Origin of the sequence: Staphylococcus simulans, from assembly GCF_002994445.1 — a bacterium.
GTDB lineage: Bacteria > Bacillota > Bacilli > Staphylococcales > Staphylococcaceae > Staphylococcus > Staphylococcus simulans_B.
Genome location: NZ_MRZJ01000006.1, coordinates 1 through 57671, shown reverse-complemented (window position 1 = coordinate 57671; position 57671 = coordinate 1). Strand labels below are relative to the sequence as shown.

Annotated in this window: 34 protein-coding genes and 3 pseudogenes (1 of these 37 running past the window's edge); 8 read left to right on the top strand and 29 right to left on the bottom strand. The window is 40.4% G+C overall.

The window, feature by feature from the left end; all coding sequences use genetic code 11:
• A protein-coding gene (locus C7N65_RS08905) for a hypothetical protein (RefSeq protein WP_105994128.1) crosses the window boundary here: on the bottom strand, nt 1–55 show its 5' portion. The gene continues 806 nt to the left of window position 1, outside the view; the window shows 55 of its 861 coding nt (coding positions 1–55); its start codon is at nt 53–55; the stop codon falls past the left edge of the window.
• 197 nt (nt 56–252) lie between these two features.
• On the opposite strand from C7N65_RS08905, the gene C7N65_RS08900 reads away from it, so the two are divergent.
• The 3 genes from C7N65_RS08900 (at nt 253) to C7N65_RS08890 (ending at nt 4255) form a co-directional block, all read left to right on the top strand.
• Nucleotides 253–1443 carry a hypothetical protein gene (locus C7N65_RS08900; protein WP_105994127.1) on the top strand — a complete coding sequence of 397 codons (1191 nt, stop codon included), beginning with the start codon at nt 253–255 and terminating at the stop codon, nt 1441–1443.
• A gap of 30 nt (nt 1444–1473) precedes the next feature.
• Nucleotides 1474–2601: a 5,10-methylene-tetrahydrofolate dehydrogenase gene (locus tag C7N65_RS08895; protein ID WP_105994126.1), complete on the top strand. Its 1128-nt coding sequence runs from the start codon at nt 1474–1476 to the stop codon at nt 2599–2601.
• 247 nt (nt 2602–2848) lie between these two features.
• Nucleotides 2849–4255 (top strand): MFS transporter, encoded by a 1407-nt coding sequence (locus tag C7N65_RS08890; RefSeq protein WP_105994125.1) that lies wholly within the window; start codon nt 2849–2851, stop codon nt 4253–4255.
• 174 nt (nt 4256–4429) lie between these two features.
• Here the strand turns inward: C7N65_RS08890 and C7N65_RS08885 are convergent, their stop codons facing one another.
• The 9 genes from C7N65_RS08885 to C7N65_RS08845 form a co-directional block, all read right to left on the bottom strand.
• Nucleotides 4430–4759, bottom strand: coding sequence for an ArsR/SmtB family transcription factor (locus C7N65_RS08885; protein ID WP_105994190.1), 330 nt, complete (start codon nt 4757–4759; stop codon nt 4430–4432).
• A 38-nt stretch (nt 4760–4797) separates the two neighbouring features.
• Complete coding sequence (locus C7N65_RS08880; RefSeq protein ID WP_105994124.1) at nt 4798–5415, bottom strand: CadD family cadmium resistance transporter; 618 nt, start codon at nt 5413–5415, stop codon at nt 4798–4800.
• Between the two features lie 115 nt (nt 5416–5530).
• Nucleotides 5531–6424, bottom strand: coding sequence for an alpha/beta fold hydrolase (locus C7N65_RS08875; RefSeq protein ID WP_234019072.1), 894 nt, complete (start codon nt 6422–6424; stop codon nt 5531–5533).
• 3 nt (nt 6425–6427) lie between these two features.
• Nucleotides 6428–7285 (bottom strand): MurR/RpiR family transcriptional regulator, encoded by an 858-nt coding sequence (locus tag C7N65_RS08870; RefSeq protein WP_105994122.1) that lies wholly within the window; start codon nt 7283–7285, stop codon nt 6428–6430.
• Nucleotides 7286–7297: 12 nt separating this feature from the next.
• The gene (locus C7N65_RS08865) at nt 7298–8740 is read right to left on the bottom strand and encodes a PTS transporter subunit EIIC (protein ID WP_105994121.1); all 1443 of its coding nucleotides are present in this window, start codon (nt 8738–8740) and stop codon (nt 7298–7300) included.
• A gap of 15 nt (nt 8741–8755) precedes the next feature.
• A complete protein-coding gene (murQ, locus tag C7N65_RS08860) occupies nt 8756–9640 on the bottom strand; it encodes an N-acetylmuramic acid 6-phosphate etherase (protein WP_105994120.1) in 885 nt (294 codons plus the stop codon).
• Nucleotides 9630–10691: a MupG family TIM beta-alpha barrel fold protein gene (locus C7N65_RS08855; RefSeq protein WP_105994119.1), complete on the bottom strand. Its 1062-nt coding sequence runs from the start codon at nt 10689–10691 to the stop codon at nt 9630–9632. Before C7N65_RS08855 ends, murQ begins: the two co-directional genes overlap by 11 nt.
• A gap of 233 nt (nt 10692–10924) precedes the next feature.
• Nucleotides 10925–13540 (bottom strand): bifunctional acetaldehyde-CoA/alcohol dehydrogenase, encoded by a 2616-nt coding sequence (adhE, locus tag C7N65_RS08850; protein ID WP_105994118.1) that lies wholly within the window; start codon nt 13538–13540, stop codon nt 10925–10927.
• 247 nt (nt 13541–13787) lie between these two features.
• Nucleotides 13788–14129 (bottom strand): hypothetical protein, encoded by a 342-nt coding sequence (locus C7N65_RS08845; RefSeq protein ID WP_105994189.1) that lies wholly within the window; start codon nt 14127–14129, stop codon nt 13788–13790.
• A gap of 192 nt (nt 14130–14321) precedes the next feature.
• Between C7N65_RS08845 and fmdA the strand changes: the two are divergent.
• Together fmdA and C7N65_RS08835 are read left to right on the top strand one after the other, a co-directional pair.
• A pseudogene (gene fmdA, locus C7N65_RS08840) lies at nt 14322–15516 on the top strand (formamidase).
• The gene (locus C7N65_RS08835; protein ID WP_105994117.1) at nt 15516–15776 is read left to right on the top strand and encodes a zinc ribbon domain-containing protein; all 261 of its coding nucleotides are present in this window, start codon (nt 15516–15518) and stop codon (nt 15774–15776) included. Before fmdA ends, C7N65_RS08835 begins: the two are co-directional and overlap by 1 nt.
• 399 nt (nt 15777–16175) lie before the next feature.
• Here the strand turns inward: C7N65_RS08835 and C7N65_RS08830 are convergent, their stop codons facing one another.
• Nucleotides 16176–16877 carry an MOSC domain-containing protein gene (locus C7N65_RS08830; protein ID WP_199790676.1) on the bottom strand — a complete coding sequence of 234 codons (702 nt, stop codon included), beginning with the start codon at nt 16875–16877 and terminating at the stop codon, nt 16176–16178.
• A gap of 228 nt (nt 16878–17105) precedes the next feature.
• On the opposite strand from C7N65_RS08830, the gene C7N65_RS08825 reads away from it, so the two are divergent.
• Entirely contained in the window at nt 17106–17996 is an 891-nt protein-coding gene (locus C7N65_RS08825; RefSeq protein ID WP_105994115.1) for a fructose bisphosphate aldolase, read from the top strand.
• A gap of 109 nt (nt 17997–18105) precedes the next feature.
• Here C7N65_RS08825 and C7N65_RS08820 read toward each other — a convergent pair whose 3' ends face one another.
• The 6 genes from C7N65_RS08820 to C7N65_RS08795 all read right to left on the bottom strand — a co-directional run bounded on the left by C7N65_RS08820 (nt 18106) and on the right by C7N65_RS08795 (nt 28593).
• Nucleotides 18106–20979: a DUF3427 domain-containing protein gene (locus tag C7N65_RS08820; protein ID WP_199790675.1), complete on the bottom strand. Its 2874-nt coding sequence runs from the start codon at nt 20977–20979 to the stop codon at nt 18106–18108.
• A 5-nt stretch (nt 20980–20984) separates the two neighbouring features.
• A complete protein-coding gene (locus C7N65_RS08815; protein WP_105994113.1) occupies nt 20985–21377 on the bottom strand; it encodes a (deoxy)nucleoside triphosphate pyrophosphohydrolase in 393 nt (130 codons plus the stop codon).
• Between the two features lie 140 nt (nt 21378–21517).
• Nucleotides 21518–22090, bottom strand: coding sequence for a DUF488 family protein (locus tag C7N65_RS08810; RefSeq protein WP_105994112.1), 573 nt, complete (start codon nt 22088–22090; stop codon nt 21518–21520).
• A gap of 84 nt (nt 22091–22174) precedes the next feature.
• Nucleotides 22175–24340: a CDP-glycerol glycerophosphotransferase family protein gene (locus C7N65_RS08805; protein ID WP_105994111.1), complete on the bottom strand. Its 2166-nt coding sequence runs from the start codon at nt 24338–24340 to the stop codon at nt 22175–22177.
• 89 nt (nt 24341–24429) lie between these two features.
• Entirely contained in the window at nt 24430–25929 is a 1500-nt protein-coding gene (locus C7N65_RS08800) for a glycosyltransferase (RefSeq protein ID WP_105994110.1), read from the bottom strand.
• A gap of 153 nt (nt 25930–26082) precedes the next feature.
• Nucleotides 26083–28593, bottom strand: coding sequence for an MMPL family transporter (locus C7N65_RS08795; protein ID WP_105994109.1), 2511 nt, complete (start codon nt 28591–28593; stop codon nt 26083–26085).
• Nucleotides 28594–28745: 152 nt separating this feature from the next.
• Between C7N65_RS08795 and C7N65_RS08790 the strand changes: the two genes are divergently transcribed.
• Complete coding sequence (locus tag C7N65_RS08790) at nt 28746–29315, top strand: TetR/AcrR family transcriptional regulator (protein WP_105994108.1); 570 nt, start codon at nt 28746–28748, stop codon at nt 29313–29315.
• A 67-nt stretch (nt 29316–29382) separates the two neighbouring features.
• On the opposite strand, the gene C7N65_RS08785 is transcribed toward C7N65_RS08790, so the two are convergent.
• The gene (locus C7N65_RS08785) at nt 29383–30945 is read right to left on the bottom strand and encodes a DUF6056 family protein (protein ID WP_105994107.1); all 1563 of its coding nucleotides are present in this window, start codon (nt 30943–30945) and stop codon (nt 29383–29385) included.
• Nucleotides 30946–31108: 163 nt separating this feature from the next.
• On the opposite strand from C7N65_RS08785, the gene C7N65_RS08780 reads away from it, so the two are divergent.
• A complete protein-coding gene (locus C7N65_RS08780) occupies nt 31109–31831 on the top strand; it encodes a hypothetical protein (RefSeq protein ID WP_105994106.1) in 723 nt (240 codons plus the stop codon).
• A 91-nt stretch (nt 31832–31922) separates the two neighbouring features.
• Here the strand turns inward: C7N65_RS08780 and C7N65_RS08775 are convergent, their stop codons facing one another.
• The 11 genes and pseudogenes from C7N65_RS08775 to C7N65_RS08735 form a co-directional block, all read right to left on the bottom strand.
• Nucleotides 31923–33458, bottom strand: coding sequence for an oligosaccharide flippase family protein (locus C7N65_RS08775; protein ID WP_105994105.1), 1536 nt, complete (start codon nt 33456–33458; stop codon nt 31923–31925).
• Nucleotides 33459–33460: 2 nt separating this feature from the next.
• The gene (locus C7N65_RS08770; protein ID WP_105994104.1) at nt 33461–34918 is read right to left on the bottom strand and encodes an O-antigen polysaccharide polymerase Wzy family protein; all 1458 of its coding nucleotides are present in this window, start codon (nt 34916–34918) and stop codon (nt 33461–33463) included.
• Nucleotides 34919–35090: 172 nt separating this feature from the next.
• On the bottom strand, nt 35091–36347 hold the full coding sequence (locus C7N65_RS08765) for a glycosyltransferase (RefSeq protein ID WP_105994103.1): 1257 nt from the start codon (nt 36345–36347) through the stop codon (nt 35091–35093).
• A gap of 16 nt (nt 36348–36363) precedes the next feature.
• The gene (locus C7N65_RS08760) at nt 36364–36954 is read right to left on the bottom strand and encodes a sugar transferase (protein WP_105994102.1); all 591 of its coding nucleotides are present in this window, start codon (nt 36952–36954) and stop codon (nt 36364–36366) included.
• Nucleotides 36932–37834, bottom strand: coding sequence for an NAD-dependent epimerase/dehydratase family protein (locus C7N65_RS08755; protein ID WP_105994101.1), 903 nt, complete (start codon nt 37832–37834; stop codon nt 36932–36934). The genes C7N65_RS08760 and C7N65_RS08755 overlap by 23 nt, the downstream gene beginning before the upstream one ends.
• The gene (locus C7N65_RS08750) at nt 37835–38944 is read right to left on the bottom strand and encodes an ATP-grasp domain-containing protein (protein ID WP_105994100.1); all 1110 of its coding nucleotides are present in this window, start codon (nt 38942–38944) and stop codon (nt 37835–37837) included.
• Nucleotides 38941–40146, bottom strand: a complete 1206-nt coding sequence (locus C7N65_RS08745; RefSeq protein ID WP_105994099.1) for a DegT/DnrJ/EryC1/StrS family aminotransferase — start codon at nt 40144–40146, stop codon at nt 38941–38943. The genes C7N65_RS08750 and C7N65_RS08745 overlap by 4 nt, the downstream gene beginning before the upstream one ends.
• A 452-nt stretch (nt 40147–40598) precedes the next feature.
• Nucleotides 40599–54038 (bottom strand): G5 domain-containing protein, encoded by a 13440-nt coding sequence (locus tag C7N65_RS08740; RefSeq protein ID WP_415918793.1) that lies wholly within the window; start codon nt 54036–54038, stop codon nt 40599–40601.
• Nucleotides 54039–54953: 915 nt separating this feature from the next.
• Nucleotides 54954–55262, bottom strand: a pseudogene (locus C7N65_RS12905) (pectate lyase-like adhesive domain-containing protein); the annotation flags it as partial.
• Nucleotides 55263–56207: 945 nt separating this feature from the next.
• Nucleotides 56208–56342 (bottom strand): annotated as a pseudogene (locus tag C7N65_RS12900) (YSIRK-type signal peptide-containing protein); the annotation flags it as partial.
• 378 nt (nt 56343–56720) lie between these two features.
• The coding region (locus C7N65_RS08735; protein WP_199790674.1) for a G5 domain-containing protein at nt 56721–57671 on the bottom strand (951 nt) is incomplete at its 5' end.

Here is a 57671-nt window from a genome sequence, read left to right as displayed (position 1 = left end):
CGGCTAATAAAGCTGCAGAAGCAAGCAAACCTGTCATCAAATGATGTAATTTCATGATGTTACCCTCCAATACATTTGCTAATTATATATTACACAATTTATATAATGCACTCAACGCTTATTTCTTAGCTTAATCCCCTTTATTCTAGGTTTTATAATGCATTTATATGGGAAGTTAATAATAATGAAATTTGAAATGAAATTAATTTAAATTTCACTTTCTACACTTTTCAAATAGAAAGGAGTCAGCACATGACTGAAATAAAAGTCGGTATCATTGCGGCACCTGGTTTTCCTATGCAATTATCCGAAAAGCTGTCAGCTGATCTTCCCTCTACTTTGAACCGAGCACTAGAACAAGACATCACTTGGAATTTCCAATGTGTCGAAAATCCGCTCATCGGTTCAGCGGAAGATGTTAATCAGAGTTTAGACTTTGCGAAATCCATTAAAGATGAAAATCAATGGGACTATGCGATTGTCGTGACAGACCTACCTATTGTAGAGGAGAAAAAGGTAGTTGTCGGCAACTTAGATGAACCGATGGGAACAGGCTTGGTTTCGATACCTGCCTTAGGTTTTATCAGGGTAAAACAAAAGCTTAAACAATGCCTGCTTTACTTTGCGGGAACAGTTTATCTTTACCATAACGAACAAGATAAAACCAAACGCAATTTGAACTTGTCTTTATTCACCCGCATCAAACCCGAACATACGATACTGGATGATAAACAAGAAAACGATATGTTAACAGAGAATGCGCAAGAAAAAGACAATCAAACTTCTCATTCTAAAACTACGACTAAATTTATCTTAAGACCTCTGATAATCAGCTGGATTTTACTCTTAGCAGGAATGATTAGAGCGAATCAGCCTTGGAAAGAAATCCCTAATTTCAAAAAGATTATTTCACTCTCTTTTGCGACCGCAACCTATTTAACGATTTTCTCAACACCTTGGCAATTGAGTATTGAATATTCTAATTTACGTTTTATTTTCATGACCACACTGGCCATCGGCGGTATGGTCTTATGGATTATGTATGCCCATTCATTATGGGAGCATCCTACTACAATGACGACAAGAACCTATCGTACTGTTTATAACATCACAACGGTGTTTACACTGCTCATTATTATTGTATTAAGTTATTTAATCTTATTTGTACTCTTAATGATCAGTGTCGCATTGTTCGTGCCTAATGATTTATATAACATGAGTACATCCAACGAAGGTACACGTACGATCGCACAGTTCCTATATCTGACATGGTTTGTGACGTCTCTTGGATTCTTAGCAGGTGCACTTGGTGCTTCTGTAGAGAACGAGCAAAAGATTCGAGCAATGACTTATTCTTATCGTCAACGTGCACGTTACGAAGAAGCTCAACGATGGGAAGCTTCGAATTACTATTCATCAGATGATACAAACAATCAATCATAATCTCATAATTAAGAAAGGAGGATGCATGTTATGCAAGAACTTGTAGTAGGTATCGTCGCAGCACCTGGTATCGCAAATCAGCTTTCGCGCAAACTTGTGGATACTTTACCTCAACTTCTGCAAGATAATATCTCTTCGCAATTCAAATGGAAAATCGAAGTTGTTGTCGATGAGTTGACCGGTTCAGCTGAAGAAGCTGATTTAGCTTACCAAAAAACAGAAGACTTCTTAGATAAATATAACTGGCATTATATTATCAGCTTAACGGATTTACCTTTGTTTCATGATAATGAATCCGTCATAGCCGTCGATATCAACGAAGAAAACGGCGCAAGTATTATTTCTATCCCTGCATACGGATGGCGTCCATTGACGAAACGGTTAGAAAAAACCGTCATCACCGTGATACATGAAATCAATGTTCTGTTTCGCGACCATCCGAATCAAAATAATAATCATGAAAATCATCAAGATGCTTACCGCAACATCTTCCCTTTCTCCAACTTGAGAAAGCTGAGAACGTATACCGATGATACACATACGATGCATATTCGTTATATTGTCGCTTCAAAAGCTTCAGGGTATTTCCGTTTATTAAGCGGTATGACGTTTGCGAACAACCCGTTGCGATTAATGAAAAGTATGAACAGTGTCATCGCTATCGCCTTTACAACAGGTGCTTCAGGACTGATTTTCTCTACAATGTGGCAGCTAAGTAATTCCTTTACCACATTAAGACTGACGATTATGTCCCTGCTTGCGATATTCGGTATGATTCTTTGGATTATATTGGCTCATAACTTATGGGAAAGCGAACGCTGCAGTGAAAATAAATTAATAACCAGACTGTATAATTTAACTACTTTGACAACACTTACGACATCAGTATTGATTTATTATATTACCTTGCTTATTATCTATTTAATCGCATCACTGATACTATTGCCGCCTAGCTTTTTAGGCAATGCATTAGAGCTTTCGCATCCTGCACCTTTCACATTGTATTGTTCTATCGCATGGTTCGCAGCTTCACTTTCAACCATCGCAGGCGCAATCGGTGCAGGTATGCGTAACGAAAAATTAGTACGTGAAAGTACTTATGGTGCAAGACAACAAATGAGAAAAGCACTCTTTAAAGAACGCCATCATATGCAATAGTCATTTTAAAGAATCAGGACCAACTGTGTCTTGATTCTTTTTCTTTATACTTTTTATTACAAGGTAAGCCTTCGGGTTGTCTGAAGTCAGACCCCTCTACCCTCTTAAAACCCCATTACATCAACGTTTTAGAAGTTATGCGCTATCTCTATTTGAGGGACTGACTTAGAAGATAATAAATGTTACCGTTTACACTTAACGGTATAGGCTATGCTATAACTAAGGGACTTAAAGAGGGGGAAAAGAGATGAAATTTAACAAACAACATATTAACCGCGTTGACTCAAGTCAAGCTAAAAAAAGTGTTGTCGCAACCGGTATCGGCAATGCGATTGAATGGTTTGATTTCGGTTTATACGCACAGATGGCCGTGATCATCAGCGCTAACTTTTTTGGAAATATGCCTAAAGAAATTCAACTCGTTTCAACGTTCGCAGTCTTTGCCTTTGCGTTTATCGTCCGGCCGATCGGCGGTATCTTTTTCAGCCATGTCGGAGATAAACACGGCAGAAAAGCTGTATTGTCCTGGACCATTATCTTGATGGCCGGATCAACATTGGTCTTAGGACTACTGCCTACCCAGCACAGCATTGGGATATGGGCACCTATCTTATTGCTCATTGTGCGCTTAGTTCAATCATTTTCAACTGGCGGCGAATATGCAGGTGCGATGACTTATATCGCAGAAACTTCACCTGACCGCGCAAGAGGCAAACTCGGGAGCGGCCTTGAAATCGGTACACTTGCTGGTAATATTCTCGCTGCTGCACTTGCAGGGATTATGTATTCGTTACTGACAGATGACCAAATGGCTTCATGGGGATGGAGAATACCATTTATCATCGCCGCACCGCTTGGTATTGTCGGAGTATTATTACGTACACACTTGGATGAAAGCCCAGCTTATGAAACATCGCTCGAAGATGAACAAGACCAAACTTATACTTATAAGGACATCTTTAAATATTATTGGAAAGACATCATCGTTGCCTTTACAGGCGTCGCATTTTTAAATGTCGCAAACTACATGGTACTGTCCTATATGCCGTCATTCCTAAACTCAACCATCAACCTTGGCGGTACTGTCGGCAGTATCCTCAGTACATTGACAATGGCCGTGATGATTCCGTTTGTCTTCTTCTTCGGCTGGTACAGTGACAAAATCGGAAACAAACGTACTGTTATGTTCGGCTTAATCGGCTACAGTTTATTCTCTGTTGTCGCATTTTGGCTGATGACCAACCCATCGATTCCAATGATAATCGCAGGATTGATGCTGATTGCTTTATTCATGTCAACGTTTGAAGGCGTTATGCCTTCAGTCTTGCCAAGCATGTTCCACACTAAAATCAGATTGCGTTCATTATCTCTTGTTTATAATATCGGAGCCGCAATCTTCGGCGGTTTGACACCGTTTATACTGTCACTGCTCGTTGAAACGACAGGACAGCGCATTGCGCCGTCATACTATCTGACACTCATCAACGTATTAGGATTGATTATCTTCGGTTTAATGTTCAAATCTACATCCAACAAGTCGTTAAGAGGTTCTTATCCGAACGTCGCATCACAATCCGAATACCAAGATGTAGTAGAAAATCCTAAAGATGCATTATGGTGGGAAAGTGAAATGAAGGACCGCGAACAATCTTAAATACTTCATTTAACTTTTAACTAAAGTCAGCACGCCCTAACAAATCACATTGTTAAGGCGTGCTGTTTCATGTTATCGACATTCCACTATATGCTTAATTTTGTATGCATAGCTCATCCTATAACAAACACACTAGACGTTACAACACTGCACAACCTCCAATATGTAGTTCTGCTAATCACTTTCTAAAGCTAAGGCATATTGTAATAACTGTTTAACTGCTTGACTTTGTATGTTGTAATAAGCCATCTTTCCTTCTTTCTCAAAAGCAACAATGTCTTTTTTATACAAAGTACGTAAATGATGAGAAGTAGACGCAATACTCATATTCAATAACGTCGCAAGATCACATACACATAGTCTTTCTTCTTTGAACAACGCCAATAAGATGGTCAGCTTCTTACTGTCTCCAATAGCACTGAATAAATCCAGCACCTCTAAAGTATGCGGTGTATTCAGAAACGATTTCGCGTCTTTGACTTTATCTTCATGTACATAATTCATCTCGCATTGATCTTCTGCCAAGTTATTTCACTCGCTTTCTAGAAAATGAAACTTAATATTGTTTGAATGGTTCTGTTTTCAATAATGATATATAGGCCTAAACCAATATAGATGACAGCCATAATCCAGCGGTTATACTTTTCAACCGTTTCTCCTATTCCAGGTACTTTTGATAATTTTTGTGCTGAAAGGACCAGCAAGAAAATCATGATCACAAATACAATCAGTGTCACAATCAACTTAGGCAGCGTTAAACTCACAAAATAAGGGACGAATAATCCAATGTTATCAGCGCCGCAGCTGGCAAGTGTTACCAGTGCGACAATGCCTATAAGTTTCGACATCCCTTTTTCATCCAATTCTTTTTTCGCACGTTCTTCCCCTTCGCAATCATCAAACAAAGCAACTTTAATCCCTAAATATAAAGGAATCAGACCTAATAGACCTAACATCCACTTTTCAGGTACATAATGCAAGACAAAAGCAAAGAACAAGCTAATAACAATCAATGCGCCTGAACCGAGAAACTGTCCGATATAAATATCTCTGTATTCTTTTTTCGTATGCGCACGTGCAAAATAAATTAACAATATGACTAATAAATCTAAGGCTGTGGCAGTATAGAGTACCACCGCAGTCAATGCGGTTTGAAACATCTCTCCACCTCATTCAAGTCTTTTTTGAGTATAGAATAGCACTTCCAAGTTTTACATTCAAATTCATTTTTGAACGAAAAAAGACTTTCGCATCCGCAAAAGTCTTTTAAATCTTTTATTTCGTTAATAATGCCTTGACAGCTTGTGCAAATGCTTCGGGCTGTTGTGCATAACCGTAATGTCCGCCTGGAACTTGTGCCATCGGTGCTTTTAACACGTGACTGAAATAACGTGCCGCTTCATAACCTAGCGATCCTTTTGAATCTTCTCCTTGAGCCACGATAATGTTTATCGCAAGTGCTGTATCTTGTGCATAAACAAATGAGTAGTTCATATATTGACGTAATTCATATTGAAGCCAAATTTCAGTAGAAGCCCTGCTTCTCATTTGTGCAGTATCTGGTGAACAAACTGCACAAGGTGCAATTGTATTTTCTACCAATACGTTCATATCCGTTTGAGTGGGCTGTACCATACTTTCATATTGACGCATCGCAGCAGGTACACCTTCTATCATAGCAGTCCGTACGATTTGTTCTGCCTGTGCTGCATAAGCTTCAGCATCCGGCAAAACTGATACATTTAAAGGTTCATGAAGCAATAAAGTTTCTACCCATTCTGGATAATCCAATGCAAACTGCAGTGCCGCTGCAGCACCCGTATCTGTCGCAAAAATTGTTACAGACTTGTCTGTAATCGACTCCAAGATGGCCTTCATATCCAGCACATCTTGTTTCAATCGATACGTATCTTTCGAATTCGCAATAGAAGCCGGCAGCGGTGCAGTGAGTTCGCTTGCACCATAGCCTCTTCTATCCGGCAGGATGACTGTGTATTCTTGTTTCAATGCTTGTGCTGTTTCTATATAACTGTCATTGATACCGCTGGCACCTGGAATAAACAACAAGATAGGCCCTTGACCAATCATGTCATAACGCAGTACAGCTTGTTCTGTTTCTAAAGCATACATCTCTCTCGTTCCTTTCGCTCTAGTTATTACTGCCATCATATCTCATTCGTCATCTTTATATAAATCAACCGCTTCACGCGTCTGACTCAGATGTTCTAAATGCGATGCATAGTCTTTTGACAAGTAAGAATAAAATAATGTATCGACTGTCATTAACTGCGCAATCAACGAACTCGTTGCGGCTAAACGCAAACTCCGTTCAGAACTCGCACCATGTACTAAACAAATATCAGAAACCTGTGCTAGTTTTGAATCTAATCCGCTCGTCATACCTATAACCGGCACACCATAGTGTTGTGCAACCTCAGCTAAGCGCAATGTTTCTTGATTACGTCCTGAATTCGATATGCCTATCATAAGCGTCTCATCATCTCCGCCTGCCAAAACTGTCGCAATAATATGTGCATCAGAACTTTGTATAACATGCATGCCTGCACGGGTAAACTTTTGAAAGATGTCTTCTGCGACAATATGGCTGGCGCCTACACCAAAGACCACCAGTTTCTTGCATTGTCTCAAGTGCTGTACTGCTTGATTCAACACTTGGTCTTCCAATAAATCTTCTGTGGTTTTTAATGTGTATTCCGCTCTGGAAAAGAGCGTTCGTTTAATTTCAGACGGCGAGGCATCTTGTGCAATCTCCTGATAAACATTTTCTTGATGCTTCGGCAAATCACGCGACAGCGCAAGTTTTAATTCTACTAAGCCTTTAAATCCTAATTTATGCACACAGCGGATCACTGTAGCAGAACTGGTTTTTGTTTGTCGTCCGATGGCTTGTGCACTCATAGCAAGCACCGCTTTTGGTGCTTCAACCATATACTTAGCGACCAGCTGTTCTTGTTTTGTCAGCTGCGCCATATGTTCTTGAATATAAATTAATATTTGTTCACTGGCCATCTGTTTCACGTCCTAATCATCAATTTCTTGTGGTGCCGTCATTTCCTTCGTTGTCCCGAAGAAATAAGTCGCTGCAAAACCGCCTGCATACGCCGCAAGAATCCCTGCAATATAACCGAGATACATATTATCATAAATCAGCGGAATCAATGATAGACCGCTAGGTCCGATTGCGACCGCACCGATATGTCCGATGCCTCCGATAACTGCACCTCCAATACCCCCGCCGATACAAGCTGTAATAAACGGACGGCCTAATGGTAAAGTCACACCATAAATCAATGGTTCACCGATGCCTAAAATACCTGCAGGCAATGCACCTTTTAATAAACGGGTAATTTTCTTGTTCTTACGGCATTTCACCCATAACGCTAAAGCTGCGCCGACTTGTCCTGCACCTGCCATCGCAAGTACCGGCAATAAGAAAGTCGCATGATCTTGGTTGATCATTTCAATATGAATCGGTGTAAGTACTTGGTGCAAACCGAACATTACGAGCGGCAAGAATGTCGCACCTAAAATAAAGCCGCTGAAGGCACCGCCGATATCTAATACCCATTTGATAATTCCTAATAGCCCTTCAGATACTACACCTGCTATCGGCATAATCAAGAAGATTGTGACCAGACCCATAATCAACAATGTAATAGTAGGTGTCACAATAATGTCCACCGCATTCGGAATGATTTTATGCAGACGCTTTTCAACCATCGCTAGCAGCCAAACCGCAAAGATAACACCAATCACACCGCCTTGTCCTGGTGCTAATGCTTCGCCGTTAAAGATATTATGCAGCGGCTGTTCAGGCGTCATCCCTGTCAGCATTGTCGTACCGCCGATAACACCGCCGAGTCCTGGTGTCGCACCGAATTCTCGTGCTGCATTAATTCCGACATAAATGACTAAGTACGCAAGCAAACCGCTCTTGATAATATCAAATACTAAAGTGAGCTGTTTCCATACTGCACCTTCTATCACACCCGCTGATAACATGTTCGTCAATACAGCCGCAATCCCGCCGATAAGTCCTGCACCGACAAACGCTGGAATCAACGGTACAAAGATATTCGCAATCGTACGCAGTACTTTCTTCCATTTAGACTGCTTTTGATTCTTTTTCATCTGCGTTTTAAACAGCATGGCTTCTTCTTCTACGCGTGCTTTGTCAGATTGATGTGCATGATGCGAAATATCTTCCCCTAATGGTGTTCCAATTATCTCGCTCATTTCATTGGCCACTTTATTCACTGTACCTGGTCCGACAATGACTTGAAGGGTATCATCTTCAACTACACCCATGACACCATCAATAGATTTTAAACCTTCGATATCGACCTTTGAATAATCGATAATATTCATACGGACACGTGTCATACAGTGAATCACACGTTCTAAGTTCTCTTTACCTCCTACATGCTTTAATATTTCCTGGGCAATCTTTCTCTCTTTTGTCATTGCGTTTCACGCTCCTTAAGTCCTTCTGATAAAACCATCCGCCTTTTTCAATCGATCTAATGCTTCCGCATATTTAATATCATGCAGCCCCATGACTATCGCAGCTTTAACATTGCCTCTGCTGCTGTAGAAGAGCTGCTTGGCTTGTTCTTCACTAGTACCTGTTACTTCTGAAATGATATTGAAAGCACGCTGTTTCAATTTTTCATTCGTCGGTTTAACATCTACCATTAAATTTTCATACACTTTGCCGATACCAATCATGGCACCTGTCGATATCATATTCAGGACCAGCTTTTGTGCTGTACCTGATTTTAAGCGTGTCGAACCTGTCAAAATCTCAGGTCCTACTTCCACTTCGATTGCGACATCAGCTATCGCTCCGATTTTCGTACCTTTATTGCATGCGATGGCTGCTGTGTTGGCACCGACTGACTGTGCGTATTCTAAACCTCCGATAACATAAGGCGTTCTGCCGCTTGCGGCTAAACCAATCACCATGTCATCTTTTGTTAATTCGATTTCTTGCAAATCTTGCGCACCCAGTCCTAAATTATCTTCAGCACCTTCAATCGCTTCAGTCATGGCTTTAGAGCCTCCTGCAATCAAGCCGATAACATCATCTCTTGTAACACCGAACGTCGGTACACACTCAGCCGCATCCAAGACACCTAAACGACCGCTGGTACCTGCACCCATATAAATCAAACGTCCGCCTCTTTTAAACGAAGCAATGACGTTATCAATCACCTGCGTAATATAATCCTGTTCTTGTGCAATTGCTTGTGCCACAATCTGATCTTCTTGATTCATCAACGTCACAAACTCTGATGTGCTTAATTGATCTAAGTTTTTTGTTTTCTCATTGCGCTGTTCTGTTGTCATTTTCTTAAAGTCCATGGTCTTCCTCCTCTCTTCCTATTAATTGAAATGCCGTACCGGATGCGATTAAGTTGAGACAATCAATATCTTTCGGCTCAATATGCCCTAAGACATTTACTGCCGCATCTGCCGGCAAATCTGTACGTGTAATTTGAAGCTCATTCATATAACGGCCATAGAGATGATTATCTAAAGTAATAGTACCTGTCGGACGCTCTACAGCATTTTGCGTTATGACTTCATCTTTAAATTGACGTCGTGCTTCTTCTGCTCTGACCACATCACGCGCAACATCTAAACGGTTATGATACGTACCTAAATAGGGACTATCTTGATTTAAGTCAGTACGTAATAACACTTTTCGCTGTTTGACGTAATGATTGAATTGCTGAATTAAAAAGTTATCGATTTGACTGTCACCGATACATGCGATGTCGCATAAATCATTTTCAAGTTCCGCTGCAGCAGCTAAGGGATGCATATTGCGATGTGCTTCAAGTGTCGGTAAGCCACGATAAATCGGACCACGCAGTTTTGTCCCTTGCACAAATGCCATAATTTGAATTTCTGGGAACGCACCTTTTAAGCGTTCATTGATGTGCTGGAAAAAAGAACGGTCTAAACCTGTCTCAGGTCTCGGATAATAATTATGCGCTACAAGAATGTTCTCTTGTGAAATGGCACGATCGCTCAGTGCTCTTAAAATACGAAAAGCATCCGTGCTCGCATTCAACATCACCGCATGTTTTTGTTCCACATAATCTGCCAAGACATCAATCTCTGCCCCCTCATCCAAACGCACAATATCAATACCTGCATCTTCAATACTTTGCGGCTCTTCTAAAGAAAGATCCAGACGTGCTAATGTATCTGTATTCACATCCGCAATAATACGTGCACGATGTGCATTGATTTGTGCCAATTGTGCTAAGCGTGTTAAATACACTTTTTCATCTTCTTCAGGGATTTGGAGTGACGTAAAAATATAACGGCAGCCTTGATCTAGCATTGTTTCAAGATAATCTTCATCAAAGGGTTCTCCTAAATATACAGAAAAACCTAATTCCATTTACTTCACCTCTTTTTAGATTCATTCATTATCCATGTACCCCAAAAATAGAGATAAGCATTTATGTAATCGCTTACATTATCACACATATGAAATAACATTACAATATACACATGCGAAAAACTTTATTTTGTAACAAAGTTCCAAAAATACTGATTATATAAAAAGCACGCTCCTCTTAAAAAGGAACGTGCTTAGAAATACATCATTGAATTTTAGTCATGTTGTCTTAATTATTTTTGATAATCATAAGCTTTGATAATAATATCTTTTAATTCACTGATTAATGGTTCTTTAGGGTTCGCTGTTGTACATTGATCTTCATATGCAAGTTCTGCCATACGATCTACTGTTGCATCTAACACTTCTTGTGTCACACCTTGGGCTTTAAGGTTCATTTCAATACCGACACTTTGGCCTAATTCATAAACCGCATCTGCGAGTGCTTCGACTAAAGCTTCTGTTGTTTTGCCTTTTAATCCTAAGAAGCGTGCGATATCCGCATAATCTTCGTCAGCTCTGAAGTAATCATATTTAGGGAATAACGCGTGTTTTTGCGGATCTTTCGCATTATATCTGATAACATGCGGTAATAAAATCGCATTGGTACGACCATGCGGAATATTATATTCTCCGCCGATTTTATGTGCAATAGAGTGACTGACACCTAAGAACGCATTCGCAAAGGCCATACCTGCTAAAGTAGACGCATTATGCATTCTTTCTCGTGCTTCAGGATCACCGTCATTTGCGGAAGCTTTCAAATAATTAAAGACGATTTGTATCGCTTGAAGACTTAAGCCTCTTGTATAGTCGTTGGCTAACACAGAAACATAAGATTCAATCGCATGTGTTAATACGTCCATACCTGTATCGGCAGTCACTGAACGCGGTACACTTAACACAAATTGCGAATCTACAATTGCGATATCTGGTGTTAATGAATAATCTGCTAATGGATATTTCACATGTGTATCACTGTCAGTGATGACCGCAAACGGTGTCACTTCTGAACCTGTACCAGAAGTTGTCGGAATACAAACCATTTGTGCACGTTGTGCCGGTAAAATTTTATACGTACGTTTGCGGATATCTAAGAATTTTTGTTTAGCGCCGAAGAATGATAAATCCGGATGTTCAAAGAATGCCCACATGCCTTTAGCGGCATCCATTACAGAACCGCCGCCGATTGCGATAATGACATCTGGTTGGAATTCAATCATCAGTTCTAAACCTTTGTATACCGTATTCGTAGAAGGGTTCGGTTCTACATCGCTGAATATACGTACATCAGGCACGTCTGTTCTGCTCGCAAGCACTTCTTGTACACGTTTGGCATAACCTAAATTCACCATGCCTGCATCCGTTACAATCATGACACGTTCAATGTCTTTCATTTGTGTTAAATACAAAAGCGAATTTTTCTCAAAGTAAATTTTTGATGGCAGTTTGAACCATTGCATATTATTTCTCCTTTTAGCGATTGTTTTGACATTTATCAAATCGACTGCAGAAACATTATGAGAAACAGAGTTGTGTCCATAAGAACCGCAACCTAATGTTAAAGATGGAATCATTTCATTATAAATTCCGCCGATACCGCCTTCAGCTGATGGTGAATTAATCAATACACGGCATGCATTCATACGAATACCGAAATCTTTTTGAAGCGCTTCGTCTTCTGTATGCACTACTGCAGTATGTCCTAAACCGCCTAAATTCAACATACCTTCGCATAACTCCAATGCTTCTTCGCGATTCTCTGCTTTTACCATCGCAAGTACAGGAGATAATTTTTCGCGTGACAGCGGATAATCAGGACCTACACCTTCAAGTTCCGCAATCAGCATTTTTGTCCCTTCTGGTACTTTAATACCGACAGACGCTGCAATTTCTGCGGCAGGTTTTCCTACGATATTCGCATTGACTGCACAGCGATCTTCACGCATGACAATGCTTTCGAGTTTAGGTAATTCATTTTTCTTCACAACATAACATTGATGAGCTTCAAATTCTTTTTTCACTTCGTTATAAATTGCTTTATCTACGATAACCCCTTGTTCAGATGCACAAATCATACCGTTATCAAATGTCTTAGATACAATCACATCATTGACAGCACGTTTGATTTTCGCTGACTTTTCAATGTAGGCAGGTACATTACCAGGTCCTACGCCTAATGCCGGTTTACCTGTAGAATAAGCTGATTTCACCATCGCAGCGCCGCCTGTCGCAAGCACTAACGCAATTTTTTCGTGATTCATTAATAATTTAGTGGCTTCCAATGAAGGTTGTGTGATCCATTGGATAACATGTTCAGGCGCACCTGCTTTGAGTGCTGCTTCGTAAATTACTTCTGCCGCAAGTGATGATGATTGCTGCGCACTTGGATGGAACGCAAATACTATCGGATTTCCTGTTTTAATCGCAATCATCGCTTTGAAAATAGTAGTAGAAGTCGGATTGGTCGTCGGTGTTACACCGCAAACTACACCTACCGGCGATGCGACATACGTTAAACCGCGTTGTTCGTCTTCTTTGATGACACCGATAGTCTTGTTGTATTTGATAGATTCCCAAATGTACTCTGAAGCATAGAGATTCTTGATTGCTTTATCTTCATAGATACCGCGTCCTGTTTCTTCATATGCTGCTTTGGCTATTTCCATGTGCTTATCCACGGCTGCCATTGCCATCGCATGTACAATCTTATCAATTTGTTCTTGATTCAACTTTGCTAATTGATGCAACGCACGCAGACCGTTATCTGCCAGTGTATCAATCATCTGTTGTGTAACGTTCACTTCTGTTTCTGGTTTTTCATTCTGAGCTTGTGTTGATGCAGTCATTTCGATTCCTCCTCAAAGTTCAAATCCGCTTGCTTTTAATTTGTGAATTATTTCACAAACATAATAGCTTACTTTCTGCAAATAGTAAATGAAATTCTATTTATTTTCTTTCAATTTCCAACACTTTTGTGAACATGTCATTTTATGAAAAACCCTTGAGATTAGTAACCATGTATATGTAAGCGTATTCTGAAAAATTACAATATAAAAAAACTTCATCCTGCACTTAAGCAAGATGAAGCCTGATTTATAGTTTGCGAATCATTGCCATTAAAATAAATTGTAACGGCAAACGACTATAAAGTGCCCATTTGGGCGGCTGTATATTCCCTAGCGGTAATTGTTTGCGTGCCATATAGATGTTAGCCGGAAAGACCGCAAGCAAAAAGGCATTTATGCCTTGTTTGAATTTCTGACTTGGACGTTTGATAAAAAGTACTGCACTGATCCATAACTCGATGACGCCTGTCACAACTACTGCTGTTTTGCGTAAGTGCAAATACTTCGGCACAATACGTGTAAAACCTTCTAAACGTATGAAGTGCATGATTCCTGCTAACCCAAATAAGCATGCTAAACCATAACGCATTACCTTTTTCAATGAGGCCACCTTCTTCTTTTTATTTTCGGTTTTATTATTTCATATTCTCCCTGTTCTTAACAAAACATTAAAAACTTTTACAAAAATTCAGAATATTTGGTTTAAAATGTAACTTTTTGGGAATAGTAATTTTAGTCAGAATCATTCAGTCACAAATTATTTCGGCAAGGGGGTAGGCATATGCCTAAGAAATTATTTAGTGTGGATTTGAATAAGAAAATGGATCAGCAAGCGCATCCCGGACACAACCGATGGCATCCGGATATTCCGGCTGCATTTTCAGTTGAGCCAGGAGAGTCATTTCGTATGGAGTGTTTGGACTGGACCGATGGTCAAGTTTCAAACAATGACGACCCGAGCGACATCAAATACGTCAATTTAAACCGTGTACATGTATTAAGCGGTCCCGTATATGTAAACGGCGTAGAACCCGGCGATTTGTTAGTCGTTGATATTTTAGATATCGGCGCATTCCCAGAACATGAATGGGGCTTTAACGGTATTTTCGATAAAACGAATGGCGGCAGTTTCTTAGTCGACCATTATCCGAATGCTCAAAAGTCCATTTGGGATTTCAACGGTATTTATGCGACAAGTCGTCACGTACCCGGCGTAGAATTTGTTGGATTAATCCACCCAGGATTAATCGGCGTTCGCGCCATCACAAGAAATGTTGGATGAATGGAACCGACGTGAACAAGCATTGGTAGATACAGATCCGAACAGAGAGCCGGTATTAGCCAACTTACCGGAAGAAGATGCTGTAGTGCTTGGTACGTTAGAAGGTAAAGATTTCGACCGTGTTGCTAAAGAAGGCGCAAGAACCGTCCCACCAAGAGAAAATGGCGGTAACTGCGATATTAAAAACTTATCTAAAGGTTCGCGTGTATATTTCCCTGTCTTCGTTGAAGGCGCGAAATTATCTGTAGGCGACCTGCACTTCTCTCAAGGCGACGGCGAAATCACATTCTGCGGCGGAATTGAAATGCCGGGATGGATTGATTTACGTGTCAACGTGATTAAAAACGGCATGGAAAAATATCAAATCAAACAAAACCCAGCTTTCAAACCTGGACCAGTCATGCCGAATTACACAGATTACATTGTATTTGAAGGTATTTCGGTAGATGAATTCAGCGGCAAGCAGCAATATCTCGATGCGAATACTGCATATCGCAACGCGTGCTTAAATGCTATTGAATTCTTGAAGACACGCGGCTTTACAGGCGAACAAGCATACATGTTGTTAGGAACTGCTCCCGTTCAAGGTACTGTTGCTGGTATCGTTGACGTTCCGAACGCATGTTGTACTATCGCAATCCCGCGTGAAATCTTTAAAGATGATATCGTCCCGAGTTTGGAGCCTGATGAGTAATGCCAAATTACACTTATGCATGTCCTGATCACGGAGAATTTACCTTAAATCAATCTATGAATGATAACCATGATTTTGCAGTTTGCCCTGACTGCCATCAAGATGCAAAACGCGTCTTTGTCCCATTTCATACTTCAAAGATTGATTCAAAATTAAAAAAGAGAATCGAAGCCGGTCAGGAACCGCGAATTGTTTCTAAAGATAAACTCCCAACCCAGCAGAAACGGCGTGTTCCGAATAACCGTCCTTGGATGATTTAGAAAAACCCATATAAATCAATGATACGAATTACATTGCATAAAATACCACAGCCCGATTTTATGCAAAAAAGAAAGCTCATATTTGATACAAAACAGGTACATTCGTCCTATCGTTGAGCAATAACCCTCCTCAATGAAATGGCATTCGATGTTCCATAAAAAATGGCATAAGAAAGTTGCACAGATTAAACCCCAATGATTGATTGAAGATGTTAGCGTGAAACCACACTGGATAATTTTAACCTATCCAATCACTGCCAATCACAACATTAACCTGTCATACACGTATCACCGTCTATTGTCTCCCCTTCGTTTTCGGTGATACGGACAGGTTTTAACATGCAAAAGAAAGACACATGCGACCATTTTTTGGCGCATGTGTCTTTTATTGTCTATCAATTAAATGTTAGGTCCATATAATCTCGGTGTATGGTCCACAGTTTGACCTTCAATCAGCTGCTTTAATTCGTGCTGCCATAATTCTGGTGTGTATTCGCATTCCATTAAACGACGCATTAAAGGCACATTGTCAGTGTGATGATATAAGACATCATTCATTTCAGCAATCGACCATTTTGGGCAAGGCCGTTCCACTAATTCAAATGTATCACCTTGTTGAATACGTCCTTCTTCTAATACACGAAAATACCAGCCTGTACGTCCTGTCTCTTGAATCCGTCTGCCGAACTCTATCCAGCCGACACGTCGTCCCGGCTTCCAGCAAGGTCTGCGCGGCTGCGACACTTGTACGAGTGCTTCTCCGACACGATAAATGTCCCCGATACAAACTGTAGTTTCGTCCATATCAGACACCGATACATTTTCTCCATTCGTTCCGACGCTGAATGTTGTATCAGGATATTCTTCTGTCCATTTCTCATAATGTATTACACTATAGGCAAACAAGGCTTTTTCAGGACCGCCATGATGTTTCTTATCTCCGACATCATCGCCTTCTAATCCAGTATGAGTCAAAAACACTGGATTTTTCATCGGCTTTTTAAATGCAGCAGTCATCCATTGTTGTTCTAATTTGTTCACAGCATACGCATGGCCTACTGTTTCAACACCGCCTGCAAACAAAGTTTCAATTGTACGCATCTGCTTCACCCTTTCTACTTTCCCTTGTCCTCATTGTAACTTAATTTCACTCTGATTGAATATAACTAAGACGCATTATGTCCTTCTTTGTTATAAATTTTAGGATAATTTGTATCTTTGTGATTTATTTTTCAAATGTGAGTTGAAGCATTTGCGAAATCAGCTGATTTTTACCATACTATAGATGAAAGAGATATAGCATAATGCGAAAAAGAGGAGTGTCAATAAATGAACCAAGAACAATTTGACAAAATTAAAAATGGTAAAGGATTTATCGCAGCATTAGACCAAAGCGGTGGAAGTACTCCTAAAGCGCTTAAAGCTTATGGCGTTGAAGAAAATGAATACTCAAACGACGACGAAATGTTTGACCTTGTACATGAAATGCGTACACGCATCATCACTTCACCTGCTTTCAACGGAGACAAAATCTTAGGAGCTATCTTATTCGAACAAACAATGGATCGTGAAATCGAAGGACAATACACAGGCGATTTCTTAGCAAGCAAAGGCATTGTTCCATTCTTGAAAGTCGACAAAGGTTTAGCTGAAGAAAGCGAAGGCGTTCAAGTCATGAAACCTATTCCTGACTTAGACAAATTATTGAAACGTGCGAACGAACGTCATATCTTCGGTACTAAAATGCGTTCTAACATTTTAGAAAACAACAAAGAAGGTATCGAAAAAGTTGTTAAACAACAATTCGAAGTTGCAAAAGAAATCATTGCGGCTGGTTTAGTACCTATCATTGAACCAGAAGTCAACATTCATTCAAAAGACAAAGAAGCTATCGAAGCGAACTTAGCAGAAGCTATCAAAGCAGAATTAGATAACTTAAGCAAAGACGAATTCGTAATGTTGAAATTAACAATTCCTACTAAAGCCAACACTTACAAAGCACTTATCGACCACCCTCAAGTGGTACGCGTTGTTGCATTATCTGGCGGATACAGCCGTGAAGAAGCAAACAAAATCTTGAAACAAAATGACGGATTAATCGCAAGCTTCTCTCGTGCGTTAGTTACTGACTTGAACGTTAAACAATCAGACGAAGAATTCAACAGTAAATTACAAGATGCAATCGATTCAATCTTTGATGCATCTGTAAACAAAGCATAATAACAGTTAGACTGTTTTAGCGAATCTCTCTATGAGGTTCGCTTTTTTCATGCCAAAAAGCCCGAGATACAAAATAAAAAATTATTTCGTACTCTCGGGCTTTGTTCATTTATTTTTCAACTAAATAACGGTAAATATCATCTCTAACAGGTGTGTCTAAAGCTAAATGCATGGTGACCACACTATTTCCATTCGGCATTTTTGTTTGTGCTTCAGTACCTGGCATAAAGCGTGCTTTGCCTAAATAATAAAAGTACTTTTGTTCACCATCTTCTTTCTTTACAAACAAATACATCGGTGCGTTTAATGCTTGATGCGCCATCACATTTTGAACTTCATTATTGTCTATTTTTCTTTGTGTACTCGTGAACCATTTCAATTCATTTTGATTAACGAATTTATCTCCATACGCTATATTGTCGCTGATACCTTCACGTTTGTGATAAGTAATGAAGATTGGTAATGTTTGATGCTTTAATCTATAGCCGTTAATGACCGATGATTCATCTATATCCCAATTCATAATTTTTACAAAATCTTGTCTGGAATAACGTTCATATAGAAGCAGCTTATTTTGATTGCGATAAACATGTTCATGATTATATTTTGCTAAGGCAATTAAATCTTCCACATGACGATGGAAGGCTTCATTGCCTAAGTTTGTTTTAAACTGTTCCGTGAGTTTAATTCGGTTGCTTTCTTTATCCCATTCTACCAAGGGAGTACCATATCTCTCATCAATATTTTCACTGAAATACGTTTCGTCAAGTATTTTTAGGCTGGTACGTACATCCGCTGGTTCAACCTCGCTATCGCTTTGACGCAGCTTATCTACTAATTGCTCAAAGGTTTCATCTTGTTTCATTAACAGTTCTAGCGTCACATAATCTGTATGCTTTAAACCTTTTGCGATCTCTCGAGAGATGAAAGTTAGATTCTTAAAGGCATTTTCAGAGATATGTTCAGTAATATCTGTTTTCTCTATTAGAAATTCTTCATAATTTTTATACTTAGATAAAATCACTTGCGGATCAATCGAGTGTTGATGAATGAAATCCATTAATTCAGGTGTTCGACCGATACGTGCTTTCACTTCTTTAAATGCTTTAAAAATAATACGTTTATCATTCAAAGTCGCACTTTGAATAGAATCAAAAATTCTCTTTTGAGCAACTTCTTCAAAATTAATTGTTGAAACACCTTTTAACGGTGCATAGTCTGAAATGAATTTTCGATAACTATCTTTATTATGGGAATGGTCACCTGACAGTGCTATCGGAATCATATAGTTATTCTTATAGTTTCCAATGAAATCAATGACTGTCACAAAATCTTTATTCGCACTCTTGCGCAGACCGCGTCCTAATTGTTGTACAAAGATAATACTCGATTGCGTACTCCGCAACATCACGACTTGGTTGATTTCAGGAATATCGATCCCTTCGTTAAACAAATCTACGGTAATAATGTAATTCAAGCTTCCATCTCTTAATTGCTGAATCACTGCATTACGATGTTTTTGAGAATCTGAACCGGTTAAAGCTTCTGTCGGTATGCCTTTATCATTTAATTTTTGTGCTAAAGCTTTTGCTTCTTTTTTGCGGCTGACAAAGATTAAGCCTTTCAAAGTATCACCAGAATACCCGTAGTAATGCGTCTTCTCTAAAATATATTTCACACGGTCTTCAGACGCTAACAGCTTTAAATCTTTCGTATTATCACTCACAACTTGGCCTTCTTGAATATAATCTGAAACACCAAAATAATGGAATGGACATAAAATTTCACTTTCTAGTGCTTTTTGAAGCCTAATTTCATACGCAACATTATGATTAAATTGCGCAAAGACACTTAAATCATCGCTTCGTTCAGGTGTCGCTGTCATACCTAACATAAACTTCGGTGTGAAATAATGGAAAATTCGTTGATACGTAGCAGCTGCTGAACGGTGTGCTTCATCAAAGACAATGTAATCAAAGGTTGTGGGGTCAAACTGTTGATAGATGTCAGGTTTAGACATTGTTTGAACTGTCGCGAATAAATACTTCGCATCCAAATGCTTCTCAGTCCCTGTCAATTTCGCAAAGTCTGTTTCATTTTCATCTGCCAATACTTTGCGATACGCTGCCAATGCATCGTTTAAGATGGTTTCACTATGCACAACGAATAAAAACCGCTTAGGCTTAAATGCACGGACATCTAACGCAGACATAATCGTCTTACCTGTTCCAGTCGCAGAAATAATCAGTGCCTTATCTTCTCCTTGTGCACGCATTGCATCTAAACCTTTCAATGCTTCTACCTGCATCAGATTCGGTTCGATTTTAACCGCTTCGTGTATTCTATTTTCTAGCAACGTTTGTTTCTGACTTTCTTCAAACAAACGTTGAGTCATTTGCGGCTGATAGACGTCACGATATGCTTCAATCCAAGTTTCTGTTAAAGGCGTACTCTCTTCCCACAAGCCATTGAATTGGTCTTTCACTTTATGAACTAAGTCACCATTTTGATGAGAAGATAATAAAATATTATGTTCATAATTGACCTTTAAAGCATTAGAAGTTAAATTCGAACTTCCTACGACTAATGTAGAATAAGCCTCATGATCAAAAATATAACCTTTCGCATGAAAACCTGAAACATCTGTCACACGTACTTCAACATTATCGAGTTTCATCAACTCTTCATACACTTCTGGACTGTTGAAACCCAAATAGTTAGACGTTAATATCTTGCCTTTAACTCCGCGTTGTGCCATATCAAACAAATGCGACTTCAGACTTTGCAGACCGCTTGGCGTAATAAAAGCCACAGAAATCATAAACGACTGACATTTTTCAAGTTCATCAATCAGTGTTGCTAGAACGTTCTCTTCTCGATTATTAAGTACCAGTTTCGGTACATGATGTCCTTGATGTATAAGAGAGCGATCAATAAACCCTTTATGCAGCGATTGGGTTAAATCATCAATTAAATGTTCCATACGCATTACCCTTGTTCAACAAGTAAGTCGACTGCAGGAATATCTGCCGGCGCCCATTCTAATTGATGTAAATCCTCAGGTGCTAACCATTGAATTTGGCTATGTTCAGTTAATGTCGGCATTGTTTTCTGTAACGTACAACGATACGTTGTCAATTCGATAATCGCAAAATCATATTCATGCGGGGTAGTAGTTACCTTTTCCCCTACTTCTAAATCACATTTCATTTCTTCTTGAATTTCACGTTTTAACGCTTCAATATCTGTTTCGCCTTGTTCAATTTTACCGCCTGGAAATTCCCATAATAACGGCAAGCTCATTTGTTCACTGCGTTGTGCACATAAAATTTTACCTTGGTGCTCTATCACTGCACCTACAACTCTGATTAACTTTTTCATATGTATCCTCCGCTCACGTAATTATTTCACTACTTATATGCAGGATCTCATTTTTTATAAAAGATTGCCACACAATTGCAGCAATTTTTTAATTTTTTCATAAAAAATAGACAGGCATGACCTGTCTAAACACGAGTGCTTTAATCTGTTTCCTTCGGATAGACTACTTCACCGTCATCTTCAATAATCGGCATTGCGCCCCATTGTCCTAGCTTGTGTGGTGTTGCAATGATTTCTCCCTTGTTATTCTGCATAATATGATACACATCCCATCCATGTGCAGCTAAATAGTTGCTGACGATAAGACGATGACAGCGTGCAGGATGATGTTCTGAACACATATATGCAACAGGTTTACTTTGTGCAGTTTCTTCTAATGCTTGGATACCAGATTTAAAATCATCTGTTAACGTATAATCGGCATAATTATGAAAGGATTCATTCTGCCATCCGCTGTTCAAACTGCGGCCAATTGTTTCACTCGGCTGTCTGCGTCCGCCTAATAACGGAAATTGCTGATAAGTGATGCCTGCCTTACTCAGCCATGCTTTCATATTGTCATCTTTAAATTGCGGATGTTTGCGGCTCTTTGTAAATGCACGTATATCCGCTAAGACTTTAATATCATACGCTTGCAGCATCTCTAAAAAGGTAGTCTCATCATGATTAGAATGCCCGATTGTATAGATAACTTTTGTTTTTGTGCGGCTCATAGCTTTCACCTCATACTTACTATAGCCTCAAATAGGTCTATCAACGCAAAAAAACTGCCCGAATGGACAGTTTTATGCTGATGACTATTCTTTTTCAATTCCTTCATGAATCATTTCACCGATATATTTTGAAGCTTGACCGTTTTCAATACTGCAGAAACGATTATAGAATGCATCGATTTTATCTTGATATTGTGCTTGAACTTTCGGCAAGTCTTTTAAGCTTTCTGCCAGGGCATGCGGATCTGTAAAGATAGGACCCGGCAAGTCGTTTTTATAATCCATGTAGAAACCGCGCAAGCCTTTATCATATTTTTCAATATCATAAGCAAAGAAGAATTGCGGACGTTTCAAAATGCCGTAATCGAACATCACTGATGAATAATCCGTAATCAAGGCATCTGAAATCAAGAAGATTTCTGAAACATCATCATAGTTAGAAACATCTATCGCAAAGTCTTCATAACCTGTTAAGTCTAAGGCATTCGCAATCAGATAATGCATACGTAATAAGATGACATAGTCGTCGCCAAGCTGTTCATAAAGGTTCTCTAAATCGATTTTAAGCTGGAACGTATACTTGCCTTTTTTAATAAATTCATCATCGCGCCATGTCGGTGCGTACGTAATAACTTTTTTACCTGCAGGAATATTAAGTTTCTCGCGAATCTCTTCGATATACGCTGTATCATTGTAACGATTTACGAGGACATCGTTACGCGGATAGCCGATTTCAAGAATACGTTCTCTATCCATCCAGAACGCTGATTCAAAGATTTCAGTAGAATAACGGTTCGGTGAAACTAAATAATCCCAACGTTCTGTTTCTTCTCTGAAATTACGTTTATAAGCAGGTGTTGTTGTACCCGGCATACGTACGACTTTCATATCATTTGCCAAACGTTTTAAAGGTGTTCCATGCCATGTTTGAATATAAGTTTGGTTCGCTTTTTTATTCAAATACAATGGTGTTCTGGCATTTGCGACCCAGTAACGTGCTTTAGAATACGCTTCATAGTATGCTTTTGAACCTTTTTTAACTTTTTGTGCATTACCAGGCACATAAGTTTTATCTGGGTTTTTCAATACCCATACATAGTTATAGTACGGATAATACTTCTGCATATATTCATAAATATACTTTGGACTATCACTGTAGTTCTTACCGCCGAATGTTTCAAATACAATGGTTTGATCAGACACATTTTCTTGCTGGTCTGTTAACTGATACATCGAGCGGTTTTTGCTTTTATTTCTCAGTACAATATTTTTCACATGGCGCAGCATACCGCGGTATTTGTTCAATGAATAGGCAAAGTCAGGCTGATTAAACATCAAAGCAAGCATTTCTATTTTAAATAATGTGCCGCCTTCATTTAGCAATGACCATTTTGATTTTTTCGCAAGACGAATCAACGTATCTTGATGTGCTTTGTAATGCTTTATATTCTCTCTGTTCGCAGGGTCGAAACCTTTGCGGATTTGAGAAGACAATTTCTTAGTCATAAATTGGCGTACTTTTTTATTTTTGGTTTTGCTTATTGTTTGAAGATAAGCATCCGCATAATCTTCGAATAACTGATCGAAACTTTGCTGCGTCAGCTGTTCTGTTTCAAACGGATCATAAACTTCCCCTCTGAAGTAGAATGGGAAACCTAAAATACGTACAAAGCGCTCTGCATAATTGATGTAATTCACAACAAATGAATTATCAATATATGTCTTCAAATTTTCATCGAATTCAATGTGATGTGCACGTACAATCGATGTTTTGAATAAAATATTACATGCTGTGTTCTTTCTTAAGAATGAATTCGGGTTCGTTTTCGTGTTCATATATTCTAATCTGATTTTATTCTGATCAATATATTGCGGCTGATTCAATGTAAAGTTATTAATCGGCGCAATCAGTGCATCTAAGCCGTTCACATGCTTAAGATAATATTGAATCGCATAAGATGCTAATTCATCATCCGCATCTAAGAACATAAAATAGGGTGTTTGCACATGTTCCATTGCAACATTACGTGCATGGGCATGTCCTTGGTTGTTGTCAAAATCAATAACTTGAACGTTCTTGTCATAGTCTTTCAATGCTTCGTCTAAAATAGCTTTAGAACCATCTTTGGAACCATCATTGACAATAATCATATCAAAATCTTGATTGCGTTGGTGTTTCAAGCTGTCAATACAAGCTTGAATATACTCTTCTTTGTTGTAGTATGTGATAATTACCGTTAACTCATTCATGGTATTAGGAACTCCTTACTTTTTATCTATGTGTTCTGTCACATTTCTACGCATAACGTTTTGTGATGCATATTTTTTTCACATGCTTTCTATTCTACCAGAGCTTGGAACAATGCTTCAAAATTATTTTTTGCGGCTTCTGGCGTCAACTTTTCTCGTGTGTGCACAGCTTTGAGCGGCTGATCTGCTGCCCGCATCATTGCTTGTGCTAATTGTTTTATATTATTGGGCTCTATTAAATACCCGTTCTCGCCGTCGATAATCACTTCATTCGGACCATAACGGACATCATAAGCAATCACTGGACATCCTTCATTAATGCTTTCCATCATCGCTAGACCGAAACCTTCATACGTACTTGTTAAGAAGGATGCCAGCGATTCTCGAAAGATTTGATTCGGATGAGACGTGAAACTTTTGATTTCAACCTCTGTTTCTAGCTGATTGTCTTTAATGCATTGTTCAATTTTATCACGTTCTGCCCCTGGCACTGCACCATAAAGCTTTAATTTTGTTGAATAACCGTTATCTTTAAAAGTTTTAAATGCTTTAACAATATGGTCGATTTGTTTTTCTTTAGAGAAACGCCCTAAATAAACAAACTGATTCTTCCTTTCAACTTCCTTCAGTTCACTCGCTTCTATGAAGTGCGGCATAACTGCAATCTGATTTTTCGGCACATCTGTTTCAGCAAGAATATCTGCTTTCTGCTGCTCTGTCAGCACTAAATAATAGGCGACGTGCTGAGGATTTAGAAGTGCTGTTTTGAATGAACCTTTTATGTTCCCTTCTTCTGTTAAATGCGTACTGTGAAAGACCATTAAACGTTTAATATCATGTTGTGTATCAAGCAGCGGACGATCAAGCAAACGCGCATCATTAAAGACAATATCTCCGTCCTTGAATAATTCATTATAGAAATAAGCAAAGAGTGCTTTATCTGATTTGAAACTATGTGTAATTCGCCCTTGATGCAGCAGTAAAATCGTATGTGCTTGATGCGGCTTGCTGGTTTCAAAGAATTTTTGACAATAAGCATTGCCGTCCAAATCATACAGTATTTCTGAAACTTTTATATTGTTTGCGGCTGCATAGCGGCTTTCTTTATGCAAATAACCGTACGGATTATATTCATAGCGGATCAGCTTATGTTTTGTATCTGGAGACATCATATCTTCAAACTTTACTACGTCTGAGTCTTGATAATACTTGCGATACATTAAATATGTTTCTGTCTTTGCATCATAATAACGCACAACGTCTCCTTTTTTATTCGTCTTAGAGGTATAGCCAGATAAACGAACAGGCTGTTCAGCATATTTAAATTGATGTTTAAAACGTGTTTTTGGAATATTGAACAAATTAAAGCCAGACAGCCAGTCATAAATATTAATAACTTCGGTTGCTGAATTCAAAATCCCCTGTGCTCTGAATTCTGATAATACTTGCGGATATTCTATGTTGTAATTTGTCGTTAGGATGGTTTGTTGAATCCCTAACTCTCCATAAAGAAACTTAATTCTCTTTAACAATGCTTTCGTCCTGCCGCCATGATCCGGCGGCAATGTTGAAGTGATTGTATATAGCATAGTATCCTTCTCTCTTTCTTGATTACCCAATGATATTTTAAAGAAAATTATATCATGATGCTATTAAGTTTTGAAATGAACACAAAAAAGCCGGCCTGAAACGGCCAGCTTTCAATAAAATGATTGGATTCTATACAGGTGATTTATTTTGTGCTAATGATTACGATTGTCCTTTTCCATGAATTGTTTAATGATTGCGTTCATCTCGCTGATATTTCGGTTTTGACTTTGAAGCAAGTCATATAGTGCTTGTTGTTCTTTTGAATCCTTGTCCATGCTTGGTGCTGTTGTCGGTTTTGGATGTGCTGTATCAGACCCACCCGCAAATCTATGATAAATGTCTTTATGATGCGTTTTCGCATACATTAACAACGCCGCATATAACACATCATCCGAGTTGGATTGCTGACGCAATGCATGGTAAAGTTCGTGTGTTTGAGAGGATACTTGAGACACTACTGCAGAATTTTGCTGCACTTGCGATGATTGTTCCGGTATATATGTTTCATGCGTCATCATAGATGATAAAGCATGTCCTTCAATATCGAATTTAGGCAAGATACGGTTCAACCATGCCGGCAGATACCATGAAGCCTTGCCAAAGAGCAATGTCAATGCCGGAATAATCATCAATCTTACCACAAAGGCATCAAACAGTACCCCGAAAGCTAAAGCAATACCCATAGTTTTAATCATTACATCTTCTTGTGTCACAAAGGCTAAGAAGACACTGAACATAATCAAAGCTGCTGCAATGATAACCGGACCGCTTTCTTTCAATCCGACTTTGATCGCATGCACATTATCGCGGGTTCTGCTGTATTCTTCATGTACCCGAGACATTAAGAACACTTCATAGTCCATCGCAAGACCGAATAATATACCAATGACAATGACTGGCAAGAATGCTAATACCGGTGCTGTTTCATGAATGCCGAGCACCTCTTTCATAAAGCCGTCTTGCATCACTAATGTCGTAAAGCCGAGTGTTGCTGTTAAGGATAAGATGAAACCGAGTACCGCTTTAAGCGGAATGATAATCGAACGAAAGACGAGCATTAATAACACAAAAGCTAATAAGACAATAATGCCCGCAAAGACTGGAATTGCGTCATTGAGTTTCTTAGACATATCAATGTTGATCACATTGGTACCTGAGATTTCAGTTAAGAAACCATATTTATCTTTTGCATCATCATAATAATCTCTTAAATCTTTTACTAAGTCATCTGTACTTTTTGCTTGCGGACCATTTTTTGGAATAACCGTAATTAAAGCATAGTCATTATGTTTACTCATTTGCGGCGGTGAAACTAATTCCACATTGTCCATATCATTGATGTCGCCCATAAGTTGTTTTAAATCCTTCTGCATAGCTTGCGGATTATCTTTTTTATCTTTCACATTGATAATCATCGGAATTTGACCATTAAAGCCTTCTCCGAATTTATCACTCATAATGTCATAAGCTTTCTTTTGTGTCGTACTTTCAGGTTTAACACCGTCATCAGGAATCCCTAAGCGCATATGCGCTACAGGTACAGAAACTGTAACTAAAATAATCAAACCGATCAGCACCGCAGCTAATGGACTTTTGACTATAAATTTAGACCATCCTGTATCTGCTGATTTACGGCCTTGTCCTTCGATTTTAGGACGAATATATTTATGGAATAAGCTAATCAATGCAGGTACCAGTGTCAATGCACTTAAGACCGCAAAGAGTACACTGATTGCTGACATATAACCCATAATACCTAAGAACTTAATACCGACTAAACCAAGACCGCAAACTGCGATAATGACAGTCAGTCCTGCGAAAATAACAGCTCCGCCGGCTGTCCCTAGCGCTAAGCCTACTGCTTTAGGAACATTGGATTCATTTTTAATAATTTGTCTGTAACGGAAGAGAATGAAGAGTGCATAGTCGATTCCGACTGCTAGTCCTATCATTACCGCCAATGTCAATGTGACATTCGGTATATCTGTAAAATGCGTCATAAATCCGATAATACCGACACTTGTGACTAAACCAAGGACCGCAGAAATAATCGGCAGACCTGCTGCGACAAAGGAACCAAATGTAATAAGAAGTACGATAAATGCCACAACAATACCGATTACTTCTGACATACCGCCGACTTCAACATTACCGCTCATACCGTTGCCTGTTAATTCCGTTTGTATATTATGCTTACCTTTTAAATCATCTAAGTGATCTTTGACTTTATCTATGTTTTTATCTTCAATCGATGTCATACTTAAATCATATTGAATATCTGTAAACAAGGTCGTTTTATCTTTGCTGATTTGTTTATTCTTATAAGGATCTGAGACCTTTTCAACATGCTTGTCATCTTCCTTAATGTCATCAAGCGTTTGTTTCACATCTTTCATGACACCTTCTTTAACGATGCCGTCTTTAGTATGAGATTTCATAACAACACGTATGGTTGCTTTTTCACTATCTATATCGAAATGCTTTTCAATTTTCTTATTCGTATCTATCGATTTCAACCCAGTCATTTTGATATCATTATCAAATTTCGGCGCATTAAATGTCATCGGTACGATAACAGCCAATAATACTACAATCCATGTGACTATAGCCCACCATTTATGCTTCGCGATAAATGACCCGAGTTTATATAGAAAATTTGCCAATTCATTGCCTCCCTCTCATATATACAGTATAGTTTAATCTACACAGTAGTTTATTTATATTCCATATTGTACAGGCTGAGTCTTAAATTTCCAGCTATAATTCAGCCTTTCTATATATTTAGACGACATAAAAAAGGAGATGTAGATTATTTATGAATCAAAATGATTTGCGTGTTATAAAAACCAAACGTGCATTATCCCAATCACTCTTTCAATTGCTTGAAGAGAAGATGTTTTCAAATATCACTGTAAATATGATCTGCCAAACAGCACTGGTTCACCGCACTACTTTCTATAAGCACTTTTATGATAAATATGATCTATTAACCTATTTAATGAATGATATTACACAAGACTACTTTGAAACAGACATCCGAGAACGTATCAGACAGCCTTTCCAATCACTCAACGTCTTCATGAGCCACCCTGTAGATAAAATCGATATTAAACAGCGACATGACAAAGAGTTCTTTGAAACGGTCACGTCTTTATTCATTCAAAAATTGCGCCAAGACATTATCGATAACGAAGATAAAATCGAGATTCCGAATGAAGTCCCGATTGAACTTGTCGCACGTGTCTTCGATTCAGTGATTACAGCTATCGGAGAATGGAATTATCAAAGCGATTTCGATGAAAACTGCAGCTTACTTTCTATGGAGTATCCAGAAAAGCTTGATAAAATCTTTAACCAACTCGTCAATATCAAGTTAAAACAATAAAAAAATCAGAACGCACATTATGACACTGTTCATCATGCGTTCTGATTTTTATCTTTATTTCATTTTCTTATTCTGTCTTCTTTTCAGCTTTCTTTTGTTCTTTTGCTTTCTTTATCTTTTCTTCTTTCTCTTGTTTGTACGTTTCACCGTAAGGTACAAACTTCAACTGAACCTTATTTGAAATATGCCAATATTGTTTAAAGACACGCTGTGTTTCTTCAGACCATGGCGAAGTATGTTGCGTATATGCTTCAAAGGGCAAGTTTTCAACAGTAATAACTTGTCCTTTTTGTGCATGTTCCGCTTCATCTTTCAGCTTTTCAATACGTTGATGATTCGTATAAGTCATAAATGAAAAGACGCTTAGGAATAAGAGACTCGAAACCAATGCAATACTGCCGAAAATCACAGTGGTTCTTCGCATCGGCAGATGTATTTGTTTCAACAAGGTCAGTAAAACAATCAACCATAATAAATAGACAAAATAAAAGCTTCTAGGTCCGACCGGAGAAACTACAAATAAAGGCATTTCCACTATAACAATCGATGCGAAACAAAAATATACCGTCAATAACGCCGGTCTCGGCAAACCGACAAAGTAAACACCGATTGCTATTGCACAAAAGTAAATCAAACATACACTGCTGTTCAACAAAGCAATCCATGGCACATGTACCATGTCTGCTAGTTTAAAGCCGTCATAAATAATGTATTTATAAACCGTAAAACATACAATTCCAAGTGTCAGTATGATTTTATAGCGCGCTGCCAAATTCATAAACTTCGGACTATGGTAAAGTACATAAAGCAATACCATCGCTAACACCGTTAAAAAGACTGCACTCGTGAAATAGCCATGATATGGAATCGTTCTTATCATCGTTTCTATCACTTTATCAGAAAGCGACGTCGCAGCCCCTACTTTTTGATATGACGTATTGCCGCTTAACATGTTTAAATAATTCGGATTACTGAACATGATAACTGATCCAATACAAGCAAAGCCTAATCCTATTAATAACTTGGTATTGATTTTACGATACATCATCCAATATACAATTAATCCCACACCGATAATCGCTATATTATAAAGCGTCACAGATTCCATTAATAACTGCCCTGCAAGACAAGCGAGATAAAACAAGATAAGTTCAGTCTGTTGGTAATACTTAGGCTGCTGGTCGCGATAGGTCACAATTTGAATCACCATGCCTAAAATCACTAAAGCACATAATGCACTGGTCACATAATTATTGAATCCGGCAAACCACGCATAGGTTTGCTTAAAGATGGGATTTGGCATCAACAATAACGCTGTAAAGGCCATGACTAAAAAAGCATGGCTGTTCTCTTTATGTATCAGCCGCAAAATCATCCATAATACCAGCATTGAGACGACTGTATACACAACCATTCTCAGTAGTAAATTTCTGACGACTAAAATTTCTAATATGTTGCCGATGTAGCGGCCGTTCAAATCTTCAAAATGACGATTAAACCATTGATCCAATCCCGTCACATACCATTCCCAATCGTCTTGTGCTAATGGAATCACTGACGCAAATACAAAATAAAAAGCTGCAATTAAAATAAAGATGACATATTGCTTTTGCTGTTTTAAAAAATTCATGATGCCATGCTCCTTGTTGTTTTAATATAATCAAATACTGAAGTGAAATTCATACTGGGAACACTTCCTTACTGACAATTTTTGTTTTTAATAGTAAAATTATTTATTATCAATAGAGTCAACTAAAAAACATCATTTTCAACCTATAAGGAGCCAACACATCATGATTATACAAATCAGTTTATATCTCTTCATCGGCCTTATCTTTACCATTTTGGATTTATACTTCATACGTCGCGAAACACGTACTATGAAATGGATAACTGCCTTTTTATTTTATACTGTGCTGATCAACACAGTGTTATTAGGCACGCTGATACTGTTATTACATAAACCGAATGCCTTATTGCCGAAACTCTATCATAGTTTCTTTGCGCTGGAATATAGCGCAGCAGCCTGTGCCATCGGATGCCTGCTTTGTTTGATTCAGCTCCTTTTGACACAGCGTCTCGTTTTGAAAGCATCCGCTGTAAAACGCCCATGGGCTGATTTTGCCATCCGTCTGGTGATTGTACTTTCTGCTTTTATCGGATGCTTTGCGATTTTCTTTGCGGATTGGTGGCTGGAAAGTTTCGGTCAAACAAGACCTGACGCTTTCTTGCATCAGCTGCATAACTTGATAACAGGCCAGCAAAAAGATGCTATGAAAGGCTTGTTGCTGAGTCCTATGTTTAGAGCGTTGTATGTCACAATGCCTTTCTTGTTCATTGTGTACTTCAACCGCTTCAACATTAATTGGAACGGCCGTACCCGCTGTTTCACTTTAATTCCAAGCAAATGGATTCAAAGCGGTTTAGCCGCTATCGCATTTGCCCTATGCATCTCAGGAATCTGGTATATCTGTTATGCACTCCACTTTATACAAGTTCTGAAAAGCATGTTCTGATGCATTGGTTTTCCAGGTCGCAAAAGGTCGTTGCAGTACTTTACTTACAACGACCTTTTTTATTTGTCATAACAGCTATGAAATTAATAAATTATGCTTGTTTGCGTTTAAAACGCTTCAAGATATTCTTTGCGATCTGCTGCTCGCTTTGATTCATAATCACCAGCCATAAGACTGCTGAATACAGCATAGAATATATAATAATATTGATACCTAAAATCACTAAGCCTTTGCCTAAAGCTTCCGCTATCCATTGATAAATGAAGTAATATACCGCTGTCACAATTAACATCGGCAACCATATTTTACCCATTTCAAACCAGAAACGATACATATTCAAACCGATTTTATAGTGGTAATACCAGTTCATAATCAGCGTATAGCCGATAAAGCTGAAACCAGCAATCGAAATCGATACACCGTAACCGCTGTATTTCGGGGCTAATAATGCGGCGGCACCCATTGCCAAAACAAGTGTGACCGCAAGTGCAATGAATCGAAATGTTTGGCGGTTATGTGCTTGAATAATACTGACAGCCGGCAGTTGAGAAAGTTGAAACGTAATCGTAAACATTAATAATACTGTCATGATATAAGCCGGACGAAAATCAGGTCCTGCCCAAATAACAATGAAATTCTCACCGAAAATTACAAATCCAGATAGAATAAAGGATAGAACGATTAACTGAATCCGACTGATTCTGACCATTTGTTTCAACAGCCGATCATTATCTGCACCTTCTACGACCAGCATTGAAAACCCTGGAAACGTGACGTTATTGATAGAAGTTGCGAACTGTTGGAAGATTTTAACAAACTGTACAGCAATTACATAAATCGCGACTGCGACAGTACCGTTAATCGCACCTAAAATCATCTGTCCTGAATTCAGTGTTAATTGTTCAATAGCAATTGAAAACAATACTAAACCTAAATACAGATTCAATTGTTTCTGCTGGCTTAAGTGCGAGATAGAGAGTGCGCCTTTCCAATCAAAGCGGATAGCGACTTTGCGTTTGCATAAAATCATACCTAAGAAAATACATGCAAAGTTAACGATTAACGTGATTAAAATAATCGTAACAGCACCATAGCCCATCAATAAGAAAGGTGTCGCTAAAATCGATGGTGTCACGACACGAATCAGCAGCATACTCTTTGCGATTACAAAGTATTCGTATGCTTGCAAGATACCGTTAAAGATACCCGGATAAAATGAAATCATAATGTTGATGATAATAAAGATTAACATCAGCTTTAATTCAGAGAGCTGCTTAGGTGCTAAAGCATTGCCGAAGACTGCCTCTGCATTAAAGTACAACACGATCCCCATTAATCCGACTAATAATGAACACAAGAAGTAGATATTCAAGATATTACCAAGAATACGAGCTTCTTGTGCTTTCGAGCCTTTCACTCGATTTTGCGATAAGAATTTCGCAATGGTATTACCAAAAGCCAAGTCCATAATATTCAAATAGACTAAGAAAGATAATACTAAGTTATACAATCCATATTCCGAAGTGCCGAGTGTTCTGATAAAGAAAGGTGTATACAGTACTGCGACTAAAATATTTCCGAATATAGATATGTAGGATAAAACCGCTCCAGCTCTTCTTTGATTCATACTCATAACTCCTGTTTACGGTGATTGCGGCGTCGATTGAGATACGGACGCAAGACACGTTCTAAACCAAAGATGACAATCACTGTGAAAATGTTCGCGGGTGAAAAAGTATCAATAATAAATGCGATAGTACTCGCACGCGGAATGAATAACATCATACGCGCCATGATCAGTGCTGCTGCGATAAACATAATGTGTTTAGCAGTAAGCATGCGTGTAAATAAAGCGATGAGAATCCCAATCACCAAACTCGCAAACATCATGCCGACATAGCCGAAATCATGATACGTTTCCGCAACGAAACTTGAACCATAGCCTACACCCTTTAAATACAAATCCTTCATAATGACATAGGAAATAGTATGAGAATATTGGTAGCCGTCTAAAGCACGTTCAACAGATTGGCCTGACCATCCGCCTTGGCCGCCCGTCAAATTGCCCCAAATATTAAATACCGCATATTCTGTCAAAGGACCGATGGAATAAATCTTATCTGGAATTTCTTTAGCTTTTTCAATCGTATAACCGATAACATTCACACTGATACCTTGCGAGAAGAAGAATGACAGCAATGCATCAAAGAAACCGCCTTCTGTTTTAGTACCGCCGCGATTGTTTCCGACAAAATTCATAACCGCAAGCAAAATCGGTGCTAATACGACACCTGTAATAATCGTCTTCTTGCCGAACCATTTGTCTGTCTGTGTATCTTTAGCTAAACGGTTACGGTAACAGAAATAGATAAAGAGTATCAGCACATCCAGCATAAAGTCAGATCTTGAACCTGTCATAACGGATAAACCATCCACAAGCAAAAAGGCCGCAATCGCAAGCCATGCTTTCTTCTTTGCCGGCAAAGTCGCAAGGTAGATAAAAAATGCGACCGGGAACATTCTGCTGATTAATACAAATGCGCCTGGCAAGTTAGACTTAAAGTTAGAAAAGAATGCATAGTACCCTTGTGCTTGCGATGCTTGAATAGCTTCAGCTAAATAAACCAATTTGAAGACAATTGCTACCGCAAACACAAACAAGCTGATGGTTCTGATATTTTGTTTGTACTTTGTCTCTATTGGTTGGAACTGATTGAATCCGCGATGTACTTCGCGATCTAACAGCGCATAACCTAAGAAGAGACAAAACAGACTTAAACTCAACATGATTAAAATATTGAAAATAATGGATTGGTCTGTAAAATATGTTCCCAGCAATTTAAAGTCTTTCTCATGATAATGGAAAAGTTTGCTTACGACCATTCTTCCCATTAAGAAGACAAAGAAGGTCACATTAAACATAAAGAAGATGACCCGCTGGTTAAAGGATTCCAATCCATATATGATATTGTTCAGAAAAAATAATAAGAGCGCACTGAATAACAGCGTAATATTCGAGAAAATAATGCCCAAGGCGAGCATAATTACCGCAATGCCCAGTATGCTCCATCTTAATAATCTGGCCAAACTTCCACCTACTCACTCATTCATTACTTATTTGTGATTGATTACCTCATTAAAGTCTTGCCTCTCGTTGTGTCATAGGTGTAGCTCTGATACATCTCACAAAATGCATAGACTTCTTTCCACCAATTATCCCAACCTGCCTCTCCAAGTACTGTAGCGCCGTACTTTCGCGTTATCTTTGTGCCAATGCATGCGCAAACGCTGTATATAGTGTTTCAGAATCACTGAGTGTCTGCCATGATTGATACGCACCTTGTGCATAATTGTAATAAGCTTCATCTGAAAGATTGATGAAGTATTCAATTGCTTCAGCCGCATCATCTGGATTTAAAGCATCGCTGATCAGCAAACCATTTTGTTCAGGTTTTACTATTTCTGACGTACCGCCTACATCTGACGCAACGACAGGAATCGCATTCGCCATCGCTTCCATTACAGACACCGGTACACCTTCAGATTCAGACGTGTTCAAGAACAGTGTCGGGTTATGGTCATGATACCATTTTCTGACTGCAGTGTTAGGCAAACGTCCGATTAATTCATATTGTTCGGGCTTTAATTTTTCCTTTGCCAGTTCCGCAATCTTTTCAGCATCAGGACCGTCTCCGATATGTACCCACTTAAAGTCGTAACCTTTTTCGCTTAATTGCGCGAGTGCATCGATAATGACATCTAAGCGTTTCAATTTGCGGATTGTGGAACAGCTGACGAACAAGTTAGGATTGCGTTCTGAGACTTGAAAGTCCCCTTCTCCGACTCCTAACCGTCTTGTTTCTATTTTATCCGCATACTTCGGAAACTTTTCTCTCAAGTAGCGTGTGCTCGTATCTGAAACAGGAAAGAGTGCATCGACACGCGCCAACATGCTTTGGCGCATCGGCAAGAAGCTGAAAGGCTTAATATAATCGTTGACATCATAACCGTGGCCTCTCGAAATCAACGGAATCGATGCATCGCCGTAATAATCATGTTTCAGCTTCGCACCTAAATTGGCTGTAATGTAAAACCAATAACTATAAATATACAACTGCGTAGTGCCGTTATTTTCAGGCAGCAGATGCGAACGTACTAAATCTTGATAGATAGCATCTGTTCTCGCTTCAAAATAAAGATTGTACGTCCACTTATAGGGATTTAAAGACCCAGCATTTTCACCGATACCTAACACACGATGATGTTTCAGCAGAATATTCGGTGCTGTTTTGAAAAAATTGACCGCTTTATCTTTTAAACCTTGCGGGAAAGGCAAGTCTAATACCGTTGCCACATCCGGCACCTCGCGTGTTAACTTCATCTTAGGGCTGACCATTGTGGGAATAATAATGATATGATCAAATGCTTCAGCAAGATAATCTATTTCTTCTTCTAAATACTCCTCGCCTTTATAATACGGGAAGTAATTGGTTAACAGAATCAATTCTTTTCGCATGGGTTCTATTCCTTTCTTACTTCTGATTAATATTCTTTTGAAGCAGCACAGTTGAAATCGTCTTGTAAATCACAAACGCATCCATTGTAAAGCTGACATTTGCTGCATAAAAAGCATCTAAACGCATGCGTTCTTCCATTGATGCACTATTGCGCAGTAACGCTTGTGTTAATCCAGTAATACCGGGTTTCACATGAAACTTTGTCTTATAGTAATCTGGGTAGCGATGTTCATTGCCTAACGGACTTGGACGCGGACCGACAAAGCTCATGTCGCCTTTTAGCACATTCAATAATTGCGGCAATTCATCAATACTTGATTTGCGTAAGAATTGTCCAATCTTTGTGACACGCGGATCTTGGTCGCTGTTGAACGTACTGCCGTCAGCGTTTCTGATATCTTCTGCGTTTTCTTTCATCGTTCTGAATTTATGCATCTTAAACGGCAGCATCCCTACACCTAGACGTTGTCCGTTATATAAAATACTGCCTTTATCTTCTTTCTTAATCGCAAGGCTGACAGGCAATGCGACAACAATCAGAATCGGCAATAACGCAATAAACAAAGCTACATCCAGGATTCTTTTAATATTTTTCTGGTAACTCATCGCTTAGTCGCTCCATTTCTTGATAAATTTCTTGCTGCGCCTGTAAGAAACTATATTGCGGCACAAAGCTGATTTCAGCTTGTGCTTTTGTCCCATCCATATAAGACGGTGTAAAGAAATCAGGCACATCTTCATCTTTACGTTCAATGCCGGCTTGATTATGAAAGGCTTCATTAATCTGTTGAGCTGCTTCTAAGTTGGTTAAAGCTTCACTGCCTTTGACATTAATGACTAAGGATGACGGCAATTGTACTGCAGTTTGCCAAATGGCTTGTGCAGCATCTTTTGCATATAAGAATTCACGCGGTACTGTACTTTCTCCCATCACTGTCAATGGTTTGCCTAAACAAGCCAAGCGCATAAAATAATTAATCATATAATTATTCTTTTCATTCGCACCGAATAAATGCGAGAAACGCAGGCAAGTCGTATTGAGCTGCTTACGTTCTTGATAATACGCCGCAAGTGCCTCAACATACCCCTTGTTTAAACCGTACAATGATTTAGGCACATCTTGTTTCGCATCTGATTCTTTCCACGGCAGCGTTGTTTCATCTGCGTATACTGAAATCGAAGATGCGACAATAACGTGCCGACACTTTTTAGCTATTGCGGCTTCAAAAATATTTTGTGCCATTTGAAGTTCGGATGTATACGTACTGATTTCAGCGGTCGGTCCTCTGTTTCCGGCTAAATGTACAATGACATCACCTTCTTGAAAGACCATTTCAAGCGAACCTTTTGAATAATCTGTTTGAATACGCTGCGCCTCATCATTGCCTTGGCGAGATAATATTGTATAGTCTTCGCCTTTTTCTTCAAGCAATGTTGTGAAGTATCTGCCTAATAAACCTGTCCCGCCTGTAATTCTGAATGCCATTTATTTGTCCTCCTTTTTAAGAGGATAGATATAAAAACCTACCTTGTCATAAACACCATTGACCGGTCGGATGTGGTCGCCTTGATGATAATAACGATAACTTTCCAATGTCCCATCCGGTGTTGTGAATTGGTCGTAATCAATCGCTTGATTCGGCGTTTCGCACATAAATTCCAGCACAATCGGCTGTACCGTATCCGGCGTTGTGAATTCTGGTGTCTCTCCATCCAGCAAATGTTTGAATGTCTTTTCCAGCAACTCGTCTTGATTATAGTATTGTATTAATTTATGCATATGGCAACCATCAAAGCGCGGTGTGATTTCAATAATGAATGCTTCATCATCCATGACTTTTACTTGCGCATAGACAGGCCCGTTATCTATTTTCAAAGTTTCAAGATGCGCTTGGATAGCTTGTTGAATGGAATCAAGCGGATAATCATAATCCGGATCAATAATGTGTTTATGAATCAATCCTGGATGCTGCGGCCAAGTTTCGCGCATGGATACTAATGTAAATTCCAGCTTACCATTAACGACATAACCATTAACGGAAATTTCATACCCATCAATATAACGTTCGATAATTGCCGCACCTTCTCTTGAATGTTCCACCGCAAATTGAATCGCATCCGGTAAATCTGATGCATTTTCAACAAGCGTGATACCGCGTTGGCCTTGCCCATCTGTCGGTTTGACGAACACGGGATAGTCTATTTGTGTTTGATGCTTTGGATCTGTTGTAATTTCAAAAGGTACAGACCCTTTGATTCCCTTTGTCTGCGCACGCATTTCATCTTTATGGTTACAAGCATAAGCTGTTTCATAGCTCACAAAATGCGGTAAATCCAATGCTTCAGATAATTGATTAGCGACAGGCATTGCTAAATCAGAACCGACAGAATATACCGCATCGATACCATGTTCAGTGATATACGCTTTGACTGCAGGCTGATCAATGATATTAATTTCGCTGAAGTAATCTGCTTGATCTGCACCTGGGCCATCTTTTTTCATCGCAATCGCATGTGTTTCATAACCTAAGTCATTCAGCTTTTCAATCGCTTCTGCTTGTACAGGTGCCACACCTAAAATTAAGACCTTCTTCATACTAATACCCCGCCGACTGCTTCATTGACTTGCTGAACGATAAATTCTACTTGTTCATCTGTCAGCTGCGGATATAATGGCAGCGTCAATTCATTAACATAGTGCGCATAAGCATTCGGATAGTCTTCAATATTGAAGCCGTAGGCTTGGTACGCTGAAAACATTGGTAAAGGTTTGTAGTGCACATTCGTTGCGATACCTTGCTCTGCCAAACGCTGAATAATATCATTGCGTTGTGCTTCAGTTGCGCCTTTAATCCAAGTGATATAAAGGTGGCAGCTGGACTCTTTATCATTATCAAAATGCTTTAATGTCTGAATAAATTCAGGATTCAAATGCGCTTCATATAAACGCACGATTTCTTTGCGGCGGGATAAATTATCCTCGTATTTACTCAACTGATCCAATCCAATTGCCGCATTAATATCTGTCATATTAAATTTATAGCCAAGTTCAGTAATGTCATATTCCCAGTTGCCCTTTTGCATTTTAGATAACGCATCTTTGCTTTGGCCGTGCAAAATAGATGTTTTGAACAATTTAGGCAGATTGTAGCCATCTGCTTCATAATCTCTCGTCCAAGTCACAGCACCGCCTTCAGCTGTTGTCAGATTCTTTACCGCATGGAATGAAAACGTAGTGAAGTCCGCAAAACTGCCGCTGCATCTTGTGCCTTTTCTCGCACCGAAAGAATGTGCACCGTCATCAATAATCGCAATGCGGTTTAATAAAGCATGCACAGGATTTTCAGTACTGAACAAGTCTTGTTTGCGTTGTACAATTTCAAAGATTTTATCATAATCGCACAATTGTCCTGCAATATCTACAGGAATAATGGCTTTTGTACGCGAAGTGATTTTAGATGCTAACTGCTCATAGTCCATTTCTAATGAGTCTTCTTGCGTATCAACTAATACAATCTTTGCACCTACATGTGCAATGATAGATGCTGAAGCTGTATACGTATACGCTGATGTAATCACCTCATCACCCGCTCCGATGCCTAACAGACGTAACGTGACTTCTAAAGCTGCCGTCGCAGAATTCATTGCGACTGTACCTGATGTTCCCATGTAGTCAGTCAAAGCCTCTTCAAATGCTTGTGTCTTAGGACCCGTTGTGATCCATCCGCTTCTTAATGTTTCAACGACACTTTCAATTGCCTCTTCAGAAATTTGTGGCGGGCTAAATGGTATTTGCATATCTATCTTCTCCTTTATCCTCTAACTATTATCTCTTGCAAACAATAAGAAGAAATAATACTCCGAACATTTGCCAAATGAGGTGCTTCATATCTATGTACATATATCAGCGACTGCTTTCAAATCTCTCTCTTTTATTAAGATTTGTACTCATTTTCGTAATAACTCCGCAAATATTCTGATTAGATATTATGTTCCAATTTAGTAACAGTATAATCCACCAACTAAAAAGTATTCAATCAATATTCGTAATCAAAATTATTATTTAACAATACTAAATTTAGAATTACATGACATTAATAAACTAATTATAAAATCAACATTTACTTAACAAACTTTACATGTAATTAACAAAAGCACACACCATTTTCCAGTATCACAAAACAAAAAGAAGACGCCCTTTGAATACAAAGGACGCCTCAGCTTACTTATTCGATTTAACTACTATTGTCTTACTGATCTTTATTGTCTTTCTTGCGGCGTTTGCCGAATAACAACCAAGCACCTAGTCCTGCAAATAATGTTCCGAATAATGTTTTCTTCACATCATCTTGACCAGTATCAGGCAATACCTTATCTTTCGCTTTCTCGATTACACTGCCTGCACCTTTAGATTGTGCTTTACGGTCATCTTTTGAAGGTGTGCCTTCTTTTTCAACATGGCCTTCTTGAACCTCTGTCTGTTGCTCAGTTGTTTGAGGTTCAGTTGGTACTTTCGGTGTATCGTTATTGCCTTCGCTTTCACTTGGCGCAGATGGCTGCGTTGGTGTTGTAGGTACTTCCGGTTGTTGTGGTGTTTCCGGCTCTTCTGGTTGCTGTGGTGTATCTGGTTCTTCTGGTTGCTCTGGTGTACCTGGTTCTTCTGGTTGCTCTGGTGTACCTGGTTCTTCTGGTTGCTCTGGTGTACCTGGTTCTTCTGGTTGTTCTGGTGTACCTGGTTCTTCTGGTTGTTGTGGCGTACCTGGCTCTTCTGGTTGCTCCGGTGTCTCCGGTTCTTCTGGTTGTTCTGGTGTTTCCGGTTCTTCTGGTTGCTCTGGTGTACTTGGTTCTTCTGGTTGTTGTGGTGTACCTGGTTCTTCTGGTTGCTCTGGTACTGTACCTGTACCGCGTTCAATAATTCTGTCTGTTTTATCAATCACGATAATAGATGTTGTATCTGGGTTGATCAGTTCTCCTGTCTTAGGATCTACACCGTAAACTGCTGTTGTTTGTTTTTGACCTGTCTTACCGATTTGAACTTCGTATTCTGTGCCGACCGGTAAGTTTGGATTATCTCTGTAGATTGTTTCAAATGGTATATCTTCTACGACTACCACTTTTGTTCCGACACTGATAACTCTGTCTTTAGGCAAGTTGTTCGGATCATTCGGGTCGCCTGGTGTGCCTTCTTCTATAACTTGTGTTTCGCCTACTGGTAAATCAGGGTTCGGTTTATAAGTTACAGAAGGTGCGACAGGCCCGTATTCTACAATGCGGTTCACCGGTGCTTGTGTAATTGTTTCTTTCGTTGTCGGATTAATTAATGCACCTGTGGCCGGATCGACTTCATACGTTGTCGTTGTTTGGCTTGTACCTGTTTGTCCTTCTTGTGCAACATGGTTCACTGTGCCGACAGGCAAGTTTGGATTGTATCGAACTTCAGTTTCATACGGAATCGTTGTTGTTGCCTGTTCAACATTATTTATACCGATAACTTCATTAACCGGCGGTGTAGTGATTTCGGTAACCGCTTCTTTGCCAGGTGCTTTTGTTGTTGTTTCAATGCCTGGCTGTCCTGGTGTTGTCACTGTTTGTGTACCAATCGGCTGTGATAGGTCCGGGTTTGGTTCATAAGTTGTTTCTGGCGGGATTTCTATTGTGACTGTAGATGTTGTTCCTACACCGATTTCGATAATTCTGTTTTGTGCTGGTGTGCGTGTTGTTGTATTTGAAACAGGATTTTCTAATACGCCTGTCTCTGGGTCGACTTCGTACGTTGTTGTTGTTTCTGTTTGTCCAGTCACACCTGCTTGTATTTCATTTTGTGCACCTTGCGGCAAGTCTGGATTTTCAACATAAATCGTTTCAAATGGTACATCATTTGTTGTTGTTTGTGTTGTACCTTTAGCGATAACTTGTGTCGTCGGTACATTTGTTGATGTTTGTGTTGTCGGATTAATGAGTGCACCGGTTACTGGGTCGACTTCATACGTTGTTGTCGTTGTCGTCGCTCCATCTTGTCCTGGAGTTACCACATTTTCATAACCGATTTGTGCATCTGTACCGATATATTTTGTGTCATAAGGTACGGCTGTAGTATCTGTCGCAACATTTCCGACATGAACAATCGTATCCGTCGGCGGATTATTTGGATCATTCGGATCACCTGGTGTACCTTCTGTTGTCGTTGTTTGTCCGACAGGCAAGCTTGGATCTGGTTGATATACCACATCGCCGGCAACTGGTCCGTATTCTACAATACGCTGTACTGGGTCTTTCGTTGTTGTTTGTGTTGTCGGATTAATAAGTGCGCCTGTTTCTGGGTCGACTTCGTACGTTGTTGTCGTTGTCGTCGTTCCATCTTGTCCATCTTGTGCGACATGATTTGTCGTACCGACAGGCAAGTTTGGATTATAGCGTTCAATCGTGTCAAATGGTACTGCTGTCGTTGTTTGCTCGACATTATTCACACCAATGACTTCGTCTACTGCAGGTGTTGTCACTTCAGTCACAGCATCTTGTCCTGGTGCTTTCGTTGTTGTTTCAATACCTGGTTGTCCTGGTGTTGTGACTGTTTGTGTACCTAGTGGTTGTGATGGATCTGGATGTGCTTCATACGTTGTATCCGGCGCAATCGGTGATGTTGTTGAAGTTGTTGTACCGACACCGATTTCAATAATACGATCTTGTTTTGCGATATCTGTCGTAGTGACTTCTGTCGGATTTTCCAATGCGCCAGTTTGGCTGTTAATGACGTATGTCACTGTTGTTGTAGTTTGTCCTGAGACACCTGCTTGAATTTCATTTTGCGTACCTTGCGGCAAGTTTGGATTTTCTCTGTAAATCGTTTCGAAAGGCACATCATTCGTTGTTGTTTGTGTTGTACCTTTTTCGACCACTTGTGTGACTGGCGGTACTTTAGATGATGTGACATCTGGATTGATTAAAGCACCTGTAGTCGGGTCGACTTCATAGGTTGTTGTTGTCGTCAATGTACCGTCTTGTCCTGGTGTTACTACATTTTCATAACCGACAGCTTGATCAGAAGGTACATATTGTGTGTCATAAGCAATCGGTTCAGATTCAGTTGCCATATTGCCCACTTTCACTATTGTTTCTGTCGGAGGATTATTCGGATCATTCGGATCGCCTGGTGTACCTGGGATTGTTTCAGTTTCGCCATATGGCAGGCTTGTATCTGGTTGATACACTGTACCGCCTGCGACCGGTCCGTATTCCACAATACGTTGTGTCGGATTCACAGTTGTTGTCTCAGATTGCGGATTGCTTAATGCGCCTGTTTCTGGGTCGACTTCATACGTTGTTGTCGTAGTAATTGTGCCGTTTTGACCTTCTTGCGCCACATGATCTGTTGTGCCGACCGGCAGATTAGGATTGTATCTGACAATTGTGTCATACGGAACTGTTTGTGTTGTCGTATCCACATTGTCGACTCCGATAACTTCATTCACTGCCGGCGTTGTGATTTCTGTGACTGCAGTTTTGCCAGGTTCTTTCGTTGTAGTTGAGACGCCTGGTACACCTGGTGTCACCACATTAGTCTCTCCTGTTCCGGCATTCGGATCTGGGTTTGCGACATATGTTGTCTCAGGCGGAATTTCAGTTGTTGTTGTCGCTGTTGTGCCGACACCGATTTCAATGATTTGGTCTTGTGTTTCTGTTAAGATTTTATCTGTTGAAATCGGGTGTTCTAATTCTCCTGTTTGCGGATTCACTGTGTAAGTCGTTGTTGTTTCTGTCAGTCCTGCAATACCAGGTTGAATTTCATTTTGTGTACCGACAGGCAAATCAGGATTTTCACGGTAAATCACATTGTAAGGGTTGTCTGTTGTTGCGACTTGAATCGTACCTTTTTCAACCACTTCATTGACAGCCAGTGTTGTTGTCGTTGTGATTTGAGGATTGCTTAATGCACCTGTTGTCGGATTTACTGTATACGTTGTTGTCGTAGTAGTTGTACCTGTTTGACCAGGTGTTTGTACATTCGTATACGTTGTCGGCTGTGCAACACCTGTATAAGTTGTACCGTAAGGCACTTGTTCAGTTTCTGTTGTGACATTTCCAACTTTCACAATCGTATCTGTCGGCAAGTTATCCGGGTCGTTCGGATCGCCTGGTTGTCCAGGAACTGTCGTAGTTTGACCTGCTGGTAATGTCGCATCAGGCTGATAAACAATACCGCCTGCGACTGGTCCGTATTCCACAATTCGATTCACCGCATCAATCGTTGTTGTTTGTGTTGTCGGATTCAATAATGCACCTGTTGCCGGATCGACTTCATACGTCGTTGTCGTTGTGACTGTACCGTTTTGACCTTCTTGTGCCACATAATCTGTTGTGCCGACAGGCAGGCTCGGATTGTAGCGGATAATCGTGTCATATGGTACTTCAGTTTCTGAACGTTCGACGTTATTAACACCAATGATTTCATTTACCACTGGAAGCGTCACTTCTGTTACTGCTTCTTGACCTGGTGCTTTCGTTGTTGTTGTTTCTCCTGCTTGTCCAGGTACTGTAACCGTTTGTTCCCCAATAGGCTGCGTAACATCTGGATTCGCTTCATATGAAGTTGTCGGCGCAATCGGAGTCGTTGTAGATGTTGTAACACCTGTTCCGACTTCGATGATACGTTGTTTTGCTTCTTGTGTTGTCACAGTTGTTGAAGTTGGATTTTCAAGCGCACCTGTATCTTGATTCAACGTATAAACCGTTGTTGTTTGTGTTGTTCCGACACTGCCTGCTTGAAGTTCGTTTTGCGTACCTTCAGGCAAGTTCGGATTTTCTACATAAACTGTTTCATACGGCAAATCAGATGTAGTGACTTGTGTTGTACCTTTTTCAACGACTTCTGTCACTGCAGGTGTCGTATTTGTTGTGACAGTCGGATTTAATAATGCACCTGTTTGCGGATCGACATCATAGACTGTTGTCGTTGTTGTCGTACCCTCTTGACCTGCGACTTTCACATTTTCATACCCGACCGCTTCAGTAACCGGAACATATTGTGTATCAAACGGCAATACGCTGCTTTCAGTCACCTGATTACCGACTTTCACTACTGTTTCAGTCGGCGGATTATTCGGGTCGTTCGGGTCGCCTGGTGTACCTGGAATTGTTTCAGTTTCGCCATACGGCAAGCTAGTATCCGGTTGGTAAACTACCGTACCTTCAACCGGACCGTATTCAATAATACGGTTCACTGGCGCTGTTGTACTTTCAGTTGTCTGCGGATTGTACAGTGTACCTGTTGTTGCATCAACTTCATACGTTGTCGTGATAGTCGTTGTACCGTTTTGGCCTTCTTGAACCACTTGATTCACTGTACCGACTGGTAAATCCGGATTATAACGCACAATTGTGTCATAAGGCTGTGTCGTTGTTTGTGTATCCACATTATCGACACCAATCACTTCATCTACTGCAGGTGTAGTGACTTCAGTAACCGGATCTTGACCTGGTGCTTTCGTTGTTGTTGATTCGCCTGCCACACCTGGTGTTAATACTGTGTGGTCGCCAGCGCCTGGGTCAGTATTTGGATTTGCGACATAATTCGTGATAGGCGGAATTTCGTTCGTTGTTGTCGTTGTCGTACCGACACCTACTTCGATAATTCTTGTTTGCGCACTCTGCAAGACTGTTGTTTCAGATGTCGGATTCTCTAATGCGCCGGTACCTGCATTCACTTGATATGTCGTTGTTGTTTGTGTTGTTCCAACAATACCTGGTTGAATTTCATTTTGCGTACCGACTGGTAAATCTGGATTTTCTCTATAAATTGTGTCATATGCGATATCCGTTGTCGCAATTTGAACTGTACCTTTTTCAATCACTTGTGTTGTTGCTGGTGATGTTGTCGTTGTTGTGACTGGATTTTGCAGTACGCCTGTTTTTGTATCTACTTCATACGTTGTCGTTGTTGTTGTCGAACCATTAACTCCTGGTGTTTGTACATTCGTGTAAGTCGTCGGCTGATCCACTGCCACATATTGTGTGTTGTATGGTACTGGACTTGTTTCTGTTGTCACATTACCTACTTTAACTACTGTATCTGTCGGCAAGTTATTCGGATCATTCGGGTCGCCTGGTGTTCCTGGTACTGTTGATGTTTGTCCTGCCGGCAATGTTGAATCAGGTTGATAAATCGTACCGCCTGCGACTGGTCCGTATTCCACGATTTGTGTCACTGGGTCAATCGTATGCGTTTGTGTTGTCGGATTAGACAACGCACCTGTATTCTGATCGACTTCATATGTTGTTGTCTCAACTGTTGAACCGTTTTGACCTGTTTGTGCAATATAATTTGTTGTTCCTGTCGGCAAGTTCGGGTTATAACGTGTAATCGTTTCGTACGCAATTTCTGTTTCTGTTTGCGTCACGTTATTGACACCGATGACTTCATTAACCGGTTGAGTTGTTACCACAGTTTCTGCAGGTTGTCCTGGTGCTTTAGTTGTTGTCGATTCACCTGGCACACCTTGAGTAACCACTGTTTGTTCGCCAATCGGCTGTGTCACATCCGGCTGCGGTTGATAGCTTGTTGAGGGCGCAATCGGTGTTGTTGTAGATGTTGTCACACCTGTACCGACTTCGATAATACGATTTTGACCTTCTTTTGTTGTGACAGTATTCGTTGTCGGATCAGATAACGCGCCTGTTTCAGGATTGACTGTATAAGTCGTTGTTGTTTGTGTTTGTCCGACAATGCCTGCTTGTACTTCATTTTGTGTACCTTGCGGCAAGTCTGGATTCTCCACATAAATCGTTTCGAAATTCACTTCATCTGTCGTCACTTGCGTCGTACCGACTTCAATGACTTGTGTTGTGCCTGGTGTGTTGGATGTCGCAGTTTGCGGATTCACCAATTCACCGGTATCTGGGTTAACCTCATAAGTGGTTGTCGTTGTAGTGGTACCATCTTGTCCTGGTGTTAATACATTTTCATAACCGACCGCTTCATTGACACCTACATAACGTGTATCGTACGGCACTGTCGTTGTAGTCGTATCCACATTATCGACACCCACCACTTGATCGACTGCAGGTGTTGTTTGTGTCACAGGTGCTTGACCTGGTTCTGTCGTTACAGTTTGAGAACCTGCTTGACCAGGTGTCAGTACAGTTGTACCCCCAATACCTGCATCACTGTCAGGATCAGCAACGTATACTGTTTTCGGCGGAATTTCTGTTGTTTCTGTTGTTGTCACACCTGTACCGCGTTCAATAATACGGTCTTGTTTTTCAACTAATGTTGTCGTTACTGATACACCGTTTTCTAATAATCCAGTTGTCGGATTCACGCTGTACGTTGTTGTCACTTCTTCATGTCCAACCACACCTGCTTGGACTTCATTCTCAGTTCCTACAGGCAAGTTAGGATTATCTCTATAAATCGTATCGTACTGAATATCATTCACTGTGACTTGTTTTGTACCGATTTCGATTACTTGCGTCACAGGTTCAGTTGTTGCTGTGGTTGTCGTTGGATAAATCAACGCACCTGTATTTGGATCCACTTGATACGTCGTTGTCGTAGTTGTTGTACCATTTTGACCTGTTGTCGCAACGTTTTCATATCCAATCGGCTGATCTACTGCTACATATTGTGTGTCGAACGGCAATGTTGTTGTTTGTGTATCGACATTATCGACACCAATTACTTCATTAACCGGCGGTGTTGTTACAGTTGTGACTGCATCTTGTCCAGGTTCTTTGACTGTCGTAGACTCTCCTGCGGCACCTGGTGTGATGACTGTCGTATCTCCTGCACCCGGGTCAGGGTTCGGTGCTGCTTCATACACTGTTTGCGGCGGAATCACTGTTGTTTCTGTCACCGTCACACCTGTTCCGACTTCAACAATTCTGTCTTGTTTCTCTGTTACCGTCACTGTGTTTGCGATTGGATTATACAATGCACCTGTTTCAGGATTTACAGAATAAGTCGTTGTCGTTTGTGTTTGACCGATGATACCCGCTTGAATTTCATTTTGTGTACCTTGTGCTAAATCAGGATTCTCTCTATAGATTGTCGTATAAGGGACATCTGATGTTGTCACTTGTTGTGTACCGATTTCAACCACTTCTGTAACAGGTTCAGTCGTTGTTGATGCCGCAACTGGATTGCTTAATGTTCCTGTTGCTGGATCTACTGTATACGTTGTAGTTGTCGTCGTCGCACCATCTATACCTGCTGTTTGTACATTAGTATAGCCGGTTGGTTGAGTCACACCGACATATTGCGTGTCATGCGGCAATACTGTAGTTGCTGTATCCACATTTCCGACGTTAACAATCGTATCTGTAGGCAAGTTGTTCGGGTCATTCGGGTCGCCTGGTGTACCTTCTGTTGTCGTTGTTTGTCCGATTGGAAGGCTTGGATCTGGTTGATAAATAATTTCCCCTGCGACAGGACCGTATTCGATAATTCGGTCAGTCGGCGCTGTTTGTGTCGTTTCAACTACAGGATTCAACAATGCGCCTGTATTTGGATCAACTTCATATGTTGTCGTGGTTGTTGTGACACCATTTTGTCCTTCTTGTGCGACTGCGTCGGTTGTACCGACCGGCAAGTTCGGATTATAACGTTCAATCGTATTGAAAGGAATCGGCTGTTCAGCTACATCCACGTTATCGACGCCAATCACTTCTGTCACTGGTTCTGTCGTTGTTGTAGTAACCGCTGTTTGACCTGGTTCTTTCACAGTTGTAGAAACGCCCGGCTGTCCTTGTGTCACAATTGTTTGATCGCCTACACCAGCATCTGTATCAGGGTTGGCTTGATATGTTGTAGATGGAGGTATCGGTGTTGTTGTAGTTGTTGTAACACCTGTACCGACTTCAATAATCTGATCTTGTTTTTCCACAAGCGTTGCTGTTGTGTCGACTGGATTTTCAAGTGCGCCTGTTTCAGCGTTCACTGTATAAGTCGTTGTCGTTTGTGTTTGGCCGACGATACCTGCTTGAATTTCATTTTGCGTACCGGCAGGCAAGTCTGGGTTTTCTTGATAAATCGTTTCATAAGGGACATCAGTTGTCGCAACTTGAACTGTTCCTTTTTCAACGACTTGTGTCACTGGCGGAATTGTCGTCACTGCTTCAACTGGATTAGATAATGCGCCTGTTTCAGAATCTACTTGATATGTTGTAGTTGTGATTGTCGTACCGTCTTGACCTTGCGTTTGTACATTCGTATATGTTGTCGGTTCGTTTACCCCAACGTACGTTGTGTCATAAGGCTGTGTTGTCACATCAGTTTGTACATTGCCCACTTTAATAATCGTATCTGTAGGCAAGTTATTCGGATCATTCGGGTCGCCTGGTGTACCTTCAATCGTTTGTGTTTGATTATAAGGAACATTAGCATCCGGCTGATAAACTATGCCGCCTGCGACTGGACCGTATTCTACAATTTGGCTGATTGGCGGTGTCGTCGTTGTCGAAACTTGAGGATTCGATAATTGTCCTGTATTCGGATCCACATCATAAACTGTTGTCGTCGTTGTCACACCGTCTTGACCTTGCTGCACAATCACATTGGTACTGCCGACTGGTAAGTTCGGGTTGTAACGAGTGATAGTATCAAAGCTTTGTGTACTTGTTGTTGTGTCCACATTATCGACACCGATTACTTCATTCACCGGTTCAGTCGTTGTTGTCGTTACCGCATCTTTGCCCGGTTCTTTTACTGTTGTCGCAACCCCTTCTTGTCCTGGTACCAAGACTGTTAAGTCCCCTGTACCCGCATCTGCATCCGGGTTAGCTTGATAAATAGTTTCAGGCAATATTGGTGATGTCGTACTTGTTGTGACACCTGTACCGACTTCAATGATTTGATCTTGTTTGTATTGTGTTGTCACTGTATCAGATGTCGGATTTTCCAACGCGCCTGTTTCAGGATTGACTGTATATGTTGTTGTTGTTTGTGTTTGTCCTGTCACACCTTGTTGTACAACGTTTTGTGTACCTTCAGGCAAATCAGGGTTTTCTTGATAAATCGTGTCATAAGCTACCGTATCAGTCGTAACTTGAACTGTTCCTTTTTCAACAACTTGTGTAATCGGCGGTACTGTTTGGTTTGTTGTGACTGGATTTGACAAGGCACCTGTATTCGGATCGACATCATAAGTTGTCGTTGTCGCAGTTGAACCTGCTTGTCCTTCTGTTCTGACATTCGTATAATCTGTCGGCTGGCTGACACCTACATATTGAACATCATATGGAATCGGCGCAACATCATAAGTTGTGTTGCCGACTTTAATGATTGTATCAGTAGGCAAGTTGTTCGGGTCGTTCGGATCCCCTGGTGTGCCTTCAATCGTAGTCGTTTGATTATAAGGCAAGCTTGGGTCTGCTTGATAAACTGTATTGCCTGCGACTGGGCCGTATTCCACAATTTGTGTTACTAGCGGTGTTGTTTGTGTTGAAATCTGCGGATTCGATAATTGGCCTGTATTCGGATCCACATCATATGTTGTTGTCGTCGTTATTACGCCATCTTGACCTTGTTGTGCAATCACATTGGTACTGCCGACTGGTAAATTAGGATTATAACGTGTGATAGTGTCAAAGCTTTGTGTACTTGTTGTCGTATCTACATTATCTACACTGATTACTTCGTTTACCGGCGGTGTTGTCACTTCTGTGACTGGGTCTTGTCCTGGTTCTTTCGTCGTTGTAGCTTCACCTGGTGTACCCGGTGTGACTACTGTTTGATCACCTGCACCAGCATCTGGATTCGGGTCAGCTACATAACTTGTTGTCGGCGCAATCGGTGCTGTTGTAACTACTGTTGTACCTGTACCGACTTCAACAATACGATCTTGTTTTGCGATAGTAGTCGTCTCTGCAGATGTCGGATTTTCTAACGCACCTGTCTCAGGATTAACTGTATACGTAGTCGTTGTCGTCGTTTCCCCTGTAATACCTGCTTGCAATTCATTTTGAACGCCTACTGGCAAGTCAGGATTTTCTTGATAAATCGTGTCATACGCAACAGGTGCTGTCGTGACTTGAACTGTACCTTTTTCAATGACTTCAGTTACCGGCGGTGTTGTTTGTGTCGCAACTCTTGGATTGATTAACGTTCCTGTATTCGGGTCTACTTCATATGTTGTTGTCGTTGTTGTTGTGCCGTTTTGGCCCGCTGTTTGAACATTTGTATAATCAACAGGCTGATTTACGCCTACATATTGTGTGTCATATGGCAGTGTTTGATCAGAAGTACTGACATTGCCGACATAAACAATAGTATCTGTCGGTAGATTATTCGGGTCATTCGAATCTCCCGGTGTACCTGGTACTGTCGTTGTTTGATTATAAGGCAAATTCGGATCTGCTTGATACACTGTATCGCCTGCGACTGGCCCATATTCCACAATACGCGGTGTGGCTGGTGAAACTTCTTCTGTCGTCACAGGATTAGATAGAGCACCTGTATTCGGATCTACTTCATACGTTTTGATTGTTGTTGCTGTACCGTTTTGCCCTTCTTGAACCACTACATTTTCAGAGCCTACAGGCAATGTCGGATTATATCTGTTAATCGTTTCGAAAGGAATCGGTGCAGTTGCGGAATCCACATTATCTACGCCGATGACTTCATTCACTGGCGGTGTTGTCGTTACAGTAACCGCATCTTGTCCTGGTTCTTTCGTCGTTGTCGCAACACCGTCTTGTCCTTGTACAATAACAATTTGATCACCCGTACCAGAATCTTTATCCGGATTCGGCTGATACGTTGTTGTCGGCGTAATCGGTGTGGTTGTGACAGAAGTTGTACCTGTACCGACTTCAATAATACGGTCTTGTTCTTGTACTAACGTAATCGTATTTGAAGTTGGGTTTTCTAATTCTCCAGTACTGCTGTTGATTGTGTATGTTGTTGTCGTTTGCGTTTCTCCCACAATACCTTGTTGAATGACATTTTCTGTGCCTTGCGGTAAATCAGGATTTTCTTGATAAATCGTGTTATAAGGTACATCACTCGTTGTGACTTGAACTGTACCTTTTTCAATGACACGTGTCTCAGCCGGCACAGTAGTTGTATTTGTTTTTGGATTAATCAATTCGCCTGTTGCTGGATCTACATCATATGTTGTCGTTGTTGTGATTAAACCGTCGCTGCCTTCAGATACAACATTGCGATACGTTGTCGGTTCACTCACACCGATATATTCTGTGTTATGAATAATCGGTGTTTCTGTTGTACTGACATTACCTACATAAATAATGGTATCTGTCGGCTGATTATTAGGGTCATTCGGATCTCCTGGAGTACCTGGTACAGTTGTTGTTTGACCAGCAGGCAGATTAGGGTCTGCTTGATACACTGTATCGCCTGCGACCGGACCATATTCATATACTTGGTCCACTGGGTTGATGGTGCTTGTCACACTTTGCGGATTCGATAATGCGCCTGTTGTACTATCAACATCATAAGTCGTTGTCACCGTTGTTGAACCATTTTGACCTTCTTGTACTAGCGTACTTGGCGTACCGACTGCCAAATCAGGATTATAGCGATAGACCGTATTGTATGGCACTGATGTCACGTTTGTGTCCACATTGTCGACCGCAATTACTTCGTTGACCGGCGGTGTTGTCACAGTCGTGACCGCATCTTTACCTGGTTCTTTCACAGTCGTTGATTCTCCTGGAACACCTGGTGTTGTGATAGTTTGGTCACCCACACCTGCATCAGGATTCGGGTCAGCTACATAACTTGTTGTCGGCGGGATCGGTGATGTTGTAGATGTTGTTACACCTGAGCCTACTTCAATAATCTGATCTTGTTTTTGCGTTAATGTTGTCGTTGTTGAAGTCGGGTTCTCTAAAGCGCCTGTTGTCGCGTTCACTGTATAAGTCGTTGTTGTTTGTGTTTCGCCTAAGACACCTTGCTGCACAATGTTTTGTGTACCCGCAGGCAAATCAGGATTTTCCACATAAATCGTGTTATACGGTACATCATCCGTTGTGACTTGAACCGTACCTTTTTCAATGATTTGTGTTACAGGCTGTGTCGTTTGTGTTGTCGTCACAGGATTAGATAATTGTCCTGTTGTCGGATCAACTGTATAAGTTGTCGTCGTTGTTGTAGAGCCTGCTTGACCTTGTGTTTGCACATTAGTATAGTCTGTCGGCTCATTGACACCTACATATTGTGTAGTATATGGAATCGTCGTTGTGGTTGCTTGAACGTTATTGACACCTACAACCTCATTCGTCGCAGGTTGTGTCACATTGATAATTGTATCTTTACCTGGTTCTGTCGTAACTGTTTGAGAACCTGGCACACCTTGTACGACAATTGTTTCTGTACCTAAAGGTTGTGTCGCGTCAGGATTAGCTTGATAACTCGTTGTCGGTTGAATTGTTTCTACTGTTGTTTGTGCCGGAACCGCTTCAGGGTTGACTGAGTTATTACTGATTAAAACAATACGCTGAATCGTATTAAGGTTTAATGTACTTAAATCTTTACTGCTGGTACCTGAAGGTGTAGAACTTGCACTTGTCGATTCTGCTGTATTATAAGTCGGAGCCCCTGTTGAGAATCCTTTTTGTGCTGCCTGCAAGTCTACAACATCTGACCAAACCGTATCTGCGTCTGCACTTTGGTTCGGATCACTAAAGTGTGTCGCATTCCATGTTTTCACAATATATGAACCATTCCACTGCATATAACCTGGTGAGTTCGGGTCCATGTAAATCAAGTTCGGTTTACTTCCGTTGACACTTTGACCGCTAGTCACAATGCTGTTCTTTTGGAAGTTGATATAGTTGGCATTGTCAAAGATAAATTGACGATTCTGACTTGTACCGCCTAATGGAATAGACAGAACTTCCGCATAATAGTCTCTGTTGTCTGTTCTTAAGTCTAAAGTGGCGTTGTCTTTTACCCATAACAATGCACTTTGCGTACCTGTCGCATTGATGTTTACCAAGTCATTATAAGCACCGACTTGCGTTTTAGTATCTGGATTCCATTGGTGGTTCTTCGCATCTAAGAATAACGTCGCATATTCATCGATTAAGATTTGCGAGTTGCCGTCTAATCCGATTAAGTTGTTCGTCGAATAGTCTCCGGCGCGGTGACCATCTGAATAAGCAATAAACTTAGAATATTGCCCTACTTCAAATGTACTGCCGGTACCCATATTGACAATATTTTCGTTACCTTTTTGCGATACATTAATTGTAGAATTTGCACCGGTATAGAAAGTACCATCATTGCCGAAATTGAAAATATTTTGACCTGTAATATTAAATGTCGAGCCATCTCCAACAATTAACGAACCGCCATTGCCGACTTGGAATGCTGTTGTGCCGTTAGTTGTTCCCCAAGGATTAGATGGAGAGACATTCATCGTCACTTTAGAATTCGTACCTGTTTGAATCTTGCCGCCGTCAGACACTTGCAGCGCACTGCCTAGACCTGTACGTGTCATCGTCACAGTCGCATTCGGTGCGATATTAATATTTTTAGCACCGATATTGGCACGTGTAGTTGCACTATCGCTGCTGATAGAACTGAAATTACCGTTAATATTCACCGTAACATTTTGGTTTGCGGCTGTATTATTAATCAAGTTGCTGCCGGTATGCGTCACATTTTCAAACGTAATCGTATTGGCAGTTGTCGTACTTGCTCCGAATGTAATCAAACCATTGGTATTGTTCGTATTAATCGTCGCGTTTTTGACCGTTAAATCCCAGCTGCCTGAAGTTGCAGGAGCATTAATAATATAGTTGCCTGAATTTAAAGTATAACCGCCGCCATCAATAGTCACACTGCGCCCTGTAGACGTTTGAAGTGTAGGCGAATTTGTGCCGGTAATATTACTTGTAAGCTGGATATTCGAAACTGTTTTGTCATTTAATGCCGCAACTAATTGATCCCAAGTGCTGACTTGCGTTGCGGGTGCTGGTGCTGCGAAAGCCGCAAATGACATCATACGGAATGTAGGCGATACGGTTGTTGAACTTACCGTCGTCGGTGCAGTAGATGTAGTAGTCATTGGTGTTTCGCCGATAGGGTCGCTGCCAGGCGCATTCGATGTATTAATCAAGTAAGACGTTAATAACGCCCCAGCAATTTCTTCATTCGTCGCATCATTAACATCTACAGCCATGCCGTCAACGACTTGCTGGGCTGTATCAGGTGATAAATTATCTTGTGTTGCCAAATAATCCGTTAAAGCAGCTTCTTTATCCGTACTGCTCTCTAATGTTTGCGATAAATCTTGAGAAAGTGTCGGTGCTGGTGTTGCTGTTGGTGTAATCGTTGCCTCACTGGTTTGGCTTTGCGATGTTGTGCCCTCACTGCTTGTTGGTGCTTCTGTAACATTTGAAAGTGATGATGTATCTAAAGATGAAGTCGTGTTGGTTGGACTTGATGTACCTGACTCTGCAGGTACAGATGAAGATTGTGAAGTGTCGTTGGATGTGGATGGTGCTGTCGTATTTGAATCTGTTGCTGGTGCAGGTGTTTCAGTTGTTGTTGAATTTGATTCTTGTGTAGGCGCCGCCGTATCCGGTGCAGGTTCGGATGTGCCTGCAGAACTATCAACAGCTGGTGCTTCTGTTGTCGGTGTTTGTTCAGCCGGTGTTGTCTCTGTACCAGTCGATGGCGCAGTTTCTGTTGTCTGTGTTTCTGTTGCTGGTGCCTCAGGTGCAGGTACCTCTGTTGTTGGCTGGCTCTCTGCAGCTGGTTGGCTTTCTGTCGGTGCTGTTGTATCTGTTGGTGCAGGTGTTGATGCACTGTCTGTTGTTGGTGTTGTGGTCGGATCAGTTGAACCTTCACTGCCGCTGCCATTACTTGAATCACTGCCTGATGAACTAGAACTGCTTGTTTCCGCAGCTTTTGCTTCATCATTCGTGCCTAAAATCAACATTGTGCCTAATAGAATCGAAGCCGTACCCACTGTGAATTTACGAATGGAGTATTTATTACGTCTATTAGGAAGAAAATCTAATTTTTTCATAGAAAAAATTCCTCCTCATGATTAAAAAACCTTAACTTTATCCCTTTGTTTTAAATAAACTATGTTGTCCTCGAAATTTGGTTAATTGTAATAATTATACCCGTTACTCAATAAATGTCTATAACTATATATTGCATTTAGCAATATTGAACAAAATCTTAATAATTGATAAACAGGTTGTACTTATCCTTATACCTTCTTCTAACACACACTAATAAAACTAAACATACAAATTAATGACAAATATTTTCATAAACTTCCTTATTATTCATAAAAAAAGCGCCCCTCATTTAAGAGGGACGCCAGTAACAATTTCATATTTCTATAGGAGTTTTGAAATTTCTTTTATAATTTTTTTGACAGTAAGCTGTTTGAGACTTATTTATTGTCTTTGCGGCGACGATTCTTACCAAGTAAGAACAATGCGCCTAATCCAGCGAATAGTGAGCCGAATAATGCACCTTTGTTTTCATTTTGACCTTTATCAGGTAAAGCTTCTTTATCTGATTTAGCAGCTTGACGTTCTTGAGATTGAGTTGGGACAGACTCATCTTGAGCTACGTCATTGCCAGGTGCTTGTGTTGCTGGTGCTTGTGGTTGTGCCGGTGTTTCAGCTGGTGCTTCTGGTTGTTCTGGTGTTTCAGCTGGTGCTTTTGGTTGTGCCGGTGTTTCAGCTGGTGCTTCTGGTTGTGCCGGTGTTTCAGCTGGCGCTTCCGGTTGTTCTGGTGTCTCAGCTGGTGCTTCCGGTTGTTCTGGTGTCTCAGCTGGTGCTTCCGGTTGTGCCGGTGTTTCAGCTGGTGCTTCTGGTTGTTCTGGTGTCTCAGCTGGTGCTTCCGGTTGTTCTGGTGTCTCAGCTGGTGCTTCTGGTTTTTCTGGTGTTTCACCTGGACCTTCTGGTTGGTTAGGTGTTTCACCAGGTTGTTCTGGTGCTGGTTGACCTGTACCTCTTTCAATAATGCGATCTTGTTTGTCTGTCACAGTTACTGTTTCAGTACGCGGGTTAATCAATTCACCTGTCTTAGGATCCACTTCATAAGTTGTCACTGTTTGAGTTTTGCCAGTAATACCTGGTTGGACTTCTCTTTCAGTTCCAACTGGTAAGTTTGGATTATCTTGATAGATTGTTTCATATGGTACATCATTTTCTTCCACTACTTTATTACCAACGTGAATCACTGTGTCTGTCGGCGGGTTATTAGGGTCATTCGGATTACCTGGCTTACCTGGTGTTGTGCTTGTTTCACCAACTGGTAAGTTTGGATCCGGTTTGTAAACTGTACCGCCTTCGACTGGACCATATTCTGTAATGCGGTCTACTGGTGGTGTTGT

Bases quoted from the DNA above. Each gene is read 5' to 3' on its own strand.
- adhE (WP_105994118.1), bottom strand. From the start codon at position 13,540: ATGACTGCATCAACACAAGCTCAGAATGAAAAACCAGAAACAGAAGTG.
- C7N65_RS08895 (WP_105994126.1), top strand. From the start codon at position 1,474: ATGCAAGAACTTGTAGTAGGTATCGTCGCAGCACCTGGTATCGCAAAT.
- C7N65_RS08880 (WP_105994124.1), bottom strand. From the start codon at position 5,415: ATGTTTCAAACCGCATTGACTGCGGTGGTACTCTATACTGCCACAGCC.
- C7N65_RS08810 (WP_105994112.1), bottom strand. From the start codon at position 22,090: ATGAGCCGCACAAAAACAAAAGTTATCTATACAATCGGGCATTCTAAT.
- C7N65_RS08855 (WP_105994119.1), bottom strand. From the start codon at position 10,691: ATGGAATTAGGTTTTTCTGTATATTTAGGAGAACCCTTTGATGAAGAT.
- C7N65_RS08805 (WP_105994111.1), bottom strand. From the start codon at position 24,340: ATGAATGAGTTAACGGTAATTATCACATACTACAACAAAGAAGAGTAT.
- C7N65_RS08790 (WP_105994108.1), top strand. From the start codon at position 28,746: ATGAATCAAAATGATTTGCGTGTTATAAAAACCAAACGTGCATTATCC.
- C7N65_RS08900 (WP_105994127.1), top strand. From the start codon at position 253: ATGACTGAAATAAAAGTCGGTATCATTGCGGCACCTGGTTTTCCTATG.
- C7N65_RS08835 (WP_105994117.1), top strand. From the start codon at position 15,516: ATGCCAAATTACACTTATGCATGTCCTGATCACGGAGAATTTACCTTA.
- C7N65_RS08885 (WP_105994190.1), bottom strand. From the start codon at position 4,759: ATGAATTATGTACATGAAGATAAAGTCAAAGACGCGAAATCGTTTCTG.
- C7N65_RS08750 (WP_105994100.1), bottom strand. From the start codon at position 38,944: ATGAAGAAGGTCTTAATTTTAGGTGTGGCACCTGTACAAGCAGAAGCG.
- C7N65_RS08875 (WP_234019072.1), bottom strand. From the start codon at position 6,424: ATGATGGCAGTAATAACTAGAGCGAAAGGAACGAGAGAGATGTATGCT.
- C7N65_RS08740 (WP_415918793.1), bottom strand. From the start codon at position 54,038: ATGCAGTGGAATGGTTCATATATTGTGAAAACATGGAATGCGACACAC.
- murQ (WP_105994120.1), bottom strand. From the start codon at position 9,640: ATGGACTTTAAGAAAATGACAACAGAACAGCGCAATGAGAAAACAAAA.
- C7N65_RS08865 (WP_105994121.1), bottom strand. From the start codon at position 8,740: ATGACAAAAGAGAGAAAGATTGCCCAGGAAATATTAAAGCATGTAGGA.
- C7N65_RS08820 (WP_199790675.1), bottom strand. From the start codon at position 20,979: ATGGAACATTTAATTGATGATTTAACCCAATCGCTGCATAAAGGGTTT.
- C7N65_RS08845 (WP_105994189.1), bottom strand. From the start codon at position 14,129: ATGCGTTATGGTTTAGCATGCTTATTTGGGTTAGCAGGAATCATGCAC.
- C7N65_RS08755 (WP_105994101.1), bottom strand. From the start codon at position 37,834: ATGGCATTCAGAATTACAGGCGGGACAGGTTTATTAGGCAGATACTTC.
- C7N65_RS08785 (WP_105994107.1), bottom strand. From the start codon at position 30,945: ATGAATTTTTTAAAACAGCAAAAGCAATATGTCATCTTTATTTTAATT.
- C7N65_RS08780 (WP_105994106.1), top strand. From the start codon at position 31,109: ATGATTATACAAATCAGTTTATATCTCTTCATCGGCCTTATCTTTACC.
- C7N65_RS08800 (WP_105994110.1), bottom strand. From the start codon at position 25,929: ATGCTATATACAATCACTTCAACATTGCCGCCGGATCATGGCGGCAGG.
- C7N65_RS08825 (WP_105994115.1), top strand. From the start codon at position 17,106: ATGAACCAAGAACAATTTGACAAAATTAAAAATGGTAAAGGATTTATC.
- C7N65_RS08775 (WP_105994105.1), bottom strand. From the start codon at position 33,458: ATGAATCAAAGAAGAGCTGGAGCGGTTTTATCCTACATATCTATATTC.
- C7N65_RS08815 (WP_105994113.1), bottom strand. From the start codon at position 21,377: ATGAAAAAGTTAATCAGAGTTGTAGGTGCAGTGATAGAGCACCAAGGT.
- C7N65_RS08745 (WP_105994099.1), bottom strand. From the start codon at position 40,146: ATGCAAATACCATTTAGCCCGCCACAAATTTCTGAAGAGGCAATTGAA.
- C7N65_RS08830 (WP_199790676.1), bottom strand. From the start codon at position 16,877: ATGCGTACAATTGAAACTTTGTTTGCAGGCGGTGTTGAAACAGTAGGC.
- C7N65_RS08765 (WP_105994103.1), bottom strand. From the start codon at position 36,347: ATGCGAAAAGAATTGATTCTGTTAACCAATTACTTCCCGTATTATAAA.
- C7N65_RS08760 (WP_105994102.1), bottom strand. From the start codon at position 36,954: ATGAGTTACCAGAAAAATATTAAAAGAATCCTGGATGTAGCTTTGTTT.
- C7N65_RS08890 (WP_105994125.1), top strand. From the start codon at position 2,849: ATGAAATTTAACAAACAACATATTAACCGCGTTGACTCAAGTCAAGCT.
- C7N65_RS08870 (WP_105994122.1), bottom strand. From the start codon at position 7,285: ATGGCCAGTGAACAAATATTAATTTATATTCAAGAACATATGGCGCAG.